This is a genomic window from Kitasatospora sp. NPDC058046 (assembly GCF_042885595.1).
Classification (GTDB): domain Bacteria; phylum Actinomycetota; class Actinomycetes; order Streptomycetales; family Streptomycetaceae; genus Kitasatospora.
On sequence record NZ_JBHVRS010000005.1, the window covers coordinates 328,012 to 378,939 of the forward strand.

The 50,928-nt window shown below is 71.9% G+C and carries 52 protein-coding genes (1 of these 52 only partly in view); 29 read left to right on the plus strand and 23 right to left on the minus strand.

Annotated elements, in window-relative coordinates:
- A protein-coding gene (locus ACFVU7_RS13720; protein WP_117487051.1) for a transglycosylase family protein crosses the window boundary here: on the minus strand, positions 1 to 508 show its 5' portion. It extends 110 nt beyond the left edge of the window; the window shows 508 of its 618 coding nt (coding positions 1-508); the start codon lies at positions 506 to 508; its stop codon lies off the left edge, out of view.
- Between the two features lie 574 nt (positions 509 to 1,082).
- Between ACFVU7_RS13720 and ACFVU7_RS13725 the strand changes: the two genes are divergently transcribed.
- The 3 genes from ACFVU7_RS13725 (at position 1,083) to ACFVU7_RS13735 (ending at position 5,122) form a co-directional block, all read left to right on the plus strand.
- Positions 1,083 to 2,594: a purple acid phosphatase family protein gene (locus tag ACFVU7_RS13725; protein WP_388045131.1), complete on the plus strand. Its 1,512-nt coding sequence runs from the start codon at positions 1,083 to 1,085 to the stop codon at positions 2,592 to 2,594.
- 151 nt (positions 2,595 to 2,745) lie between these two features.
- On the plus strand, positions 2,746 to 4,347 hold the full coding sequence (locus tag ACFVU7_RS13730; protein ID WP_388045132.1) for a purple acid phosphatase family protein: 1,602 nt from the start codon (positions 2,746 to 2,748) through the stop codon (positions 4,345 to 4,347).
- A gap of 109 nt (positions 4,348 to 4,456) precedes the next feature.
- Positions 4,457 to 5,122, plus strand: a complete 666-nt coding sequence (locus ACFVU7_RS13735; RefSeq protein WP_388045133.1) for a lysophospholipid acyltransferase family protein — start codon at positions 4,457 to 4,459, stop codon at positions 5,120 to 5,122.
- A gap of 79 nt (positions 5,123 to 5,201) precedes the next feature.
- Here the strand turns inward: ACFVU7_RS13735 and ACFVU7_RS13740 are convergent, their stop codons facing one another.
- Positions 5,202 to 5,453, minus strand: a complete 252-nt coding sequence (locus ACFVU7_RS13740; RefSeq protein WP_388045134.1) for a hypothetical protein — start codon at positions 5,451 to 5,453, stop codon at positions 5,202 to 5,204.
- 583 nt (positions 5,454 to 6,036) lie between these two features.
- Complete coding sequence (locus tag ACFVU7_RS13745; protein WP_388045135.1) at positions 6,037 to 6,465, minus strand: DUF5959 family protein; 429 nt, start codon at positions 6,463 to 6,465, stop codon at positions 6,037 to 6,039.
- A 163-nt stretch (positions 6,466 to 6,628) separates the two neighbouring features.
- On the opposite strand from ACFVU7_RS13745, the gene ACFVU7_RS13750 reads away from it, so the two are divergent.
- Positions 6,629 to 7,546 (plus strand): phosphorothioated DNA-binding restriction endonuclease, encoded by a 918-nt coding sequence (locus tag ACFVU7_RS13750; protein WP_388045136.1) that lies wholly within the window; start codon positions 6,629 to 6,631, stop codon positions 7,544 to 7,546.
- Positions 7,547 to 7,680: 134 nt separating this feature from the next.
- On the opposite strand, the gene ACFVU7_RS13755 is transcribed toward ACFVU7_RS13750, so the two are convergent.
- Together ACFVU7_RS13755 and ACFVU7_RS13760 are read right to left on the minus strand one after the other, a co-directional pair.
- Positions 7,681 to 8,220, minus strand: a complete 540-nt coding sequence (locus ACFVU7_RS13755; RefSeq protein WP_049650069.1) for a GNAT family N-acetyltransferase — start codon at positions 8,218 to 8,220, stop codon at positions 7,681 to 7,683.
- Between the two features lie 172 nt (positions 8,221 to 8,392).
- Positions 8,393 to 8,779 (minus strand): hypothetical protein, encoded by a 387-nt coding sequence (locus ACFVU7_RS13760; RefSeq protein WP_387966876.1) that lies wholly within the window; start codon positions 8,777 to 8,779, stop codon positions 8,393 to 8,395.
- A gap of 127 nt (positions 8,780 to 8,906) precedes the next feature.
- Here ACFVU7_RS13760 and ACFVU7_RS13765 point away from each other — a divergent pair, with 127 nt between their 5' ends.
- Positions 8,907 to 9,401, plus strand: a complete 495-nt coding sequence (locus tag ACFVU7_RS13765) for a hypothetical protein (RefSeq protein ID WP_388045137.1) — start codon at positions 8,907 to 8,909, stop codon at positions 9,399 to 9,401.
- A 130-nt stretch (positions 9,402 to 9,531) separates the two neighbouring features.
- Positions 9,532 to 9,819, plus strand: a complete 288-nt coding sequence (locus tag ACFVU7_RS13770) for a barstar family protein (protein ID WP_388045138.1) — start codon at positions 9,532 to 9,534, stop codon at positions 9,817 to 9,819.
- Between the two features lie 160 nt (positions 9,820 to 9,979).
- Here the strand turns inward: ACFVU7_RS13770 and ACFVU7_RS13775 are convergent, their stop codons facing one another.
- The 3 genes from ACFVU7_RS13775 to ACFVU7_RS13785 all read right to left on the minus strand — a co-directional run bounded on the left by ACFVU7_RS13775 (position 9,980) and on the right by ACFVU7_RS13785 (position 11,598).
- Positions 9,980 to 10,600, minus strand: a complete 621-nt coding sequence (locus ACFVU7_RS13775; RefSeq protein WP_053111979.1) for a plasmid pRiA4b ORF-3 family protein — start codon at positions 10,598 to 10,600, stop codon at positions 9,980 to 9,982.
- 112 nt (positions 10,601 to 10,712) lie between these two features.
- Complete coding sequence (locus ACFVU7_RS13780) at positions 10,713 to 10,943, minus strand: e9imm peptide (RefSeq protein ID WP_388045139.1); 231 nt, start codon at positions 10,941 to 10,943, stop codon at positions 10,713 to 10,715.
- 55 nt (positions 10,944 to 10,998) lie between these two features.
- Positions 10,999 to 11,598: a TetR/AcrR family transcriptional regulator gene (locus ACFVU7_RS13785; RefSeq protein ID WP_388045140.1), complete on the minus strand. Its 600-nt coding sequence runs from the start codon at positions 11,596 to 11,598 to the stop codon at positions 10,999 to 11,001.
- A gap of 56 nt (positions 11,599 to 11,654) precedes the next feature.
- Between ACFVU7_RS13785 and ACFVU7_RS13790 the strand changes: the two genes are divergently transcribed.
- Positions 11,655 to 12,536 carry an alpha/beta fold hydrolase gene (locus ACFVU7_RS13790; protein WP_388045142.1) on the plus strand — a complete coding sequence of 294 codons (882 nt, stop codon included), beginning with the start codon at positions 11,655 to 11,657 and terminating at the stop codon, positions 12,534 to 12,536.
- 9 nt (positions 12,537 to 12,545) lie between these two features.
- On the opposite strand, the gene ACFVU7_RS13795 is transcribed toward ACFVU7_RS13790, so the two are convergent.
- The gene (locus ACFVU7_RS13795; protein WP_387823271.1) at positions 12,546 to 12,890 is read right to left on the minus strand and encodes a hypothetical protein; all 345 of its coding nucleotides are present in this window, start codon (positions 12,888 to 12,890) and stop codon (positions 12,546 to 12,548) included.
- Positions 12,891 to 13,079: 189 nt separating this feature from the next.
- Here ACFVU7_RS13795 and ACFVU7_RS13800 point away from each other — a divergent pair, with 189 nt between their 5' ends.
- The 6 genes from ACFVU7_RS13800 (at position 13,080) to ACFVU7_RS13825 (ending at position 19,838) form a co-directional block, all read left to right on the plus strand.
- On the plus strand, positions 13,080 to 13,931 hold the full coding sequence (locus ACFVU7_RS13800) for a helix-turn-helix domain-containing protein (protein WP_387823274.1): 852 nt from the start codon (positions 13,080 to 13,082) through the stop codon (positions 13,929 to 13,931).
- A gap of 13 nt (positions 13,932 to 13,944) precedes the next feature.
- Positions 13,945 to 14,142 carry a DUF397 domain-containing protein gene (locus ACFVU7_RS13805; RefSeq protein ID WP_387823277.1) on the plus strand — a complete coding sequence of 66 codons (198 nt, stop codon included), beginning with the start codon at positions 13,945 to 13,947 and terminating at the stop codon, positions 14,140 to 14,142.
- A gap of 274 nt (positions 14,143 to 14,416) precedes the next feature.
- Positions 14,417 to 14,872, plus strand: a complete 456-nt coding sequence (locus ACFVU7_RS13810) for a hypothetical protein (RefSeq protein ID WP_049650061.1) — start codon at positions 14,417 to 14,419, stop codon at positions 14,870 to 14,872.
- Entirely contained in the window at positions 14,872 to 15,276 is a 405-nt protein-coding gene (locus ACFVU7_RS13815; RefSeq protein WP_387823280.1) for a cupredoxin domain-containing protein, read from the plus strand. The genes ACFVU7_RS13810 and ACFVU7_RS13815 overlap by 1 nt, the downstream gene beginning before the upstream one ends.
- Before the next feature lie 55 nt (positions 15,277 to 15,331).
- On the plus strand, positions 15,332 to 19,123 hold the full coding sequence (locus ACFVU7_RS13820) for an ATP-binding protein (protein ID WP_387823283.1): 3,792 nt from the start codon (positions 15,332 to 15,334) through the stop codon (positions 19,121 to 19,123).
- Positions 19,124 to 19,214: 91 nt separating this feature from the next.
- Positions 19,215 to 19,838 (plus strand): hypothetical protein, encoded by a 624-nt coding sequence (locus ACFVU7_RS13825; protein ID WP_117487038.1) that lies wholly within the window; start codon positions 19,215 to 19,217, stop codon positions 19,836 to 19,838.
- On the opposite strand, the gene ACFVU7_RS13830 is transcribed toward ACFVU7_RS13825, so the two are convergent.
- Positions 19,826 to 20,290, minus strand: a complete 465-nt coding sequence (locus ACFVU7_RS13830; RefSeq protein ID WP_049650058.1) for a hypothetical protein — start codon at positions 20,288 to 20,290, stop codon at positions 19,826 to 19,828. The two genes, ACFVU7_RS13825 and ACFVU7_RS13830, sit on opposite strands and share 13 nt — an antisense overlap.
- A 505-nt stretch (positions 20,291 to 20,795) precedes the next feature.
- On the opposite strand from ACFVU7_RS13830, the gene ACFVU7_RS13835 reads away from it, so the two are divergent.
- The gene (locus tag ACFVU7_RS13835; RefSeq protein WP_388045144.1) at positions 20,796 to 21,965 is read left to right on the plus strand and encodes an alpha/beta hydrolase; all 1,170 of its coding nucleotides are present in this window, start codon (positions 20,796 to 20,798) and stop codon (positions 21,963 to 21,965) included.
- A gap of 37 nt (positions 21,966 to 22,002) precedes the next feature.
- On the opposite strand, the gene ACFVU7_RS13840 is transcribed toward ACFVU7_RS13835, so the two are convergent.
- Together ACFVU7_RS13840 and kdpB are read right to left on the minus strand one after the other, a co-directional pair.
- On the minus strand, positions 22,003 to 22,488 hold the full coding sequence (locus tag ACFVU7_RS13840) for a universal stress protein (RefSeq protein WP_049650056.1): 486 nt from the start codon (positions 22,486 to 22,488) through the stop codon (positions 22,003 to 22,005).
- A 189-nt stretch (positions 22,489 to 22,677) separates the two neighbouring features.
- Positions 22,678 to 24,864, minus strand: coding sequence for a potassium-transporting ATPase subunit KdpB (kdpB, locus tag ACFVU7_RS13845; protein ID WP_388045146.1), 2,187 nt, complete (start codon positions 24,862 to 24,864; stop codon positions 22,678 to 22,680).
- A gap of 303 nt (positions 24,865 to 25,167) precedes the next feature.
- On the opposite strand from kdpB, the gene ACFVU7_RS13850 reads away from it, so the two are divergent.
- Positions 25,168 to 25,341 carry a hypothetical protein gene (locus tag ACFVU7_RS13850; protein ID WP_375874815.1) on the plus strand — a complete coding sequence of 58 codons (174 nt, stop codon included), beginning with the start codon at positions 25,168 to 25,170 and terminating at the stop codon, positions 25,339 to 25,341.
- Between the two features lie 51 nt (positions 25,342 to 25,392).
- A complete protein-coding gene (lysA, locus tag ACFVU7_RS13855; protein WP_388045148.1) occupies positions 25,393 to 26,760 on the plus strand; it encodes a diaminopimelate decarboxylase in 1,368 nt (455 codons plus the stop codon).
- A gap of 68 nt (positions 26,761 to 26,828) precedes the next feature.
- Here lysA and ACFVU7_RS13860 read toward each other — a convergent pair whose 3' ends face one another.
- Genes ACFVU7_RS13860 through ACFVU7_RS13870 form a run of 3 tightly spaced genes read right to left on the minus strand, consistent with a single transcriptional unit; the run spans position 26,829 to position 29,458 of the window.
- Positions 26,829 to 27,320 (minus strand): hypothetical protein, encoded by a 492-nt coding sequence (locus ACFVU7_RS13860; RefSeq protein ID WP_388045150.1) that lies wholly within the window; start codon positions 27,318 to 27,320, stop codon positions 26,829 to 26,831.
- A 35-nt stretch (positions 27,321 to 27,355) separates the two neighbouring features.
- Positions 27,356 to 29,065 (minus strand): alpha/beta hydrolase, encoded by a 1,710-nt coding sequence (locus tag ACFVU7_RS13865; protein WP_388045151.1) that lies wholly within the window; start codon positions 29,063 to 29,065, stop codon positions 27,356 to 27,358.
- 3 nt (positions 29,066 to 29,068) lie between these two features.
- A complete protein-coding gene (locus ACFVU7_RS13870; RefSeq protein ID WP_388045152.1) occupies positions 29,069 to 29,458 on the minus strand; it encodes a hypothetical protein in 390 nt (129 codons plus the stop codon).
- A 181-nt stretch (positions 29,459 to 29,639) separates the two neighbouring features.
- Between ACFVU7_RS13870 and ACFVU7_RS13875 the strand changes: the two genes are divergently transcribed.
- Complete coding sequence (locus tag ACFVU7_RS13875) at positions 29,640 to 30,425, plus strand: DUF2785 domain-containing protein (RefSeq protein ID WP_388045154.1); 786 nt, start codon at positions 29,640 to 29,642, stop codon at positions 30,423 to 30,425.
- 88 nt (positions 30,426 to 30,513) lie between these two features.
- Here ACFVU7_RS13875 and ACFVU7_RS13880 read toward each other — a convergent pair whose 3' ends face one another.
- Positions 30,514 to 31,254: an ArsR/SmtB family transcription factor gene (locus tag ACFVU7_RS13880; protein WP_388045156.1), complete on the minus strand. Its 741-nt coding sequence runs from the start codon at positions 31,252 to 31,254 to the stop codon at positions 30,514 to 30,516.
- Positions 31,255 to 31,378: 124 nt separating this feature from the next.
- Between ACFVU7_RS13880 and ACFVU7_RS13885 the strand changes: the two genes are divergently transcribed.
- Positions 31,379 to 31,855, plus strand: a complete 477-nt coding sequence (locus ACFVU7_RS13885) for a GNAT family N-acetyltransferase (RefSeq protein ID WP_388045158.1) — start codon at positions 31,379 to 31,381, stop codon at positions 31,853 to 31,855.
- Positions 31,856 to 31,998: 143 nt separating this feature from the next.
- Here ACFVU7_RS13885 and ACFVU7_RS13890 read toward each other — a convergent pair whose 3' ends face one another.
- The 3 genes from ACFVU7_RS13890 to ACFVU7_RS13900 all read right to left on the minus strand — a co-directional run bounded on the left by ACFVU7_RS13890 (position 31,999) and on the right by ACFVU7_RS13900 (position 33,539).
- Entirely contained in the window at positions 31,999 to 32,217 is a 219-nt protein-coding gene (locus ACFVU7_RS13890) for a DUF397 domain-containing protein (RefSeq protein WP_388045160.1), read from the minus strand.
- 298 nt (positions 32,218 to 32,515) lie between these two features.
- On the minus strand, positions 32,516 to 32,725 hold the full coding sequence (locus ACFVU7_RS13895) for a DUF397 domain-containing protein (RefSeq protein ID WP_388045161.1): 210 nt from the start codon (positions 32,723 to 32,725) through the stop codon (positions 32,516 to 32,518).
- A 28-nt stretch (positions 32,726 to 32,753) separates the two neighbouring features.
- Positions 32,754 to 33,539, minus strand: coding sequence for a DUF5753 domain-containing protein (locus ACFVU7_RS13900; protein WP_388045162.1), 786 nt, complete (start codon positions 33,537 to 33,539; stop codon positions 32,754 to 32,756).
- Between the two features lie 145 nt (positions 33,540 to 33,684).
- Here ACFVU7_RS13900 and ACFVU7_RS13905 point away from each other — a divergent pair, with 145 nt between their 5' ends.
- On the plus strand, positions 33,685 to 34,416 hold the full coding sequence (locus ACFVU7_RS13905) for a hypothetical protein (RefSeq protein ID WP_380777494.1): 732 nt from the start codon (positions 33,685 to 33,687) through the stop codon (positions 34,414 to 34,416).
- Between the two features lie 20 nt (positions 34,417 to 34,436).
- The gene (locus tag ACFVU7_RS13910; protein ID WP_388045163.1) at positions 34,437 to 35,675 is read left to right on the plus strand and encodes a radical SAM protein; all 1,239 of its coding nucleotides are present in this window, start codon (positions 34,437 to 34,439) and stop codon (positions 35,673 to 35,675) included.
- 103 nt (positions 35,676 to 35,778) lie between these two features.
- Here the strand turns inward: ACFVU7_RS13910 and ACFVU7_RS13915 are convergent, their stop codons facing one another.
- Entirely contained in the window at positions 35,779 to 36,372 is a 594-nt protein-coding gene (locus tag ACFVU7_RS13915; protein WP_049650074.1) for a hypothetical protein, read from the minus strand.
- Positions 36,373 to 36,811: 439 nt separating this feature from the next.
- On the opposite strand from ACFVU7_RS13915, the gene ACFVU7_RS13920 reads away from it, so the two are divergent.
- From ACFVU7_RS13920 to ACFVU7_RS13940, 5 genes are all read left to right on the plus strand, one after another.
- Entirely contained in the window at positions 36,812 to 38,158 is a 1,347-nt protein-coding gene (locus ACFVU7_RS13920; RefSeq protein WP_074002528.1) for an extracellular solute-binding protein, read from the plus strand.
- A complete protein-coding gene (locus ACFVU7_RS13925; RefSeq protein ID WP_388045164.1) occupies positions 38,155 to 39,129 on the plus strand; it encodes a carbohydrate ABC transporter permease in 975 nt (324 codons plus the stop codon). The genes ACFVU7_RS13920 and ACFVU7_RS13925 overlap by 4 nt, the downstream gene beginning before the upstream one ends.
- The gene (locus tag ACFVU7_RS13930; RefSeq protein WP_053111977.1) at positions 39,126 to 39,953 is read left to right on the plus strand and encodes a carbohydrate ABC transporter permease; all 828 of its coding nucleotides are present in this window, start codon (positions 39,126 to 39,128) and stop codon (positions 39,951 to 39,953) included. The genes ACFVU7_RS13925 and ACFVU7_RS13930 overlap by 4 nt, the downstream gene beginning before the upstream one ends.
- Before the next feature lie 2 nt (positions 39,954 to 39,955).
- Positions 39,956 to 41,791, plus strand: coding sequence for a glycoside hydrolase family 36 protein (locus tag ACFVU7_RS13935; protein ID WP_388045165.1), 1,836 nt, complete (start codon positions 39,956 to 39,958; stop codon positions 41,789 to 41,791).
- A gap of 71 nt (positions 41,792 to 41,862) precedes the next feature.
- The gene (locus tag ACFVU7_RS13940) at positions 41,863 to 42,927 is read left to right on the plus strand and encodes a LacI family DNA-binding transcriptional regulator (protein ID WP_117487024.1); all 1,065 of its coding nucleotides are present in this window, start codon (positions 41,863 to 41,865) and stop codon (positions 42,925 to 42,927) included.
- 14 nt (positions 42,928 to 42,941) lie between these two features.
- Here ACFVU7_RS13940 and ACFVU7_RS13945 read toward each other — a convergent pair whose 3' ends face one another.
- Entirely contained in the window at positions 42,942 to 43,769 is an 828-nt protein-coding gene (locus ACFVU7_RS13945; protein ID WP_388045166.1) for a DeoR/GlpR family DNA-binding transcription regulator, read from the minus strand.
- A gap of 111 nt (positions 43,770 to 43,880) precedes the next feature.
- Between ACFVU7_RS13945 and galT the strand changes: the two genes are divergently transcribed.
- Both galT and galK read left to right on the plus strand, forming a co-directional pair.
- A complete protein-coding gene (gene galT, locus ACFVU7_RS13950) occupies positions 43,881 to 45,035 on the plus strand; it encodes a galactose-1-phosphate uridylyltransferase (RefSeq protein ID WP_388045168.1) in 1,155 nt (384 codons plus the stop codon).
- Positions 45,032 to 46,159, plus strand: a complete 1,128-nt coding sequence (galK, locus tag ACFVU7_RS13955; RefSeq protein WP_388045169.1) for a galactokinase — start codon at positions 45,032 to 45,034, stop codon at positions 46,157 to 46,159. Before galT ends, galK begins: the two co-directional genes overlap by 4 nt.
- 28 nt (positions 46,160 to 46,187) lie before the next feature.
- Here galK and ACFVU7_RS13960 read toward each other — a convergent pair whose 3' ends face one another.
- Positions 46,188 to 46,850: an NADPH-dependent F420 reductase gene (locus tag ACFVU7_RS13960; RefSeq protein ID WP_388045170.1), complete on the minus strand. Its 663-nt coding sequence runs from the start codon at positions 46,848 to 46,850 to the stop codon at positions 46,188 to 46,190.
- A gap of 195 nt (positions 46,851 to 47,045) precedes the next feature.
- Here ACFVU7_RS13960 and ACFVU7_RS13965 point away from each other — a divergent pair, with 195 nt between their 5' ends.
- Positions 47,046 to 47,825 (plus strand): SDR family NAD(P)-dependent oxidoreductase, encoded by a 780-nt coding sequence (locus tag ACFVU7_RS13965; protein ID WP_388045171.1) that lies wholly within the window; start codon positions 47,046 to 47,048, stop codon positions 47,823 to 47,825.
- Positions 47,826 to 47,893: 68 nt separating this feature from the next.
- Positions 47,894 to 48,733 (plus strand): helix-turn-helix domain-containing protein, encoded by an 840-nt coding sequence (locus tag ACFVU7_RS13970; RefSeq protein ID WP_380743736.1) that lies wholly within the window; start codon positions 47,894 to 47,896, stop codon positions 48,731 to 48,733.
- On the opposite strand, the gene ACFVU7_RS13975 is transcribed toward ACFVU7_RS13970, so the two are convergent.
- Complete coding sequence (locus ACFVU7_RS13975; protein ID WP_074002534.1) at positions 48,661 to 50,742, minus strand: tetratricopeptide repeat protein; 2,082 nt, start codon at positions 50,740 to 50,742, stop codon at positions 48,661 to 48,663. The genes ACFVU7_RS13970 and ACFVU7_RS13975 overlap by 73 nt on opposite strands.
- Positions 50,743 to 50,928 lie beyond the last annotated feature (186 nt).

The following is a 50,928-nucleotide window of genomic DNA, read 5'->3' on the forward strand; positions in this document are numbered from 1 at the left end:
ACTCGGCGAGGTCGGCGAGGGTGTCGTTCTCGCGGACCGTCCAGGTGCCGTCCTCGGACTCGACCGGGGCGGCGTGGGTGTGGGTGTGGGCGTGGGCCGGGGGCGGCGGGGCGTTGTCGCGGCCCTGGCCGTGGGTGGCGCGGGCGCCGCACACGGGCCAGGGGGAGAGGCCGCGACGTTCGGCCAGGAGCTGGGCGACGGCGATCTGCTGCTCGCGGGTGGCGAGGTCGGCGCGCGGGGCGTAGCCGAGGCCGCCGTTCTCCCGCCAGGTGGGCTGGTCGAACTGGAGGCCGCCGTAGTAGCCGTTGCCGCTGTTGATGCGCCAGTTTCCGCTGCTCTCGCAGGCCGCCACGCGGTCCCAGTCGTACGAGCCGCCGCCCTCCCTCCCGGGGTCGGACCGGCTGTCGCGGCCTGGCGGCGCGGCGTGGGCCGCGGGGGCGGCGAGGGCCACGGTGAGGGCGCAGAGCGCGGTCGGGACGATGCGGCGCAGGCGAACGGTGGGAGGCATGGGCGGCTCTCAGACTCGGGGACAAGACCGGCGCCGTCCACGGGGGCGGCGCACTCCCACCCATGCACGCCGGACGGTGCGTTCCGTGGACGACACGTCCGACGGGTCACCCGCGCGGCGGCCCGGGGCCACCCCGGTGGTCGGCGGCCGACCGGCCGTACTCCTCGTCGCCTTGCCGTTTCGTCGCTTTGGTGCCTCGTCACCTCGCCGCTGGTGCGCCTGCCGCCCGCTTCCGGCGCCGGCAGCCGTCGTCGCGGCCCCGGCCCGCGCGCCGCGACCTCGGGGCTCCCGCGCCGCCCGGCCGACCGGGGACAAGGTCGTGCACCGAGGGTTCCCGGCCACCCGCCGTTCGGCTGCCGTTCGCCGTCCGCACGGCTGGGCGTGACCCGGCCGTGCGGTGCGGCTGGGAGCCTCCTCGGCGTTTCCCCGAGCCCAGGAGGCGGCAGTGGCGGCACAACCCTCTCGTACTTCCCGCACATCCCGTACGTCTCGAAGGACGGTCCTTCGCACCGGTGCGGCGGCCGGTGCGCTCGCCGCGCTGCCCGCGTCCACCCTGCTGTGGACCCAGCCGGCGGTGGCCGGCACGCCCGGTCCGGAGCAGCTCCACCTCCAGTGGGGCGACGAGCCCTCCCGCGAGATGACGGTCTCCTGGGCGACGGCGGCGTCCGTGAACCGTCCCCGGGTGCGGATCGGCACCCCGCGCGAAGGCGCCGGCCGGACGGTGCACGCGCGCAGCCGCAGCTACGTGGACGGCCTCAACAAGGTCGAGACCTTCACCCACCACGCCCGCCTGGACGGCCTGCGGCCCGACACGACGTACGTCTACGAGGTGCTGCACGACGGCGCCCAGCCGGTCCGCGGCACCTTCCGCACCGCCCCCGCGCCCGGCCGGGCCGCGTTCCGCTTCACCAGCTTCGGCGACCTCGGCACCGGCGACAACGTGTTCAGCAAGTCCTCCATCCACGGCGCGGCGGCGGTCCGTCAGGTCGAGGGGTTCGACCCGCTGTTCCACCTGCTCAACGGCGACCTCGCGTACGCCAACAACAACCCGCAGCGCCAGCCGCAGGCCTGGAACGCGTTCATGAACAACATGGCCGGATCGGCCGCCCGCCGCCCGTGGATGCCCACACCCGGGAACCACGAGGTCGAGGCGGGTGGCGGGGAGCTCGGCTACGCCTCCTACCTGACCCGCTTCGAGCTGCCGGACAACGGCACGCGTGACCACTGCGGCACCTGGTACGGCTTCCAGATCGGCTCGGTGCTCTTCGTCAGCCTGGACGGCAACGAGATCGCGGTCGAGGACGACGCCAGCATCGACCCCGCCACCGGGCAGTCCATCTACATCAGCGGGTACAGCGACGGTGCCCAACTCCGCTGGCTGGACCGGCTGTTGTCGCGGGCCCGGGGTGGCAGCTCGGTGGACTGGATCGTGGTCTACCTGCACCAGTTCGCGATGTCCTCCTCCGCCCAGAGCCACGGCGGCGACATGGGCATCCGGGAGAAGCTGCTGCCGCTGCTCGACCGCCACAGCGTCGACCTCGTGCTGGCCGGCCACGACCACGACTACGAGCGCACCCACCCGGTGCGCGGCACCGCCCCCGGCGGCCTGCTCACCCCCGCCGTCGCCGACGACGACCTGCGGCAGATCGACACCTCGCAGGGCACCGTCCACCTGATCCTCGGCGGCGGCGGCACCGCCGGGCACGACGACGTCTACCTGCCCGCCGACGCCGACGGCGTCCGCGAGGCCACCGTCCGCACCCAGCGCCTCACCTACAAGGCCGACCCGGACGCCAAGGAGAAGGCCCACTGGTCCGCCGTCACCGACCCGGACACCCGCTACCCCTACGGCGTCGCGGTCTTCGACGTCGACCCGGGGTCGGTGCCCGGCGGCCGGACCGCCATCACCGTCAGCTACTACCACTCCGTCCCGGCCACCGCCGCCGCCCCGCTCCCGACGCCGGTGCTGTACGACCGCTTCACCCTGTACCGCGACCGCAGCGACGGCTGGGGCGACGACGACCAGGGTGAGGACTCCCAGGGCGAGGGCTCGCAGGGCCGGTCGGTGGCCGGCGCCCGCCGGTAGCGCGCCCGTCGTCGAGGGCCCGCCGCGCCGCCCGGTGCGCGGCGGGTCCTCGCTGTCGTACCAACTCGCCTACCGTGAAAGGGAATCGAAAACACGTCCGGTGATGCCGGACCTCTTGTCAAAGGTTAGGGAAGTTTCCTAACTTGATGTCATGTCCGAGACCGAGACCCCACGGCACTCCCGGCGCGACCTCCTCCGAGCCGGCGCGGCGGGCGGAGCGGCCCTCGCGGCCGGCGGCCTGCTGCTGCCGGGCACCGCCCTGGCGGCCCCGCGCCCGACCGCCCTCGCCACCCCGACCCTCCCCGTCACCCCGACCTCCTCCACCACCCCGACCGTCCCCGCGCCCCGGAGCGAGCGGACCGCCGGGTCCGCGCTGCGGCCCTTCGGCCGGCACCTCGCCTACGGGGCCGACCCGTCCCAGCAGGTCGTCGTCTCCTGGCAGGTGCCGGACGCGGTGACCGCGCCGTTCGTCCGCATCGGCGTCCAGCCCGGCGACTACGGCGCCCCGATCGCCGCCGAGGTCCGCACCCTGGTCAGCAAGCTCTCCTGGCAGAAGCCGGTCGAGGACCAGCCCCTCGTCAAGCCCACCACCGTCACCCAGTACTACCTGCACACGCGGCTGGACCAGCTGATCCCGGACACCACCTACTACTACGTCGTCGGCCACCAGGGCTACGACCCGGCCGGCCAGGGCGCCCGGCTCGGCGACGTGGCGAGCTTCCGCACCGCGCCCGCCCCCGGCCGCGGCGCCGGATTCACCTTCACCGCCTTCGGCGACCAGGGCATCGGGTACAACGCGGCGGCCACCGGAAACCTGATCGCCGGCCTCGACCCCGCCTTCCACCTCCACATGGGCGACCTCTCCTACGCCAACGCCGGCGGCAGCGGCAAGACCAGCGACGCGTACGACGCCCGCCTGTGGGACTCCTTCTTCGTGCAGAACGAACCCGTCGCCGCGCGGACCCCGTGGATGCCGGCGATCGGCAACCACGAGATGGAGCCCTGGTACGGGACCGACGGCTACGGCGGCATGCGCGCCCGCTTCACCACGCCCGACAACGCCTGGAGCCAGTCCACCGGCATCTACTCCTGGCGCTACCAGAACGTCGGCCTGATCAGCCTCGACGGCAACGACGTCTGCTACAACACCCCCGCCAACCTCGACTACACCAAGGGCAAGCAGAAGAAGTGGCTGGAGAGCCGGCTCGCCGCGCTCCGCGCCGACACCGGCATCGACTTCATCGTCGTCTACCTGCACCAGTGCACGTACTCCACCTGCCACGACAACGGGGCCGAACTCGGTGCGCAGCAGGACTGGGCCCCGCTGTTCGACAAGTACCAGGTGGACCTGGTGCTCAGCGGCCACAACCACGTCTACGAGCGGACCGACCCCATCCGGGCCGGCAAGCCCACCCGCAAGGTCGCCTCCGGCGACACCGTCGACCCGGTCAAGGACGGCACCACCTACGTCGTCGCGGGCGGCGGTGGCGGCGGGCTCTACTCCTTCCCCGCCGCCGACACCTACCTCGGGCACGAGAGCGCCAACGACAAGCCCGTGCCGATGGTGGTCTCCGACCGGAGCGGCCACAACCAGACCGTCAAGGTCACCTGGTCCAGGGTCCGGTACACCGGCTACTGCCTGGTGGCGGTCGACGTGACCCCCGCCGTCGCGGGCAGGCCCGCCCGGATGGAGGTGCGCTCGCTCACCGAGGACGGCACCGCCGTGGACCGGGTCACCGTGCAGCGCGGCTGACCCGGCGGCCGGCACCCGGTCCCGTTTGAGTACCGCTACTCAGGCGGGCGGGGCCGGTGTGCCGGGACGATGGCGGTCCCACGACGCCGGAGGCCACGGAGGGCCCGCCATGCTCAGCCGGATCGCCGCCGCCCTGGTGCCCGTCCTCGGGCGCCTCTCCGTCACCTCCGAGACACCCGGCCCGGTCGCCCCGGGCAGCGTCGTCGCGGCCAACCACACCTCGGCCGCCGACCCCGGCGTGGTGCTGGCCGCGCTGCGCCGCCTGGGCACCGAGCCGGTGGTGATGGCGACCGCCGGACTGTGGCGGGTACCGGTGCTCGGCGGAGTGCTGCGCTCCGGCGGGCACATCCCCGTCCACCGCGGCACGGCCCGGGCGGCCGAAGCCCTCGACGCGGCCGCGGCGGCGCTCACGGCCGGCCGGGTCGTCCTCATCTACGGCGAGGGCGGCCTACCGAAGCACCGGGACTCCCGCGACGCGGAACCGGGCGCCTTCCGCACCGGCCTCGCCCGGCTCGCGGCGGCGACCGGCGCCCCCGTGGTGCCGCTCGGCCAGTGCGGCGCCCGCCGCCTCAGCTCGGGCGGCACCGCCAAACAGCTCGCCGGACTCGCCACCGCCCCCGTACGCCGCCCCGCCCTGCACGTCCACCTCGGCGCCCCGCTCCACCTGCCCGGCGACATCCCCGAGGCCACCGCCGCCGCCCACCGGGCCGTCACCGCCGCCTGGCGCACGGCGCAGCGGCGGTGCGGCGGGCCGGGTAGGTCACGGATCACGTGATCCGTGACAACTCCCCTCCGGGCAAGGGCGGTCCGAGCACCCAGTAACGTTACTGGGTGCTCGGACCGCCCCCGCCCGGTCAGCTCCGGGGTGAGGCCTCCAGCCGGTCCGCGGACCACAGGACAGCGGTCAGCGCCACCAGCGCCGGGACGGCCAGGAGGCCGAAGCAGATCGCCCCGGCCTGGGGCGCGCCCATCCCGGCCCGGACGAGACGCCACCCGAGGCCCAGGTCGACCGCCGTCGCCAGGCTGCCGAGACCGCCGGCGGTCACCCGCAGGTGCAGCCGCCGGGACCGGGACGGGGTCGGTGTGGGTGTTTCCTGTGAGAGCATGGCAATGCCTTCCGGATCGGATAAGGGATTTCGAACCCGATGAGGCATACGGGCGCCGTTCCGGCGAGGGAGCGGCGCCCATTTCATGCCCGTCTGCGGGTCCGGTGACGAGGATACCCACGCTCGGGCAGAGTGTGGACCGCCTCCTGATTCCGAAGCGATGGTCCTGTGCGGGCCGTTGGAGTAGTGCAGATTGATATAAATTATTGCTGATCTCCGCAGGTCAGAGCCATGGTTTCGTCTACGGAGCACACATCTCCACCTGCGAATTCGTGAAATCGCCGCAGAAAGAAGCGCACCACATTTCGACGCCGTTCCAGCCCGCAAGTCCGAACTTTGCGGGACGGGCCGCTCTCGTGGGCACTTTTGGATGGCATGCCGACAATGCCTGCCGCCGCTGGGTGGTTGGCATCCGGTCGATCCGGAAAAAAATTCCACCGATCCTTCGATCCGGCCCTGCCCGCCGCGCCACCACCTCGTCGCAGCCCTGGATGTCGCGCCGGACCAAGCCGCGACGTCCGAACTCCTCGACCAGTACGACCAGTTCGCCTCCGGCCGACAGCAGGCCGGGCCGTTGCCATCCCTACACTGACGGGATCGGGCTCCAGGAGTCCAGCAGGTTCCGGAGGCGTTCGCGGTGGTCCGCGATCCACCCTTCCGGCAGGTCGATCGGAACCCGCACGGTGACCATCGAGCCCGACTCGTCCTCGACAACCACTTCGGGGCACCCGCGCTCACCGGTGAGCTGGATGAAGACGGACGGTCCGCTGTCCATCTCCATCCACTCGATGTCCTGGCCGGCATCGAGCCTGTCCAGGGCCAGGCCCCACTCCTCCAACTTCGAGGCCGACAGCACCAGGTCGATGCGCCCACTGACGAAGGGCGTCGCCACGGCGATCTCGGCGGCAAGCCCGCCGTACCATCGCGGGTGCCGACCCAGGACGGTGACCCCGACGCCGTTGCCCTCATCGTCAGCGAGAACGACAAGATCCATCGGAGCCACCTCGGCCATGACTCTCCCTCCTTCAGCCGGCACGAGAGGGCATCGTGGCTCACCCGTCACGCTCGAGGCCAGCGCATTCCGGCCGGAGTGACCTCGACCGGCTCGGGGAGCCGGGGGCAGACCCGTCGGCCCGGGTGATCCCTTCGTCGTGCCGCGAACTACGCTGGCCGGCATGGACTGGCTCGATCGCGTGGCACGGCTGAGGCGCTGGACGAAGGGCGGCGAGCGTGCGCCGCACAAGCCGTTGCTGCTGCTCTACGCGCTCGGCGGCTACCAGCGGGACGCCGGCGGCGAACTGCGGTACAGCGCGGTCGAGGAGGAGCTGAAGCGGCTGCTCGTCGAGTACGGCCCGCCGCGTCCGACGACCCCCGCCTACCCGTTCCACCACCTGGTCAGCGACGGGGTGTGGGAGGTCCGCACCGACCAGGGGCCGGGTAGCCCCGGCAGCGGGGTCGGGGTCCTCCGGGCGAGCGGGGCCGCCGGCAGGCTCGCGCCCGCGCTGCGGGCCGCGCTCGGCGAGGAGCCGGCCCTGCTGGGCCGGATGGCCCGGGTGCTGCTGGACGCCCACTTCCCGACGTCCCTGCACGCCGACCTCTGCGAGGCGGTCGGCCTCGACCTGGAGCGGGCCGAGACCGGGGCCGTGGGCGGGCCCGAGGCCGCGGCCCGGCGGCAGCGCGACCGGCGGATGCGTGAACTGATACTCACCGCCTACGAGTTCCAGTGCGCCTTCTGCGGCTATGACGGCGCCCTCGGGGCGAGCCCGGTCGGGCTGGAGGCCGCGCACGTGCGCTGGTGGTCGCACGACGGGCCGGACGAGGTCGACAACGGCCTGTGCCTGTGCTCACTGCACCACAAGCTCTTCGACAAGGGCGTGTTGGGCCTCGGGGAGGGCCATCGCATCCTGGTCTCCGACCGCTTCGTCGGCCGCAGCGAGGCCAGCCGCCGCCACGTGCTCGCACTCTCCGGCCGCCCGCTCATCGGCCCCCAGCCCGGCCGCCCCCCGGTCGCCGACCGCCACCGGCAGTGGCACACGCGCCAGGTGTTCCACGGCGTCCCGCGCCGGCCCGCGGAGCAGGGGGCTTTGGTCTAGTCGTACTGACCGGGAAGGTTCGCCGGATCGGCGGTTCGAGCGGTTGGATGTCCGGAGACGTCCGATGCGACCGTCGGGGGTGTGGTGGCTGAGCCTGTCCGTGTGCGCAGGTCGACCGACCAGGAGGGAGAGCGTCAGGCCCTCACACCACGCGCGATTCGGTACAGCACGTTCGGACGCAGTGGCCCTTCGGGCGCGGTGGGGTCGTCGAAATCGTCAGCCGGGTCGCGGGTCATGCCGATCCGGCGCATCACTGCTTGGGAACGGATGTTGGTGGCGGTCGTCACTGCAAGGATCTCGGGGAGTTCAAGCGTTTCGAAGCCGAAGGCAAGACCGGCCAGGGCGGCCTCGGTGGCGTAACCCTGGCCCCAGGCCGAGCGAGCGAGCCTCCAACCGATCTCTACCCCCGTGAACGGCATGTCATCATCCACCTGGTCCAAGCCCGCGAAGCCGATGAACTCGCCCGTGGCCTGCACTTGAACCGCCCACCATCCGTAGCCTCGCCGGTCGAACTCGGCCTGGAAGCGCGCCACGGAGGCATCGCTCCGTTCGCGGGTGAGCAGGTCGCCCAAGTGCTCCCGAACCTCAGGATCGGCATTCATGGCCGCCCACGGTTCAAGGTCGGAGTCTTGCCATCGACGGAGCACGAGGCGATCGGTACGCAGTTCAGCCATGCTGCCCAGCCAACGTGAGCGCCGCCCCCAAGGCAATCCATTTTCTCCGGGACCGCTACCGCCGCTCAGGAGGGGACTGCTCGGCCGGCTCCAGGACTGGCGAAGCGACCACCGCCCCGGCGGGCATCCCGCTGGTCGGATCCTCGGTCACCACAGACAACCAACGGCCGGTTCAGCGGGTCGGCATGCCTCCGTGCGGACTGTTGACCACCAGCGGCAGGGAACCCTCGGCAAGGTAGAAGTGCCCGGGAAAGTAGTCGATGTGGAGGTGGCCGCCGTCCTCGGCGGAGGCCATGCCGCGAAGGTTGTCCGCGAGTACCGCCCGGCCGGCGGAGTCACCGCTGATCACGAGGAACTGCCGCTCGGAGTCCAGAAGGACAAGGACGCCCGGGCCGGCGGTCCCCTTCACCTCGATCCCCGCCAGGGCGTCGGCGTCCGGTGAGGGGGTCGAGATGAGAAGCCCCTTGCCCTCGGCCACCGCGTCCGCCAGACGGTTCAGCTCCTCCGCCGACGCCGTCAGATCCACTTCGCCGTACACGGGGTCGCTGACGAGTCTCACGCGGTCGGCACTCCTTCACGATCGGAATCCCTGATGCTACTGAATCTGGGCGGGTGAGGTCGGGGAGCGCCGAGTGTGCCGGTGCCCCGGACTGTTCCGCGGGCGGCTGCCACGCCAGGATGAGCGCATGACCGAGAGTGAAGCGGACCTGCCGGCGCTGCTGCGCGAGCTCGATGATCCGGAGTGGCTGGAGTGGCCGCAGCGCTACGACCGTCGCGGGACCGCGGTTCGCTTCGGTGCTCTGGTGGCTCGGCTCGAAGGCGACTTCGCTGCTCCCTGCCCGGCCGAGCAGGACGCCCAGGACTCCAGCGAGTACGGACGCGGTGTCGTTCCCGGGGACGCGACCGTCTGCGGAACCCGGATCGTCGTCTGCGTCAGCAAGTTCGGTTCACTGGCGCTGGTCTGCGCCGACAACCCGGGCGCCTTCAGCGGAACGGAGGAAGCCCGGACCGAGGGCGAGCTGGACGACGCGGACCTCGCCAGGGTCAACCGGGCGCTGGTCGAACTCGGCTATGTCGTGGTGGCCGAGGAACTACTGGAGAGCGACTACGACGGGCCGAGCCGACTGCCCTCGTACATTCAGCGGCCCACCTGGTCGGACCGCTTCTTCGGCTACTTCTGACGACCACGTCGACAGGGTCGGTCCGGCAATCGTCGGGCAGCCGTCGATCACCGTCGGCCGGTAGCACTCTCGAGGCTTCCTCGGTCGGAGTGTGTCTCTTGGCCGGCAGTCGGCTCGCTACCCTGCTGGGATGACGGACAGCGAGCTGATAGTCGACCTGCGCGGTCGGCGGATCGAGACACTGAACGACTTCTGGGACGCGGTGAGCGAGCCCTGCGGGCTGCCGGAGTGGTTCGGTCGGAACCTGAACGCGTGGTCGGACACGATCGAGACCCGGGGCATCTCCGAGGTGATCGACAGCCACGACATCCTGGTCGTGCACGTCGACCGGCGGGGTCTCTTCGAAGGGCACCGGAGGGACGCCGGCGTCCTGGCCGAAATCTTCGACGGAGAGCAGAACCGGCTCCTCGTCCACTGACCAACCCGCCGAAGAGTCAGGCTCCTGTAGTGCTTTGACCCAGGCCAAGACCAGCACTGACCTGACAAAGCACTACCGGTGCAGCACCGCGTTGATCCTGAGAGGGTCTTGATCGCCCCCGGCGGGGGTGGGGGCGCGATCGGCTGGGCGCGGTCCGGTTTCAGTCGTGGACGAGTACGGTCGTGTAGTCGGCCAGGGCGGTGTTGATCTCGGCTGGGTCGAACGCGGCGGGGTCGAACTGGTCGGCCGAGTCGAGGCCGAGCCATTCGAGTCGTTCCTCGTGTTCTTCGTGGCCGGGGTCGGTGAGAACCTCGACGAGGTACTCGTATCCCCAGATCCCGCCGCAGTCCTCGGGCGGGCCGGCCCGTCGGCCGGTGAGGCAGTGAGGGTAGGAGACACCGGGTTCGGCGTCTCCTACGGCCTCGACGAGGATGTCGTGCTCCCAGTTGTCGCCGAAGTCGTAGATGTAGCGGAACCGCGTGCCGACGCCGGGGGCGATCTGGTCGAGGCGCATCGCCGTCGCGTCGCGGATCCCCAGGTCCCGATCGGTGACGCCGTACCGTTCCCGCCCGGTCTCGAAGGCCCACATGTGGTAGTCCTCCCAGCCGAACGCGGCCTGGACCAGGTCGTGCAGCCGCCGCAGATCCGTGCCCGACGGCACCTGAAGGCGACGCCAGATCGGGGGCTCGGAGCCGGACAGGGTGACCTTGATGGTGTGGACGGACGTTCCCGGGGCGGTCCGGGAACGGGTGGGCGGCTTCACGCGCCTGGTGTTCGACATGGCCGCCATCCTGCCAGCGGCACCGGTTCCCGTACGGGCGTCGGCCGTCGGCTCACCCGCCCGCGTGACAATGCGCTGCACTGGCTGAAGCACGTCCGAGCGGTTGTCGTTCTCACAGCGCGAACGGTTGGTGGGCCAGGGCCAGTTCGACGACCTCGGCCGCTGTCGGCTCCGGCCCGTCGGCCGAGTAGATCAAGTCGCTGACGTAGCCGCTCGGACAGCCAAGGCCCCTGTCCAGTGCCTCCAGCGTGCGGTCGATCTCGGCGTCGTCGCAGCAGTCCCCATCCATGATCTTCTGCACCATCGCAATGGCCGACTCACGAGTCATCACTGCTTCAGCCACCCCCTCCAGGATGAGGGGAGAGTCTGGTGAGTCATGTGATCGACCGGACAGATTCCTAGCCGGGGAAGAGCCGCCCGAGGTGGTAGCGCAGGACGGTGGTGGCGGCCTCCGCCGTTCGCTGGCCGAGGAGGACGCTGAGGCCGAGGCCCGCGGAGACGGCGAGGAGGACGACGGCCTCCGGGTGGGGGTCCAGCTGCGGGTCGGCGGTTCCGGCCTGTTGGGCGGCGGTCAGCTGGGCGGTGAGGAAGGCCTCCATCTCGTTGGGCGCGGCGAGGAACCGGGGCCCGCCGAGGGCCGGATCGGTGACGGAGAGCACCGCGTACTCGGTGTGGATGAGGTGGAAGGCCCGGCTCTCCTCGTCGGTGGGGACGGCTTCGAGCAGGACGGCTTCGATGATGCCGCGCGGGTCGGAGGCCCCGCTCGCGAGAACGCGCCGCTGGACGCGTTCGCCCATGCGGGCCGTCAGCCGGGTCATGGCGGCGAGCAGCAACTGCTCCTTGGTGTCGAAGTAGTACTGCACGAGGCGCACCGAGACGCCGGCCTCGATGGCCACCGACCGCATGGTGACGGAGTGCAGGCCGCTGTTCGCCGCCGAGCGGAGCAGGGCGTCGATGATGTGGGCCCGCCGCTCCTCGTGATCCACCAGCTTCGGCATCGGGTTCCTTCCGGATATTTTTGTGGTACAACCATACCATCAAACAGGGAGGGATCATGACCAGGACCAGCGTCGGACACTTCGTCAGCGAGCCGGCTCGGGCGAAGTTCCTTGAGGCGTACGACCGGGCGATGGAACTCTGGCCGGGCCCGCGCCGGGAACTCGACGTCGAGACCGCGTACGGGAGCGTCCACGTCCACCGCTACGGCGCGACGACCGGCGAGCCGATCGTGCTGCTGCACGGCCACGCCGGGCACCCGTCCAACTGGTACCCGCAGATCGCGGCGCTCGGCGAGCGGCATCCCGTCTACGCGATCGACACCCTGGACGACCCGGGCCGCAGCGTGCAACGCGTCGCCGCGGCCGGGTCGGAGGAGAACGCGGCCTGGCTCGGGGAGGTGCTGGCCGGCCTCGGGCTGGAGCGGGTCCACCTGGTGGGGGTGTCGTACGGCGGCTGGCTGGCGCTCAACCAGGCGATCCACGCGCCCGAGCGGCTGGCCTCGGTCACGCCGCTCGACCCGGGCGGGATCGAGAAGGTCCCCGCGCGGTTCTACGCCCACATGGTCGGCGGCCTGTTCGGCATGCTCGCCCCGCGCCCGCTCCGCCCGGCCGTCGGCCGGCTGCTGGCCAACCCGGCACTGAGCGCGCCGCGCGAGATGATCGCACCGCTGATGCTCGCCATGCGGAGCTACAAGCCGGGCAGCCGCCCGCCGGCCCGGCCCTTCACGGACGAGGAGTTGGCGTCGATCGAGTTGCCGGTGCTCGTCCTGGTGGGCAGGCGCAGTGCGCTGCTGCGGCCGCGCCAGGTGGTGGAGCGGGTCACCCGCCTGATCCCCGGCGTGCGGGCGGAGATTCTGGAACGTGCCGGGCATGGACTCAACCTGGAGCAGCCCGAGCTGGTCAACGAGCGCCTGCTGGCCTTTGTCGAGCGGGAGTAGGGGGGAGGTTCAGGCCGCAGCGGCATGGCTCACGGTGGCGGCCTCCGGCGGGGAGAGCCAGATCAGTCGGGCGGTGATGCCCGGCCGCCTGGAGAAGTGGCGCACGGCCCGCTCGGGCGAGGGGAGGGTCATCCGCGTCCGCCCATCGATACTGATCACGTGGCTCCGGCCGTCCGAGTCGGCGAGCCCCCAGGCCGCGACCCACCCGTCAGCGTCGTTGCCGCACACCTGGACGACGGCGAACAGCCGGGGTGCGGTGTCGAGCACGAGCCCGCACAGCTCCTGGTCGAAGGTCGGTTCGACCGGCGGGCGGAGCGTGGTCGGGCGGGAGTTTGGCGAGGGCGTAGCGCTCATGGAAGTCTCCTACATGTAGGGGAGTTGGACGCCGCGCTGCTGTCACCGCCGGCAGCGGGCATCCATGACGCAGAGTCAAAAGTAGCCAGTCGGTAGTATGTAGTCCACCGCCTTTGAGGAATCTGTATCACTACCACTCCCATGGGTGACGGGCGCCGACGATGGCGGCCGAGAGCGAGGAGACAGCGGATGCCGCCCAGCAAGACTCCGCCGAGCATCCGGCAGCGGCGACTCGGCGCGGAGCTGCGCCGGTTGCGCGAGCAGGCGGGACTCTCGGTCACACGAGCCGGGGAACTGCACGGCACCCCGCAGTCCCGCATCAGCAACATCGAATCCGGCGGGTACCCGGTGAGCGCGGACCGCGTACGGACCCTGGCGCGTCTCTACGGCTGCGCGGACGACGCCCTGATCGAGGCACTGACGCACATGACCGGCGGCCGCACGCGTGGCTGGTGGGAGGAGTACCGCGAGATCCTCCCGGCCGGAGCGCTCGACCTGGCGGAACTCGAGCACCACACGCAGACGATGCGGATCGTCTCAGTGGTCCACATCCCTGGTCTTCTCCAGACCCCTGAACATGCTCGTGCCCTGTTCCGGGACGTAGTCCCGCCGTTGTCCCCGCCCGAAGTGGAGCACCTGGTATCTCACCGCATCAAGCGACAGGCGGTGCTCTTCGGCGACCATCCGATGCCGCTGTCGGCCGTCGTCCATGAGACGGCCTTGCGTATGGGCTTTGGGGGCCGCAAGGTTGCCCGTGATCAGCTCGAATATCTGTTGACCATGAGTGAACACCCGCACATCGATCTTCGTGTCATCCCGTTCGGCACCGGTAGCTACCCCAGTTCCGGTGCCGGGATCGTGTACTTCGCAGCAGAGGTCGCGCGGTTGGACAGTGTCCAGGTCGATGGGGACCGATTCGAGTTCATTGACACCGAGCCGCAGCTGATCAAGTATCGAGCCGTATTGGATCGGCTGGAGGCGAGTGCGCTCAAGCCCGACGCGTCCCGCGACCTGATCCGCCGGACCGCCCAGAGCATGTGAGACGGGAAGAACCATGGCCGTTCAGAGCTGGCAGAAGTCCTCGTTCAGCGGCGACACCGCCAACTGCATCTACGTCTCAGCAGTTGCCGACGCCACTGTCCGGATTCGTGAGAGCGATGACCCCGACACCGTCCTCTCGACTTCGCCCGGCGCGCTCGGCGCACTCCTGTGCGGCGTCAAGGCCGGGGAGTTCGACCACCTGACGACGTGATCTGCGCGGTGTGCACCCTTCTGGCCCGTGCCCCAGGTGTCCTGGGACACGGGCCGGCGTCATTCCCCTTGCGTGCGTGAGAAGTCGGCCAGGTCGACTTCTCACGCACACCATCGGGTGGGGGGCGGTTGGGACCGGCTGGCGAGGGTCGCGGACTGGGCGCTGGGCTGTTGGTATGACGTTCGGACGGTTGGGCGCGCGGGTGGATCTCCGGGCGGTTAACGTCGGCCGCAATGCGTTCGTACGCCTATACGTCCTCAGACCGGAGGTTTCAGTGCAGCGGTGGATCATCCTGACGGTACTCACCTCGGCCCTCACCGGCCTCACCGGCGCCGCCGGGGCCGCCGTACCGGCCCGGGCCGACGAGCCGGTCCCCACCACCGTCACCCTCGGCGACGCCGTCATCGACCCCAAGCTCCCCGGCCGGGTCCGGGTGCAGGTCGAGTACCTCTGCTCGATCGCGGACGAGGCCCGCTCGCTCACCGTCTCCGTCGAACAGAAGGACCCGGAGGACAACACCGTCGTCGCCTTCGGCTCCAGCCGGACCGCGGAGGCGGACGTGATCTGCGACGGCACGCCGCAGACCCGGCAGGTCCTCGTCCAGTCCAAGACCACCAACTGGATCCCGGACGTCGACGCCATCCTGACCACCACCGTCTCCAACATCGGCGCCACCCCGTCGGCCGCCGCCGACTCCAAGCGGGCCAGGCTGCTCGCCACCCCCGCCTGATGCGGACCCTCCTCCGGGCCTCGGCCCTCCTGCTCGCCGCGGCCCCCGTACTGACCGGCTGTGTCAGCTCGTTCATGGTGCCGGGCCCGGAGGAGACCAGCAGTACCGTCGCGCCGCCGTCGCCATCCACGGCCCCGCCGTCGCCCAGCCCCTTCACGGGGACGGTGACGATCCGCGACTTCTCCTTCGAGCCCGCCGACTTCACCCTCAGCCCGGGCACGGCGGTCACCGTGACCAACACCGGCACCACCGCCCACACCCTCACCGCCCAGGACGGCACCTTCGACACCGGCCCGATCGCCCCGGGCGGCAGCGCGACGCTTATCGCTCCCACGCAGCCGGGCGGGTACTCGTACCTCTGTACGTTCCACCACTTCATGCGCGGGATTCTGACCGTGGCATGAGGGGCGCTTGCCCTACGCTCGTCCCCTGCACATGGGGACGGGGAGGGTACGAGGGATGGTCGACAGCACGTCGAACTCGGCGGACAGGGTGCACGGGACGGTCGTGCAGACCGGAAGCATCGGCGTTCTGAACATGGGCGGGAGTCAGCCCCCGGCCGTACCGGAAGGGGCCGACGAGTGGGTGAAGGCCGCTGCCGAGTCGCGTGTCTGGAAGCACGTCCGGGAGGACCGGGACGCCGAGCCGTACCGGTCCGTCGTCCTGAAGGCCGCCGGTGAACTGGCCCGGCTGCGGGACGAGACGGTGCTCGCCGAAGACCCGTGGCAGGACCCCGGGATCGCGGTGCGCTTTGCTTCCCGAGTCGACTGGCTGCTCGGCGACGATCGGCTCGACCTTTACCCGGCCGAGGCCGCGTTGCTGGCCGTCCTGCCGTTCCTCTACCGGGTCCGCTCGCTGCGCCTGACAGCGGTCCGCGCTTCTGTGCGTCCAACTGACCTCGCGCGCACACCTGATCCTGACCCCGACCGGGCGGCGTACGAGCAGTTCATCGAGTCCTACGACCTGCTCGTGGGCCGCACCCGAACCCGACCCGCCTCTGCCGCAACACTCGGCTGGTGGCTCTTCCATCGCTGGCTCGACCAGCACGAGGACCTCGCCGACCCCGAGGGCGTCCAGGAGATCGTCGACCAGTTGCCAATGCTCGCCGACCTCGGCGAGACCTTCGCCCTCAAGCGCGTCTGCGCCCTGCTGCACGGTCTCCGTCGAGGCCCCGATGTCGGCAACCGCGACTACCTGGCCGGCCTCAGCGCCGACGACCACCTGCGGGCCCCGGGCGAACAGCATGTCCGGGAGCCCCGGTTGGCGCTCCTGCTCGCGCTGGCGTACGGGACCGCCATCGAGATGACGGCGCTACCCGAGATCGTGGCCGAACACCTCGGCATCCCGCACGAGGTCGACCTCACCGAGCTGCGTCGGACCTTGGACGATGCCGCGTGGGGTGGCTCCTACGACCTGCCGGTACTACGCGCCGAGTGCCATCACGAGGCCGTGGTCGAAGGCCTGCGCGAGTACACCGCCCGGGCGGACGAACTCCTCCACGCCGTCCGCCGCGTCCTCACGACGCACCCACTTCCCACCCGCCTCACCTCCGACGAAGCCGCCCCCGCCGCCGGCGCCTTCACCGGCTGGGCACGCTTCCGCATGGACGAACGCAGGGTCCGCAGCCTGCTGATGGGCGTAGAGCTTTACCGGGACCGGGAGTTGGCCGTCAGAGAGCTCTACCAGAACGCCCTCGACGCCTGCCGCTACCGCCGCGCCCGCACGGAGTACCTGGACCGCACCAACCCCATCGCGACCTTCACCTACGACGGTCGCATCGAGTTCCGCCAGGGCGTGGACGAGAACGGCCGCGCCTACCTGGAGTGCCAGGACAACGGCGTCGGCATGGGGGAGGAGGAGTTGAGGGGCGTCTTCTCCAACGCCGGCGCCCGCTTCGCGGAGCAGCTGGACTTCAAGCTCGAACGCGCCGAGTGGCGCAAGGTCGACCCGCCCGTCGAGCTGCACCCCAACAGCCGCTTCGGCATCGGCGTGCTGAGCTACTTCATGCTCGCCGACGAGATCCGGGTCACCACCTGCCGTCTGGATGCCTCCGGCCAGTTGGGCCCGCGGTTGGATGTCTCCATCTACGGCCCGAGCCACCTCTTCCGCGTCACTAAGCGTTCGGATCAGGATGGCGAGCCCGGCACCACCGTGCGATTGTACTTGCGGGACGACATTGAGATGGCGGATTCGTGGTCGTGTGTAGATGTTCTCGAACGCCTCCTGGCCGTCGCAGAGTTCTCTACATCGGCGGTACGCGACGAGCGGAAAACGGTGTGGGAGGTCGGAGTTCTGAAGGCTCGCGAGGCACCTCAGGATGAAACCTTCGGCTTCAATGCCTGGGGCGGGATGACACCCTGGGCCCATGCCCCGGACGGCGTGCAGGTGGCCTGGTGCGAGTACGGCGGTGCTCTGCTGGTGGACGGCCTGGTGGTAGAGCCGGAAGTCGCCCGCGGGGTCATCACGATGCGCGGACTGCCCGGCGCAGTGGTGAACCTCACGGGAGGCCTGTCGCCGGGCAAGCTGTCCGTCGACCGCCGTCGCATCATCAGCGACCCGTCAGACACGGTCAGAGGGCTGTTGGAGGCTGCGGTGGCCGAGTTCGTGAGCGGCGACTCGGCCGTGCTGAGCATGGAGTGGATCCACCGGGTGACGAGGGAGAGCTACCAGTTCGCCGACTTGGTGGCTGTTGAGGTCATCCGGCAGGGACGACCGCTGAGTTTCGGCGGGGTCGACTACGACACTCGTCGTACCGGCTGCTTTCTCGCGGACGGTGACGTCCTCGCGTGGTTCGAGAAAGCGGATGAACCGGCCAGGGAGAGCGTTGTGGGAAGCCTTCCGGACAACGTGGCGCTCTGGCGGATATTGGCCCACGCACTGGAACCGTCATTGCCCGAGATATCGCAGATCTGCGCCGAGCTGATCGGGGAGAGGAGGGTGCGCCCGGCGATCCCCTCTGACATCGGCGTTCTGGCGCCGGTCATCAAGGACGACCTGAGGTCGTGGTCCTTGGCGCATCACGGCGATTGGCTCACGAAACTGTCCCGCGATCTCGGCGTCACGTCCGAGACCGCTCGTACCAGGGCCGCCGAGTTCGGTATTCCCCGTGAACGAGGTTCGCACTTCCGGGAGGAGGACGGCCGCCGGTTCGCACACGTCAGTGACCTGCTGATCATTGCCGATCTGCGGGGAATTCCAGCGGCCGCTGCGGCAGGTGTCTGGGAGGGTGCGGGCCGACAGGTCACCCGCGAGGTGCTGGATCTCGCCATCGCTGTCGACACCGATCCGATTTTCCTCTGGAAGCGTTCCGGGGGTGGAACGATTTGGGGTGGGCCGGAGCCGGGAAGCGAGGTCCCACTGGGATTCCTGGCCAAATCCGGTCGAGTGCACGGAATTCCGGTGGGACGAGTCGCCGAAGCCATGGCGAGGTACGGTCTTGAGGCGGATGTGAAGGGGCTGCCGCCGTTCCCCTCGGATGAGACCTTGATGTTGTTGAGCCGGAACCTCAACGGCACCGGGCCGTGGTTGACGCGGTCGAAAGGGATGCCGGTGGATCACCTTCTCTGGGCAGAGAAGGACTTGGGGATCGCGCCGGACCGGGCTGCCGAGGTGCTCGGGACCGCCGGGTTCAGGCTTCCGCGCATGCCGAAGGACGTGTGTCCGGCGGATCTGGAGCTGTTCATGGACAGGGGGCGGCGGATTGACGTGGCCGACCTGACCCTCAGGCGGCTGTTTGAGCTGCCCGGATTGAGGAACTGCTCACTGTACGAAGTCCTCGACCGCTTCAGGGCCTATGGCGTGGAGGTCCCGATCGTTCTGTCGGGCAAGCTCACTCGGTTGGACGAGGAGTTGTTCTCGCCCGACAGCGGAATGGACTGGGGAAACGTGCTGGTGGGGGACGTGGTGCCGTTCGCGCGTTTGATCATGGGGGCGCGAAAACTGCAACGTAGCCCTGGAGATCTGGCCCGCCATCTGAGGGCCCGCGGGATCGTGCCGTCGTGTGACGATCTGCCGGCCGGGCTCACGGTGAATGAGGCGGTTGACCTTCTTGCCGGAGGTCGGCCCTTGTCGATCGACATGCTGTGGGTCAGCAAGGTCGACCTGGCCAGGCTGCTTAAGGCGTCGCTGAGGACGGGGTACCCGATGGCTCGGATCGCCGAGTGGTACCGCGAGTGGGGCCTTAAGGCCCCCGACCCTGCCGAGCTGATCCGCGATGCCCTCGCCCGGGTGCCGATGGCCGACCCCTCCTGAGCACCGAATCCACCCGTGAACAGGGCTGCTGCAACGTGCCTCCTTGTTCTACAGTTCTGTAGAACATTACGCACGGCGATCGGGGACGAGCATGGACAGGCCGCTTCGGCTGCCGCAGCAGGATCGGGCGGACTTCGAGACGGAGCTCGGGCGGGCGCTCTCGGCGCCGGAGGTGCGGGCGGCGTTGCGGGCGAGTGGGGAGGAGGCCCGGGGGGTGGAGCGGTTGCGGCGGACGGCGCGGGAGAACGCGGAGTTCGTGCTGGCCGCGGCGGCGCCGGAGTACGAGCGGTACGCGGCGTTGCGGGCGGATGCCGATGCGGTGGCGCGGCTGCCGGTGGACGTGCCGGCCAGGGAGCGGGCGTCGGGGTGGTGGGGGGTGCTGGGGGTGGTGGTGCCGATCATCGCGGTGGGGGCGGCGGTGGTCTTCCTGCTGCTGGGTTCCGTGCTGGGGCTGGTCGAGGACATGGAGGTGCTGGCGCACGCGCTGGTGGATGCCGGGTGGGTGTCGGCCGGGGCGGGTGCGGTGAGTCTGCTGGTGGGCGGGCTGGGGTTGCTGGGGGCGGCCCGGGCGCGGGGGCCGGAGGCCGGGGAGGCGGCGGACGGGCCGGGGGAGCTGGTGCTGGCGCGGGATGCCTGGCGGTCGGCGCTGGCGGAGCGCGGGCTGGTGCCGTACCTGGTGGCGCAGGCGAGTGCGGCGCCTGGTCAGCGGCGCTGATCGAGTCTCGCCGTGCGGGCGGCGTCGACGAGGAGCTGGGCGGCGTCCGGGGGGATGGCCAGGCGGCGGGCGATCCAGGGCGCGGGGCGGCCGGCTCGGGCGAGCATCCAGGCGGAGTACAGGTGGCCGAGCTGGGGGGCGTTCTCGGCGAGCAGTATGGGGCGGACGGCCTCCATCGGGAAGCCTTCGAGGGCGCGGGCGCTGTACTCGCGGCCGTTGGGGCCGGGCGGGGGTAGCGGGAGTGGGCGGCGGAGGTCGATCCAGCGGCTGAGCAGGACCGCGCCGACCACCAGGAGGCCGGTGCCGGAGGCGCCGATCAGGATGCCGCCGATGACGGGGCGGTCGTCCTCCTCGGCCATGCCGAGGGCGATCTCCTCCAGGACGAGCAGGCCGAGCACGGTGAGCAGCACCGCGGCTTCGGCGGGGCGCGGGTGGGTCCGGGACGTCGTCATGCGGAACCTCTTCCTCGGCGGGGCGGCCGGGGGTTTCGGGCGGGCGCGGCGATTCACCTTCCGTACAACGGGCGGTGGGCGGCCCGGGGCACGCGTCACGGTTCAGGCGGTGAAATCGCGGATGAGAATTGACGGACCGTCAAGAAGGCGATGTGGACGGCTTGTTGGCCGATCGGGAAGGGCCGGCCGGATGGGCCGTCTGGCGGAGACTGCGACCGCACCTCCTTCCGGTCGGGCGCACCAGGGCGGTGCGTGCGTCGACGGGGCGAGGGGCCCGACCAGGGGTGGGCTTCGGGTCAGCATAGCCTGGGCATGCCAACTTCGACAGGCTTGTCGAAGTTGCGGAACCCGGGCTTGCGATGGCGTGCCCGGAGGTGTCCGACCGGCTACTTTGAGTACGGAGCTCCGCTTCCACGGCCGGCCTTCGCGGCAGGGTTCCACAGCGCCGGGTTCCGCGGCCGGGTTCCACGGCCGGGATTCACGGCGGTAGGGGAGGTCGGGGCCGATGGGGCTCACCAACCACAAGCTGCTGGCGCTGACGGCGCTGCTCGCGGTGTTCACGGTGCTCGGCACGCTGTGGGTCTGGCCCCGGCTGGCCGTCCGGAGCTGGCCCGCGATGTTCCTGCGGCTCGGCACCATCGCCGTCACCCAGCTGGCCCTGCTGGTCACGCTGGGGCTCGCCGTCAACGACTACTTCGTGTTCTACAGCAGCTGGTCCGACCTGCTGGGGCGCGAGCACGGCGCGGGGGTGATCCGGGGGACGGGCGGCGGTACGGGGACGGGCGGCGGTACGGCGGCGGGCGGCGGCACCGGTGCGGGCGCGGCCGGCGTGCAGGTGCTCGGCCCGGCGGAGATCACCGGCGCGGGGGCGGTCGGCAGCGATCCGGCCCGGATCGGGCGGCTCGACCGGGTGCGGCTGCCCGGGGCGACCACCGGGCTGAGCTCCGACGGCTACGTCTACCTGCCGCCGCAGTACTTCCAACCCGGCGGCGAGGCGCGGCACTTCCCGGCCGTGCTGGTGCTGACCGGCTTCCCCGGCGACGCCGCCAACCTGGTCACCAAGCTGCGCTACCCGGCGGCCGAACTCGACCTGCTGCGCAAGGGGTCGATGCAGCCGACCGTCCTGGTGCTGATGCGGCCCTCGCCGACCATGCCCCGGGACAGCGAGTGCGAGGACATCCCGAACGGGCCGCAGGCGCAGCGCTACTTCACCACCGACGTGCCCGCCGACCTGCGGGCCTCCTACCGGGTGCTGGACGGCACCGGCAGCCTGGGGATCGTCGGCGACTCGACCGGCGGCTACTGCGCGGTCAAGCTGGGCATGGAGCACCCGCGGACCTTCCCGGCGGCCGTCTCGCTCTCCGGCTACTTCAAGGCGGCGGAGGACGTCACGACGGGCGACCTCTTCGCGGGCGACCCGCGGCGCCGCGCCGAGGCCGACCTCGACTGGCGCCTGGCCCACCTGCCGATGCCGCCCCTGGCGGTGCTGCTCGCGGACAGCAAGGAGGACGGCAGCACCTACGCCGACTCCAGCGCCTTCGCGGCGGCGGCCCGTCCGCCGCTGGTGGTCGACCAGGAGACGGTCGACACCGGCGGCCACAACTTCACCACCTGGGGCCGGCTCATCCCGCCCGCCCTCGGCTGGCTGAGCGCCCACCTGCGCGTCCCGGAGTAGAGCAAGTGGGCGTCAGCAGAAGGTCGGTGACGATCTGTCAGCGGGCCAGCAGGGGGAGTGGCGCGCCGGTGCGGGCCGGGAGTTCGAGGCGGGTGAGGAGGGCCGAGGGCGAGACCTCGACCACCCGGCAGCCGGCCCGGTGGCGGCAGTGGCGGGCGACCGAGCCGTGCCGCAGGCGGTCCAGGCGGCGGCGGGTGGCGGCGCCGAGGACGAGCAGGTCCGCCGGGCCGGTGACGGCGCCGACCAGGGCGGGGCCGGGCTCGGCGTTGACCACCAGCGGGTGGATGACCAGGTCGGACGGGTAGCCGCCGTAGGCCTGGTCGAAGGCGACGTCGAGGCGTCGCCGGGCGGCGTGTTCCAGTTCGGAGAGCGGCCGTAGGCCGTCCCGCTCGTTGGCGGCCCAGGCGGCCACGGGCACCAGCACCGCCTGGTGCCGGGCCGCCTCGCCGACGGCGTGGTAGAGGGCGGCCAGACTGCTCAGTGATCCGCTCAGGCCGACGATCACTCGGGTGGTCCCGGTCATGGCCGTTCGCCTCCGTCTCTCCGGCGGCTCTCTCCATCGGGCTCCGCCGGTTCGGAACTCCTTGCTTCGGATGTCTCCAGTGAACCCCGGAACGGAGCCGTCCGTACCGCCGCTGACACCACCATGACGCAGGTCGCCCACATTTTGACAGCGCTCTGACGGGCCGGTCGGGATCCCCCGGCCGATCGTTCAGCCCAGCCCCGGGACGAACTGGACCAGCAGGTCGATCGCCTTGATGCCGAGGAACGGCAGCACCAGCCCGCCCAGTCCGTACACCCGCAGGTTGCGCCGGAGCAGGTCGGTCGCGGAGGCCGGCTGGTAGCGCACGCCGCGCAGGGCGAGCGGGATCAGGGCGACGATGATCAGCGCGTTGAAGATGATCGCGGAGGCGATCGCCGAGGTGGGGCTGTGCAGCTCCATGATGTTGAGGTGGTGCAGCCCGGGGTAGGCGTTCGCGAACATCGCGGGGATGATCGCGAAGAACTTGGCCACGTCGTTGGTGATCGAGAAGGTGGTCAACGCACCCCGGGTGATGAGGAGTTGCTTGCCCACCCGGACGATCTCGATCAGCTTCGCCGGATTGGAGTCGAGGTCGACCATGTTGCCGGCCTCCTTGGCGGCCGGGGTGCCGGAGTTCATCGCGACGCCGACGTCGGCCTGGGCGAGGGCGGGGGCGTCGTTGGTGCCGTCGCCGGTCATCGCGACCATGTTCCCGGCGGCCTGTTCGCGCCGCAGGTGGGCGAGCTTGTCCTCCGGGGTGGCCTCGGCGAGGAAGTCGTCCACCCCGGCCTCGGCGGCGATGGCGCGCGCGGTCAGCGGGTTGTCCCCGGTGACCATGACGGTACGGATGCCCATCCGCCGCAGCTCGGCGAAGCGTTCGGCGATGCCCTCCTTCACCACGTCCTTGAGCTCGACCACGCCCAACGCCCGTGCGCCGTGCCGGTCGTGGACGGCGACCAGCAGCGGGGTGCCGCCGGCCCCGGCGATCCGGTCCACCAGCGGCTCGGCCTCCGCCGGCAGCCGCCCGCCGGAGTCCGCCACCCAGCGGGCGACGGCGTTCGCCGCGCCCTTGCGGACCAGGCAGGTGGTGCCGTCCGGCCAGGTGAGGTCGACGCCGCTCATCCGGCTGTGGGCGGTGAACGGTACGGGCTGCTGCTCGCCGAGTTCGCCGGGGGAGCGCGGCGGCACCCAGTACTGACGGTTCGTCAGTTCGACCAGTGACCGCCCCTCCGGTGTCTCGTCCGCGACGGAGGCCAACTGGGCGGCCTCGGCGAGCTGTTCGGTGGTCGCCCCGGGCAGCGGATGCAGGGCGACGGCCTGTCGGTTGCCGTGGGTGATGGTGCCGGTCTTGTCGAGCAGCAGCACGTCCACGTCCCCGGCGGCCTCCACCGCCCGGCCGGAGAGGGCGACCACGTTGCGCTGCACCAGCCGGTCCATCCCGGCGATGCCGATCGCGGAGAGCAGCGCGCCGATCGTGGTCGGGATCAACGCGACCATCAACGCGACCAGCACGATGGTGGTCTGGGGCGCGTGCGCGTAGACGGCCATCGGCTGGAGCGAGACCACCGAGAGCAGGAAGACGATGGTCAGCGAGGCCAGCAGGATGTTGAGCGCGATCTCGTTCGGCGTCTTCTGCCGGTCGGCGCCCTCGACCAGGGCGATCATCCGGTCCACGAAACTCTGCCCGGGGCGGGAGGTGACCCGGACGACCAGGTGGTCGGAGAGCACCCTGGTGCCGCCGGTGACGCCGGTGCGGTCCCCGCCGGACTCGCGGACGACGGGAGCCGACTCCCCGGTGATCGCCGACTCGTCGACCGTGGCGACGCCCTCGACCACCTCGCCATCCCGCGGGACCACCTCGCCGGCCGGGACGAGCACGATGTCGTGCACCATCAACTGCTCGGCGGGGATGACCTCGTGGCGGTGGTCCCGGGTGCCGACCCGCCAGTGCAGCAGCCGCCGGGCGGTGGTGGCGGACTGGGCGCGGCGCAGCGACTCGGCCTGCGCCTTGCCGCGGCTCTCCGCGACGGCCTCGGCGAGGTTGGCGAACAGCACGGTCAGCCAGAGCCAGAAGGAGATCACCCAGGCGAAGACGCCCGGGTGGAGGACGGCGCTGATCGTGGTGAGCGCGGAGCCCGTCTCCACCACCAGCATCACCGGGTTGCGCATCATGGTGCGCGGGTGGAGCTTGCGGACGGCGGCGGGCAGCGCCTCGGCCAGCTGGCGGCGGGTGATCAGCCGGCGGCGGCCGCCCGGCGAGGTGGGCCGGTGGCTCGGCGGCGGCTCGGGCGCGGGGGCCGCGGTGCGCTCCGGGCGGCGGAACCAGTTCTGCTGGTCGGGGGTGTTGTCCGGGGTGGTGAGGGCCGAACGGCGCATCGTCTCGGGGGACCTTCCGGGCCGCCCCGGTTCGTCGGGGGCGGCGGGTTCGGGTGGGGCTGCGGGGACGGCGGACAGCCCACCACCGGAGAACCGGGGGACATGCCGCTCTTGACACAGGATTGGCGGCGAAACCCCCGTCCTTGACGGAGCTCTGACACCGCCGCCGGACGGCTGTCAGGAAGGCGTCAAGGACGGGCCCCGGGCCGTACGCCCTGCGTCAAGGGCGGGTGCGGTCGGTGTGCGGAGGGTCTCCACTGGAGGGGTGCGGCCGCCCGGGCCGTCGTCTGGAGGGATCCCGCCATGACCACTGTCACCGCCGTCATCGACGTCGACGAGCCGCTGGAGCGGACGGTCCGCCTCGTGCCCGCCGCCTGGCGCCGGGACCGGCCCGAGCCGCCGGAACCGTCCCCGGCCGCCGACCGGGACCGCACCCGCCCGGCGAACTGCCGCTTCGCGATGCACTACGAGGACTGACACCCGTCAGGGCGTCCGCCGCCCACGCGCCCACCCAGAGGAGCAGCCGCCATGACCCAGCTCATCGCCCCGCCCGTCCCCACCACCCCCGGGACCGCCCCTGGAGCCGTCTCCGCCGACGTGCTCGGCGGCCCCTGGCCGGCCACGGCGCGGCCCGGCCGGGGAGCCGATCTGCTGATCGGCGGGGTCGGGCTGGCCGAGGCCGCCGAGCGGTTCGGCACCCCGCTGTACGTGCTGGACGAGGCCGAGGTCCGGGGGCGGGCCCGGGCGTACCGGCGGGCGCTGCCGCACGCCGAGGTGCTGTACGCGGCCAAGGCCTTCCTCTGCAGCGCGATGGCCGACTGGGTGGAACAGGAGGGGCTGGGCCTGGACGTCTGCTCGTCGGGCGAGCTGTGGCTGGCGGTCTCGGCCGGCTTCCCGGCGCAGCGGATCCTCCTGCACGGCAACGCCAAGTCCCCGGAGGAACTGCGGCTGGCGCGGCGGCTGCGGGTCGGGCGGATCGTCATCGACGGCCCGGCGGAGATCGCGCGGCTGGCCGCCCTGGTGGCCGCCGACACGCCGCAGAAGGTGCTGGTCCGGATCGTCCCGGGGATCGCCGCCGGACACCACGCGGCGGTGCGGACCGGGGTCGGCGGGCAGAAGTTCGGCTTCCCCGTCGAGGGCGGCGACGCGGCCGACGCGATCGCCCGGGTGCTCGACCAGCCGGGGCTCGAACTGGCGGGCCTGCACTGCCACCTGGGCTCGCAGATCACCTCGGTCGAGCCGTACCTGGAGGCGGTGGACGCGGTGGTGCGGCTGCTCGCCGAGACCCGGGACCGGCACGGCGTCGAACTGCCCGAACTGGATCTCGGCGGCGGCCACGGCATCAGGTACCTGCCCGGGGACGAGGAGTTGGACCTCGCCGAGTTCGCCGTCCGGGTCACCGACCGGCTGGCGGTGCGCTGCGCCGAGGCCGACCTGGACGTGCCCCGGCTGATCGTCGAACCCGGCCGCGCGATCGCCGGACCGGCCGCCGTGGCGGTCTACCGGGTGCTGTCCGTCAAGCACACGGCGGACGGCCGCTGCTTCGTCGCGGTGGACGGCGGCATGAGCGACAACCCGCGCCCGGCCCTCTACGGATCGCCGTACACGGTGCGGCTGGTCGGCCGCCGCTCGGAGGCGGGGGACACGCGGGTCGACGTGGTCGGCCGCCACTGCGAGGCCGGGGACGTGCTCGTCCGCGACGCCGCACTGCCCGCCGACCTGCGCCCCGGCGACCTGCTGGCGATGCCGGCGGCCGGCGCCTACCAGCTGTCCATGGCGTCCGGCTACAACCTGGTCGGCCGCCCGGCCGTGGTCGCGGTGAAGGACGGCCGGGCCCGCCTGTTGATCCGGCGCGAGACGGTCGAGGACTTCCGCCTGCGCGAGGTCGGCCGCTGACGGCGGACGGCGGCTGTGTGGGAAGTCGGCCCGGCCGACTTCCCACGCGGGACCGGGCAGGTTCGCCGTCAGCCGCTCGCGGAGGCCCCCGGGCCGGCGCCGCGCGGGACGCAGGGGGCGACGACGGTCAGGTGCAGGGTGTCCGGCGCCGTGCCGGGATCGCCCATCACGACCGAGGCGGTGAACCTGTTCGCGTCGTTGGACAGGTCCAGCCGCTTGTCGTCCCTGTGCTCGACGGAGAACCCGTCCTGCTTCAGCCGCTGCCGTACCGCCTCGAAGACGCCGGGCACCTTCGGCCCGGGAATCCCGTGCAGGTCGTACGAGATGTACGGCATGTACGTCTGGGTCGAGCCGATCGGCCCGGCCTCGCACGCGTCCTTGTCCACCAGCGGTGCGGGGATCTGTACGGCCTCCCGGTCGGGAAGCACCGCGAGCGCGTCGGAGGAGTACGCCCTGACCTTCTCCTCGGCCTGCCCGAGGTCCATCGACGGGGTGTCCTTCCCGCAGGCGGAGAAGGCCAGGAGGCCCACCGCGAGCAGGCACAGCAGGGCGGCAGCCACGGACGCTCCGCGCGGCACGGTCCTCGATGATCGGCTCATGCGACTGGCTCCCCCGCGATGACCTGACCGAACGCCTTCCAGGACGGCGTCCTGGCGTTCCAGTAGTGGTCGTGGTCGGTGTTCTGGGACGGCAGGTGCTGGGCACCGAAGGCGGGGTTCATCGGGTCGCGCCCGAAGCGTAGGCGATAGTCGTCACCGGCGGGGTTGTAGTTGCCGGGGGCGAAGGGGTCGGGTGTCCAGTCGGTGATCGAGTCGTCGCCGCCGAGTACCGCGTACACCTTGGACGGGTCCATCTTCGTTCCCTTCCCCAGGTCGACGTTGAGGTCGCCCGCCTTGTCGACGCCGACGCCGGGGCTTCCGGCGAAGACCACGCTGTCGACGGGCAGTCCCTTGTCGCGCATGGTGTAGCCGACGACCGTGCTGCCGTAGCTGTGTCCGATGATCGTGTTGTGGGACGGCGCCCCCTGGTGGGTGGCCCGCAGGCCGGACTGGAAGTCGTAGAGGTTCTGCTCCGCGTCCTTGGCGTATCCCTCGTAGGCCGCGTCCGGGACCGGCTGCGTGAAGCTGGGCCTGGCCGACTGCGGTGCCGTGTAGTTCACGTAGGCGATCGTGGAGACCTTGCTGCCGGGACTCGCCTGGATGGCGCTGCGGTACATCTCCTTCGACTTGTCCATGGTGCCGTCCACCCCGCCGAGCCTGGACTCGGTGCCCGGGACGAAGGTGGCCACGTGGTCCGCGGTGTCCGGGTTGTTCAGCGCGAGGATCGCCCGGCCTCCCGGCGCCGCAGCGTCGAGCTTGAGCAGGAACGGCTGCGGGTCCTGTGCGGTCACGGGCTTGTCCAGCCGGTCCTGGATCGCCTTGAGGCCCTTCAACTTGTCCTGCACGACGTCGTGTTGGGCCTGCCAGGCGATGTGCTCCGGATTCCTGGCGACGCCGTACGGGGTTCCCACGGTCGCGGGGGGCTCGGACTTGTCGAGGTCGTCGAGCTGCTTCTGGAGGTCCGTCCGGGCCTGGGCCAGGTTCAGGCGGTTCGCCTGGTCGCGGGCGACAGCGGGGACGCCGTCGAGGTTGCCGACCTGGTCGGGGTGCTCGTGGAGGAACTTCTGCTGCTCGCTCTCGGTGAGGCCGTCCCACCACTTCTTGACGCTGTTCGGGTCCGTCCCCGCCGGTGGAATCTGCTCGCGGGCGGTTTCGGCGGCCACGTCCTTCGCCACCGCGGCGGCGTCCAGGCCGGTGCCGTTGCTCGCGTTGGTCGCCAGGTGGTTCAGTCGCGCGCTGATCTCCTGGTCCGCGTGGGCGGCTTCGTTGAGCGCGGCGGTGATGCGGTTGCTGATGGCGATCGCCGTCGTCTCGGCGCCGGTGCCCGCGAAGTTCGGGGACGTGGGCTCCTTGTCCCAGGTGATGCCGCCGTCCGGGGCCACCGTGAGCTTCGCGGTCTTGGCGTCGTCGAGGGCGTAGACCAGGTGGGCCTGGGCCAGCGCGAACTGTTCGGCGGCCTTGGCGAGCGCTTTGCCGATGAGGTCGAGCTCCTGCTTGGCGGACTGGAGTTCGGTGCCCAGGAACCGGATCCGGGCCTGGGCGTGGTCGGAGGCGGTACCGGTCCAGTGCGAGTTGGCCAGTCGGTCGGCGACCTCGTGCTGCCAGGACTCCACGTGCTGGCCGAAGGCCGAGTAGAGCCTGTCGAAGGCGTTCTTCGCGATGGTGATGTTGTTGATGTTGGCGTCGTAGAGGGTCTTGATGTCCATCGGCTACTGGGCCTTCCCGCCGGTCGGGGTCAGCACGGTGCCGAAGGGATCGGGTTCGTCCGCCGTCGCCGCTCCGCCGTCCTGGCTCTTCAGGTGCCCGTGGATGTCCTTCTCGACCTGCCGGTAGTAGCCGGCGGAGGTGGCGAGCTTGGCGCCGACGTCGCTCATGTCGCTGCCGAGCTTGTCCAGCAGCGTCTTCCAGTTGGCGCCGCAGTCGCGCACCGCGGCGGCCGTGAGCCAGCCCTTCAGGGTTCCGGCGGCCTGGTTGCACGGCTCCGTGATCTTCGAGGTCTCGCCCGGTACGAGACCTCCTATGTGTTGTGCGCTCTGTCCGCAGCCGTCCAGTTCGGCTGGGTTGACCTTGAACTGCAAGGCCGCATCAGGATCTGCCACGGTTCCCCCCGGTGGTCCGGACCCGGCGTACTGGCCGGCTCCTTGATCATGTGGTGATCGATTTTATCGGAGTGATGATCCTTTTCGGGCAGGTGGTGATCGGATCCAACCGGTCGGGGCCTTGCCGGCGAGGGCGAAAATGCAGGTGAAAGGGCTCGGCGGCCGCCGGTAGGGTCCGCGCGTGACGAACTGGCGTGAGATCTACGAGAACGACTGCGAACTTCCCCCGGGGCGTGGGCTGGATGAACTGACCGCGGAGTTGGCGGTGGCTCTGGGGGATCCGGACCCGGAGGTCAGGGACGGTTACCCGTACGCGGTGCTGGACGCCTGGATACGGGGCGGGGTGATCGACGGTGAGGGGTGTCTGGCGCTCGGGGACCTGATGGCGGGGCGCTTCAGCGATCCGCGGATCGAGGCCAGGACGTTCGCCCCGCTCGTCCTGAAGATGATCGTGGGTCAGGGGGTGCTCAGGCCGTCGTGGCTCGACGCGTTCGCCGGCTGGTACCGCGCGGAGGCCGACCTGCGGGGCCGTGACGACGCGCTCGGGTGGCTGCACGCGGTGGCGCACGGGGCGGACCTGCTGGGGGCCTTCGGGCTGCGGCCCGAGGTCGACCCCGAACCGCTGCTCGCGCTCGCCGCCGAGCGTCTGCTGGCCCCGACGGAGTACCTGTTCGCGGAGCGGGAGGACGACCGGCTCGCCAAGGCCGTGGCCCTCGTCCTCACCCGCCCCGACCTGACGCCGGAGGGGTCGACCGCCTGGCTGTCGCCGATCGCCGAGGCCCTCGCCCCGTACGAGCGCGGGCCGATGCCGGTCTGGGCCTCCAACACCGTCCGCACCCTGCGAGCCCTGTATGTGCTGGCGGACCTCGGTGTTTCGGTTGAGCGCGGGGGCCGGCCCGTCCCGCTCGTCCACGGTGAGGTGGTCAAGGCCCGGGTGGCCGAGGTCCTGCGCCCGGTGCTCCCGTAGCGCCGCGCGGCCGGGAGCGCGAGAAGTCGGCCCGGCCGACTCCTCGCGCGGGCCCCGTTCGCGCCCGGCCCCGAGTGTCCCGGGGAGGCTAGTCCGCCTGCTGGTCCCGGGACGGCATGTCGGTGGTCGCGGGCAGTCCGAGGTGCTCGCGCAGTTCACGTCTGCCCAGATCCGTGACGGCGAGGGCACGGGTGGTTCCGATCCGGGTCAGCCACCCCGCGGCCAGGGCGTGCCCGCAGACGGCGGCGCCGACGGCCCCGCCCAGGTGCGGGCGCCGTTCGGTCCAGTCCAGACAGGCGCGTACCAGCGGCCTGCGGGAGGCGTCGGGCAGTGCGATGCCCAGGTCTCCGAGCCAGGCCGCTCCCTTGACGGTGAGCGACGGATCGGGTCCCCAGTCCAGCAGGCCGCGATCGGCCATCGAGTCGGTGACGGCCAGGCCCAGTTCCCCGGCCAGATGGTCGTAGCACAGCCGGGCCCGGGCCAGGGCCCGCTGCCGCCCCGAGCCCGACAGCGAACGCGGTCCGGGGGCGCGGTGCGGCGCGAGCGCGGCGAGGCTCTCGATCAGGGCCATCACGCGCGGATCGGCCATCCGCAGGTAGCGGTGGCGGCCGTGCCGTTCCTCGACGAGGAGTCCGCCGCGTACGAGCACGTTCAGGTGCTCGGTCGCGGACGAGGCCGCGACACCGGCATGACGGGCCAGTTCCTTGGCCGTCCAGGCCCGGCCGTCCAGCAGGGCCAGACAGAAGTCCGCCCTGGTGCCGTCGGCCAGCAGCCTGGCCACGACGGCCAGGTCCACACCGACGTCCCGGCTCTCGCGCTGATCGTCCATGCCTTCGATTGTCGTCGGTCTCGATTCGGGATGGGCCGAAGCGTCCGCGCCCTATCGTCCCGTACCGGCCGAGGCCACCGCGTCCTCCGCCCGTACGCCTTCCGCCGACCGCCCTGGGAACCTCATGCCCGCCACCGACATCACCCCACCGAACCCCTGGCCCGGCATCGGCCTCACGGTCACCGATGCCCCGGAGCCCACCGACGTATCGCTCGTCTCCGATGCCCTGGACCGGTTCAACACCGACACGACCGCCATCGACGACCGCCGCCCGCTGGCCGTCCTGGTGCGCGACTCCCGGACCGGCCGGGTGACCGGCGGTCTGACCGGTCGCACCTCACTCGGGCTGTTCTTCCTCGACCTGTTCTTCCTGCCGCGCGAGCTGCGCGGTGGCGGCCTGGGCAGCGAGATCCTGCGCCGGGCCGAGAACGAGGCCCGCGCACGCGGCTGCCGCACGGCGGTGCTGTACACGATCAGCTTCCAGGCGCCCGGGTTCTACGCGAAGCACGGCTGGCGACGCCTGGGCGAAGTCCCGTGCGACCCGCCGGGCACCAGCAGGGTCTTCATGACGAAGGACCTCGCCCCGTCGGCGGCCCCCTGAAGCCGCCAGGCCGCACCGGGGCGGGTCATGCCGGAGCAGGACCCTCCGGCGGTTGCTCCGGTCAGTCGTGCGGCGGGCGGCGTCCTGGCTGATCGGTTGCGCGAGAAGTCGGCTGGGCCGACTTCTCGCGCAGGTCCTCTCGCTTAGATGTTGGGGATCTCGCCGGCCTTGAGGGCGGTGAGGAAGGCGGACCACACGTCGGCGGGGAAGACGAGCGCGGGGCCGCCGGGGTCCTTGGAGTCCCGGACGGGAACGGTGCCGGTAAAGCCGTCGGCGACCTCGATGCAGTTGCCCTGGTTGGTGCTGTACCTGCTCTTTCGCCAAGCCGCGTGCGTCAGGTTGTCCCGACTCGGGTCGATCATTCGAGTTCCTTTGCAATCTGTGTGACGAGCCGCCGCGTCGGCCCTACATCGAGGGCTGCTGTCCGAAGCCGATCGAAGGCCACATCCAGGGTTTGCCCTCGCGCGCAGGCGCCGCGAGTGCCTCCCGCTTCTCCAGGGCGGCGACTTCGTAGACGGCGGGCAGCGGACCCTGCTTGCTTATACGGAGGCAGTCAAGGCCCGCCTCGTCGAGGTGCTGAGGGTGGCGTTCCCGTTCGCTTGAGCGAGTGGGTGTGGTTGCGCGACAAGTCGGCTGGGCCGACTTCTCGCGCGGGGGTGCTCACATGTTGGGAAGTTCGCCGGTCTTGAGGGCGGTGACGAACGCCGTCCAGGTGTCGGTGGGGAAGGCGAGGGCTGGGCCGTTCGGGTCCTTCGAGTCCCGGACCGCCATGCCGCTGCTGGCGACGAGCGTGGTCTCTACGCAGTCGTTCGCCTGGGCGCTGTAGCTGCTCTTGTACCAGCCGCGGGCGGAGATCTCCGGCATGGTCATGTGCTCACCCTCTTCTCTGATCTCGCACTCACGTCCCTGTCGCGATGGCGGTGATCATGTCGATCGACTGGGCCGGATTCAGGGCCGATGACCTCAGATAGTCGAAGACAAGCCCATGGCCGTCCAGTTCCGCTTCCTGCTCCAGATAGTGGCTGCTGGTCAGGGTCTCAAGAAACACTGCCCCCGGATTCGGTGAATCGGTGAAGCCGAACATCACGAACGCTCCGCACGCTCCAGCGACTGCGCCGACATCGAGCGGGACGACCTGCAAGGTGACGTTGGGGCGTTGTGCGGCTTCTACCAGGTAGTCCAACTGTGCGCGCTGTACGTTGGTTCCACCGACCGGGCATCGGAGAGCGGGCTCCCAGATGATCGCCCAGAAGCGCGTAGGCTCTGACTTGACCAGGACGCCCTTGCGCTCCATCCGCACTTTGACGAGTTGGTCGATGCGTTCGGGGCGGACAGCCGCCGGGTTCGCTCCAAGCAAGGCGCGTGCGTAGTCCTCGGTCTGCAAGAGCCCAGGCAGAACCAGCGGTTGCCACGTCTGGATGTACCTGGCATCGCTTTCCAAGTCGAGGAAGTCCGCGTCCGGGCCGGCCTCGCCCTGCTCGCGTTGGACGCCGACCAGGCTGCCGACCTCAACAGCCGGTTCGGCCCTCGGTCCGCCGGGGAGATCGGCCACCGGCTGTACCACTTCGGTGCGGTGGGGGCGGTCGCGTTCGTCGGGCCCGACCCGTTCCCGGTCTACGTGCGTCGAGTGGCCTTCGATTGACCGGATATGAATGATTCTGTCGGCGTATCGGTCATATCGCATGGGGTAGTTGGTGCGAACGTGACCATTTGTGGTGAGCCGCTGTTAGGCTGCGCGCCTGAATACGAACTCTCCACGATGTAAAAGGACTTGGAAGAGCGCGTGAAGCTCTCTTCCTCGCCGTCGCCGCCGACACCTGAGGAGCCACGTGAGACCCGAAGACGTCCCCCTGCTGTTCCAGGAGTTGGCCCGTGAGTTCGCCGACGTCACCGGTATGTCGGTGGCGGCGACCGGTTCACTCGCGCGTGGCGACCACCGCACCGGGCCGGACGGAGACGTCGTCTCCAACCTCGACCTGATCCACCTCGTGGGCGAGGACGCGCACGTGCCGGACGTCCGGGCCGTGGTGGGGCGGAGGATGCGGCGGATCTCCGACACCTTCGGGATCGAGACGACGTCCGTCATCGCCAGGCTTCCGGCGTTCCGGCTGGCCGGCCACGCCCACTACCGGATCAGCATGCGGCCCGAGTGGTTCTGCGACGGCCTCGGGCTCGGGCCGGAGGCCTTCGACCTGCCCGGCCACGAGGACGACCCGCGCGCGGCGCTGGCCTGGATGATGCAGCCCGTCCCCTACTACCTGGCGAAGGCGACCGTCCAGGACCCGCCGACCAACCTGGCCAAGGCCCGCAGGGCCGCGACGCGGCTGGCCGACCGGTTCGACCTGGCCGGGATACGCGACGACCTCGACAACCTCCCGCGGGCCCTGCGCACCCTGATCGCCGAACGGGGCCTGACCCCGCTCGAATCCACCGCCCGCTACCTCGACGCCCCCACCCACCCCGCCGTCGCGCAGCGCGTCCGCGACGCGGTCTTCGTCGAGAGCATGGGGCTGTCGTCCGCCGACTCGATGGTCGTCCTGCTGCCGTCCGCCTCGAACTGACCCCCACCGGAGAGCACCCCATGTCCACTCGGCAGCACGTGGAGATCCTGCCCCCGCACCCGTTGCGGGCCGGCTACGACCGGGCCCTGGAGCGCGGGTCCATAGCCGACGACTTCCAACGGCGCCTGGAGCCGGCCCACTTCAACCCCGGCTACCTCGGCGCCCTGACCTCGCGGGTCGAACAGGCCCTGGTCCGGGATCCGGCGGACGAGGCCATGCGGTGGCGCCTGGCGTTCCTGCTGCTCCAGAACAACGCCACCGCGGCCGCCGTCGAACGGGCGGAGGAACTGCTCGCGGACGCCACCCTCCCGCAGGCCCGGCGCCTGGCCCAGCTGGTGGCCGGGATCCGCGGCCGGGCCGACCGGCCGCGTACGGGCCGGCGCGTGCGGCGGGTCAACTGGTCGATCAACAACCGCTGTCCGATGTCCTGCCAGGGCTGCTACAACCCGTTCGCCGCCGAGCAGATCGACCTCGCCCAGGCGGACCGGATCATCGGGAAGCTGGCCGCGCACGGGACGACCGACCTGGTCCTGGCCGGCGGTGATCCGCTGCTGTGGCCGCCGATCTTCGACGTCGTCGACCACGCCATCGCCGCCGGGCTCAAGGTCGGCCTCGACACCACCGGCTACACGCTCACCGCCGAGAAGCTCGCCCGGCTCCGGGGGCTGTCCTCGCTGCGGCTGCCGCTGGACGCCGTCACCGCGGACGTGCAGCGGGCGTTCCGCCGAAGCCCGGACAGCAACCTCCTGCGGGCGCTGCTGGAATCCCTCGCGCTGTGCGACGCCGAGGGCTTCGACCGGGTGCGGGTGCACACCGTGGCGAGTGCCGAGAACCTCCACCAACTGCCGGAGCTCGCGGCCGAGATCATGTCGCATCCCTCGGTCGCCCAGTGGGTGATCTTCCAGTGGTGGGGCCGACGGGCTTCGCCGGACACGGTCCGCAGGCTCGGGGTGGCGGTCGAGGACGTCCGCGAGGTCGTGGACGGCATCCGGCGCGACCACCCCGGCCGGGAGGTCCACCTCGCGGAGAGCAGCGAGCGGGAGCTGCTCAACTGGATGATCCAGTCGAGCGGACAGGTCGTCACCTTCGGGTCGGGGGCCGAGGAGGAGTTCATCCTGGGCAACCTCCTGACCGACGAGGTCGAGGAGATCCTGACCCACCCGATCCTGGACTTCGAGGCCATGTCCCGCGGGATCCCGGTCACCCCGGGGACGCGGTTCCCCGGCGCCGACGGGGCGCCGCGGTCGGCGGAAGACTGAGTCCGGGTGAGCGGCTGATGGGCGGCCGGGACACGGGACGGTCGGACTCCCCGGCGGGCACCGGGCGCTCGGCGCTGCGCGCTGCCCGCCGGGGACGGTCGGATCAGGCGGCGAGCAGGTACCAGCCCCCGAGGCCGCTGCACATGCTCGCGTTGTAGGTGCCGGCGCGGAAGCCGGCCGGAACGGGCTGGTAGGGGCACATGTACTCGCCGACGCGGGCCAGTTGCTGGTACCACGAGCCGATGTTGCCGCAGCCGGAGTTCATGTGGCCGGTGAGCACGTACCCGGGCGGGATCGGTGAGCCCGCGCAGGTGTACTGGCCGTCGCGGGGCACTTCCAGGTACCAGTAGTCGATGCCGCTGCAGCCGGTGGCGTTGTGGAGGGTGATCACGTAGCCGGGGGGAATCGGCGAGGTGGCGCAGGTCCAGATGCCGTTCTGCACGGGCTGGATGTACCAGGCGCCGGCCTTGTTGCACCCGCTCGGCTGGCGCTGGGTGATCACGTAGCCGTCCGGTATGGGTGTGCCGGGACAGACCCAGCCGGGGGAGGCCTGGGCGGCGGCGACCGGTGCCGCCGCCGGTGCCGCGGTGGCCGTGCCGGCGGCCGTGCCGGTGAGGACGGCCACCAGCAGGGTGACCACCCCCACCGCGGCGGCGAGCCGGCCCCGGACCGTCGCCGTCCATGAACGACCGGGCACGTGGCGATGCTTGATGTTCACTACTCACCAGTCCAATCGACGGGTCCGCGGAGCGCCGCGCGATGGCCGTACGGCGCCGTGCCGCGAAGCTGGAGCGACCCTAGTCGGAGGGGTGGCGGGGCCGGTCGAAAGTGGATGGATGCATGACAAATCTGGCCGGAAACCGATCCGGGGCCAGCCCGCCGGGCCGGGCCACCGGCTGATAACGGAACGGTTGCGGAGCCCGTCGTTCCCCTCTCCAGGTCTTGACGGCACGGGGAGGGCGGGCGTTTGCTGTGTCCGCTCGTTGGAACCTGTTTGGTTCTGGTTTGTTTTGTGTGTTTGAACGTTCAAAACAGCCGAGCAACCCCCGCCTGCGCTCAGCACCCCCTCGCACCACCCCTCGCACCACCCCCTTCGCACCACAGCCTTCCGGCGCCACCCCACCGAGAGGAATGCAATGTCACACCTTTCCCGACGCGACCTTCTCCGCGCCTCCGGAGCCGGCCTGCTGGCCGTCGCGGCCGGCGGCTCCCTCGCGGCCTGCGGCGGCGGCTCCGGCTCGGGAGGCGCCGCCGGCGGGGACGCCGACACCGGCACGATCACCGTCTGGTCCTGGGCCACCGCCGCCGACGCCCTGCGCGGCATCGTCCCGGCCTTCGAGAAGGACAACCCGGGGATCAAGGTCGACGTCCAGGACATCGGCGAGCCCGCCATCTGGGACAAGATCACCGTCGGCCTGGCGGCCGGCGGCCAGGGCCTCGGCGACGTCCTGCACATCGGCTGTGACTACCTGCCCGGCTACCAGGAGAAGTTCCCCGGCGGCCTGGCCGACCTCTCCGCGCTCGGCGCCGACGCGTACAAGGACAGGTTCGCCAAGGGCCTGTGGCCGGTCGTCACCGGCAAGGACGGCCACGCCTACGCGCTGCCCTGGGAGGTCAACGCGCTCGGCTTCTTCTACCGCAAGGACTACTTCGACAAGGCGGGCATCGACCCCGAGACCTTCGCCACCTGGGACGACCTGCTCGCCGTCGCCGACCGCTTCAAGGCCGCCAACCCCGGCATCGCCCTGATCGGTGTCAACCGGGCCGCCAACCCCACCCCCGACCTGGACTTCCTCCAGGGCCTGATGCAGCTCCAGGGCGCCTTCTACTTCGACCTCCAGGGCAAGATCACCGTCGCCTCGGAGCCAGCCGTGCGGGCCCTGACGATCATCAAGCGGCTGGACGAGGCCGGGCTGATCGGCGACACCCCCGGCGTCCAGAGCTGGCCGCCGGTGATGAAGACCGGCAAGCTCGGGGCGGCCGCGATGCCCACCTGGGTCGCGCACTACCTGGAGAAGAAGTTCCCCGACCAGAGCGGCAACTGGCGCCTCACCAAGCCCCCGGCGGTCACCCCCGGCGGCAAGCGCACCGCCCTGGTCAACTCCACCCACCTGGCCGTCGCCGCCTCCAGCCCGCGCCGCCGCGCCGCCTGGAAGTTCGTCGAGTACGCGCTCACCCGCGCCGCCTCGGTCAACACGATGTTCAACGCGGGCGGCGTCTTCCCGGCCCTCACCGAGGCGTACACCGACCCGATGTACGCCGCCCCCAGCGCCTTCTACGGCGGCCAGCCGGTGCTCAAGACCTTCACCGACCTCGCCGTCGAGGGCGGGGACCCGACCAACTACTCCGGCGACTACGCCCGCGCCCTCAAGCTCGTCAGCGACGCCCAGACCAAGGTCTTCCTCAAGGGCGCCGACCCGGCCGCCGTCCTCCAGGACGCCGCCAAGCAGCTCGCCCAGCAGACGGGACGCGGTATCGCATGAGTGCCGCCAGCCCGCCCGCCGCCCTCGCCAAGGGGTCCGAGGGGTCCGAGGGATCGAAGGGGTCCAAGGGATCCGCGGGGCCCGGCCGGTCCGGCCGGCTCCGCCGCGCCCGCTGGCGCCGCGGCGCCGTGCCGTACCTGCTGCTCGCCCCCGCCCTGCTCACCTTCGGCGTGTTCAAGGCCTACCCGGTCATCGACTCGCTGCTGCTCTCCTTCACCACCGGCTCCGGCGCCGCCACCCGCGACGCCGGACTCGCCAACTACCGGCGCCTGCTGGACGATCCGCTGTTCTGGACGGCGCTGCGCAACACCGGCGAGATCCTCGTCGTCCAGGTCCCGCTGATGCTCGGCCTGGCCCTGCTGATGGCCGTCGGCATCAACTCCGCGCTGGTGCGCTGGCGTACGGTGTGGCGGCTCGGCGTCTTCATGCCCTCGGTCACCGGCCTGGTCGCCACCGGCGTGATGTTCGCCTACCTGCTCAAGGCCGACGACGGCGCCGTCAACTGGCTGCTGAACGCCGTCGGCCTGCCCTCCGTCGACTGGCTGGGCCAGCCCGTCTGGGCCCGGATGGCCGTCGTCGTGGTGCTCACCTGGCACTACACCGGCTACAACGCCGTCATCTACCTCGCCGGACTCCAGTCCATACCAAGGGAGTTGTACGAGGCCGCGATGGTCGACGGGGCCGGCCCGATCCGCCGCTTCACCTCGATCACCGTCCCCGCGCTGCGCCCGGTGCTGCTGTTCACCGTCGTGCTCTCGACCATCGGCACGCTCCAGCTCTTCGACGAGCCGTACGTGCTGACCGGCGGCGGGCCGGACAACGCCACCCTGACCGTCTCCATGTACCTGTACCAGAACGGCTTCCGGTACTTCGACTTCGGCTACGCCTCCGCCATCGCCTACGCGCTCACCCTGCTCGTGTCGGTGCTCGGCGCCGTCCAGATGCGCCTGATGGGGGAGAAGGACAAGTGAACCTCAAGAAACTGCGCGGCTGGCCGCTGACCTTCTTCCTGGCCGGCGTCACCGGGCTGTCGATCGCCCCCTTCTACTGGCTGGTGGTCTCGGCCACCCGCAAGGACACCGAGGTCTTCGACTGGCCGCCGAAGCTGCTGCCCGGCGGGAGCCTCGGCGAGAACCTGAGCCACCTGGAACAGAAGATCGGCCTGCTCCGGGTGGTCGGCAACTCCCTGCTGGTGGCGGGGGTCCAGACCCTGGGCGCCCTGGTCGTGGCGCTGCTCGCGGGCTACGCCTTCGCCAAGTTCCGCTTCCGCGGCCGAACCCTGCTCTTCGCGCTGCTGCTCTCCACCCTCGTGGTGCCCGAACAGGTCGTGCTGGTACCGCTGTTCAAGATGATGACGGACTTCGGCCTGCTGGACACCTACCAGGCGCTGATCCTGCCGGGCCTGTGCGTGCCGTTCGCCATCTTCCTGATGCGGCAGTCGCTGAGCAGCCTGCCGGACGAGCTCCTGGACGCCGCCCGGGTCGACGGCGCGGGCGAACTCCGGGTGCTGTTCAGCGTGGTGGTGCCGGTCATGCGGCCGGTGCTGGCGGCCCTGTCGATCTTCCTCTTCCTGGGCTCCTGGAACCAGTTCGTCTGGCCGCTGATCGCCCTGCGCAGCCCCGAGATGCACACCCTGCCGGTCGCCCTGGCGACGCTGCACGGCAACAAGTCCAACACCGACTACGGCGCGATCCTCTCCGGCACCGCGCTGTCCACCCTGCCGATGATGGTCCTCTTCCTGGTCCTCCAGCGGCAGTTCATATCCGGCCTGCTGGCCGGCGCCACGAAGGGCTGACCATGACCGAGACGAACGACACCGGCACGACCGTGAGCACGACCGGCGCCACGGCCGGTACGAGCGGGACGACGGCCGGCGCGGCGGCGGCCGAGGTCTGGGAGCCGCACGCCCCCACCGCCGCCAGCGGACTGCGTCCGCTGTACGCCGACGGGCTGGACCTGCGGGTGAGCGGCACGGGCACGGCCCGCGGCGTCGCCGACGGCGTGGTGGAGGTGACCGCCGAGGGCCCGGGCGAGGTCCGGATCGAGTGGCGGGTGCCCTGCGTCGACGCCACCGCCCTCTGGACCCCCGAGCCGCGCGGTACCGGCTGGCTGCCCGCCGCCTGGAGCGCCCCGCGCCGCACCTCGCTCGCCAACGGCGCGCCGATCGCCGCGCTGGTCGGCACCGGCGACGTCGCCCTGAGCGCCTTCGCGGCCGGTCGCCCGGACGTGCTGGCCGGGGCCGGAGTGGTCGAGGAGACCGGCGAGTTCCGGTTCTGGGCCCAGGCCACCGACCGGCTCACCGTCCGGATCGACACCTCGCGCCGGCACTTCGGGCGCGCCCTGGCCGACCTGGCCGCCTGGTGGGGCGAGGGCCGTACGGCCGACATCCCGGAGGCCGCCCGCCGTCCCGCGTACTCCACCTGGTACTCGATGCACCAGGACATCACCCCCAAGGGCGTCGAGACCCAGGCCGCGCTCGGCAAGGAGCTGGGCCTGGACGTGATCATCGTGGACGACGGCTGGATGACCGCCGACCGCACCCGCGGCTACGCCCACTGCGGCGACTGGGAGCCGGTATCGCTGCCCGACACCGCCGCCCACGTCCGGCGGGTGCACGAGCTCGGGGTGCGCTACATGCTCTGGTACGCGCTGCCGTTCATCGGCAAGGACAGCGCCGCGTACCGGGAGATCGGCCACCTCGCGCTGGCCGACGCCGCCCACATGGGCGCGATCGTCGCCGACCCGCGCCACCCCGAGGTCCGGGCCTTCCTCACCGACCGGCTCGTCCGGGCCGTCGAGGAGTGGGGCATGGACGGCCTCAAGGTGGACTTCGTCGACTGGTTCGCCCGGGCCGCGGAGCGCGACGACGCCCCGCCGGCCCGCCCCGGCGCGGACTGCGCGAGCGTGGACGAGGGCGTGGAGCGGCTGCTCGCCGCGATCCGCGGCCGGATCACCGCCGCGAACCCGGAGGCGATGATCGAGCACCGCCAGCCGTACGTCAGCCCCGGCCTGTGGCCGTACGCCACCATGATCCGCGCCACCGACTGCCCGCTCAGCCCGCAGGAGAACCGGCAGCGGACCATCGACGTGCGGCTGGCCGCCGGGCCCGTCCCGGTCCACGCCGACATGCTGATGTGGCACCGGGAGGAACCGGCCGAGCAGGTCGCCTGCCACCTGATCAACGTGCTGTTCTCGGTGCCGCAGATCTCCGTCGACCTCGCCGCCCAGAGCGAGGAGCAGCGCGAGGCGATCGCCTTCTGGCTCGGCGTCTTCCGCGAGCACGCCGACACCCTCCAGCTCGGCGAGCTGCTCCCGGCCCGCCCGGACCTCGGCTACCCGATGGTCACCGCGCGCGGCACCGGCGGCGGTACCGGCGCCGGTACCGACACCGGCACGGTGGCCGTGGCCCGGTACGCCGCGCTGCCGGTGGACGCCTCCGGCGACGACTGGCGCACCCTGCTGGTGGCCAACGCCGACGCCGACCCGGACGTCCGGCTCACCGGCGGCCGCGGGCAGGTGGCGGTGACGGTGCAGGACGCCCGGGGGCGTATCGTCCGGCAGGGCGAGGTCGAGCTGGACCGGGCGGACGTGATCCCGGTGCCGCGCGGCGGGCTGCTGACCCTGCGTCGCTGACCGCCTCCGGGGCCGCCGGCCGGCCCCGGGCCCCGGCCCGCTCCGCGCACCGACCACGTCTGGAGAACCGCATGCCCGAGGGACCGCACCGGCCGCGCCGCGGCGCCACCACGATCGAGGAGGTCGCCCGGGCGGCCGGGGTCTCCCGGCAGACCGTCTCCAACGCGCTCAACGCGCCGCGGCGGGTCCGCCCGGAGACGCTGGACCGGGTGAACGCGGCGATCCGCGAACTCGGGTATCAGCCCGACCAGTCGGCCCGCTCGCTGCGCAGCGGCGCCCGGCGCACCCTCGGCTACCTCGCCCCGGTGGACGACCCGCTCGACCCCAACCCGCTGATGGCCGGCTTCCTGGAGGCCCTGGTCGACGCGGCCGGGGCGGCGGGGCAGCGGGTGCTGCTGTTCCGACCGGGGCAGGGCGCGGCCGACCCGGTGGCCGCCATCGACGAACTGGTGGCGGCCCGTCAGGTGGACGGACTGGTGCTGGCGGACGTCCTGCACGAGGACGTCCGGATCGCCCACGCGGCCCGGCTCGGCGTCCCGTTCGCCAGCTTCGGCCGGACCGGCCCCGGCGAGCCCCAGCGCTGGGTGGACATCGGCAACGAGGCGGCGATGGCCGAGGTGGTGCGGCACCTCGCGGCGCTCGGCCACCGCCGGATCGGCTACCTCGGGGCCGCCGAGGAGCTGCCCTGGATGGCGGCGCGGCGGGCCGGATTCCTGGCCGAGGCACGCCGGTTGGGCCTGTCCGCGGTGGCGGTGGGGGCTTCCGGGGCGGGGAGTTCCGGTACGGCGGCCGCGGGTTCCGTGGTGGCCTCCGTACGGGCGCTGCTGCGCGGGCCCGACCGGCCCACCGCCTTCGCGGCCGGCAGCGACCTGCTGGCGCTGGACGTGTACGAGGCGGTCCGGGCGGAGGGGCTGGTGGTCGGGCCCGGCGGGGTGGCCGTCACCGGGTTCCACGACACGCCGCTCTGCCGCCACCTCCACCCCGCGCTGACCTCGGTCCGGCTGCCGCTACGGGCGATCGCCACGGCGCTGGTCGGCCGGCTGCTGGACCAGGTGCGCGGGGAGACGGCGGCGGGGGAGGGGCTGGAACTGCCCACCGAGCTGGTGGTGCGGGGCAGTTCGGGTCGGCCCGGCTGAATCCTTCGGGTCCGTCAGCCGGTTCGGCCCGTGTGGTCCGCCGTCGCGGCCACGATCAGCTCGCCGACCAGTCCGGCGGCGGCCGCCCGCTGTTCGGCGGGCAGGGCGTCGTCGGTGACCAGGACGTCCAGCTGGTCCAGGTCGGCGAAGGAGGCCAGGCCGACCGCGTTCCACTTGGTGTGGTCGGCCACCACGACCACCCGGCGGGCCGAGCGGAGGAAGGCGCGGTTGGTCTCCGCCTCGGCCAGGTTCGGGGTGGTCAGCCCGGCCTCGGGGGAGAGGCCGTGGCAGCCCAGGACCAGCAGGTTGACGTGCAGGGAGCGGATCGCCTGGTCGGCCACCGGCCCGACCAGCGCGTCCGAGGGGGTCCGCACGCCGCCGGTGCGGATCACCGTGGCGGTGGACGGGGTGCCGTCCTCGGCGGGCTGTTCCAGCAGCTCGGCGATCCGCAGCGAGTTGGTCACCACGGTGAGGCCCTCGACCGCGCGCAGCCGCCGGGCGACCGCGTAGGTGGTCGTCCCGCCGGCCAGCCCGACCGCCGAGCCCGGCGGTACGAGCGCGGCGGCGGCCCGGGCGATCGCCTCCTTGGCGGGCAGCTCCCAGTGCGCCTTGGCCTCGAACCCGGGCTCGCCGGTGGCCGGCGCCTCGACCCGGACCGCGCCGCCGTGCACCTTGTGCACCAGGCCGCGGCGGGCCAGCGCGTCCAGGTCGCGCCGGACCGTCATGTCCGAGACCCCGAGGTCGCGGACCAGTTCGGTGACCCGGACCCCGCCGCGCGCGCGGATCCGCTCCAGGATCAGCACGCGGCGCTGTCCGGCGAGCGGTTGGGCGCTGTCAGCCATCGGGAGGCCTCCTTCGACCACGTCCGGTGCGTGGCCCTGGTGGATAATGTTTGAGATTGTAGCTTTCTGTTGATTCCGGTGTTCCACTCAGAGCTCAGAGGAAGAAGGGCCATGCCCGGGACGTCCCTGACCCAGCCCACCGTCAGGACCGTGACCACCCTCGCGGACGGTCGGCAACTGATCTACTACGACAGCGGCGCGGCCTGCGCCGGCGCCTGTGACGGCGGTGCGGCCTGCGAGGGCGGCACGGCCGCCCGCCGCGACGCCGTGGACGAACGGCCGCTCGACCCGCAGGCCCCCGGCTCCGAGGTCCGGCTCGACCCGGCCACCGGCGACTGGGTCACCATCGCGGCCCACCGCCAGGCGCGCACCTACCAGCCGCCGCCCGAGGAGTGCCCGCTCTGCCCGTCCCGGGACGGGCGGCACAGCGAGATCCCGGCCGCGGACTACCAGGTGGCCGTCTTCGAGAACCGCTTCCCCTCGCTGGCCGGCCCGCCCGCGGAGCCCGTCCGGGCCGCCGAGGGCCTGTGGACCAGCGGCCCCGGCGCCGGGCGCTGCGAGGTGGTCTGCTTCACCGCCGACCACGAGGCCTCCTTCGCCGACCTCACCCCCGAGCGGGCCCGGCTGGTCCTGGACGCCTGGACCGACCGCACCGCCGAACTCTCCGCCCTGCCCGGCGTGCGGCAGGTCTACTGCTTCGAGAACCGGGGCGCCGAGATCGGCGTCACCCTCGCCCACCCGCACGGCCAGATCTACGCCCTGCCCTTCACCGCGCCGCGCACCGCCCGGATGGCCGCCCGCGCCGCCGAGCACCGCGCCACCGCCGGCCGCAACCTCTTCGACGACCTGCTCGCCGCCGAACGCGCCCACGGCGAGCGCGTCGTCCTCGCCGGGACGCACTGGACGGCCTTCGTCCCCTTCGCCGCCCGCTGGCCGTACGAGGTGCACCTGTACCCGCACCGCCGGGTGCCCGACCTGACCGCGCTGGACGCCGACCAGCGGGACGAATTCCCCACCCTCTACCTGGAGTTGCTGCGCCGCTTCGACCGGCTCTTCGGCACCGGCCGCACCCCGTACATCTCCGCCTGGCACCAGGCCCCCGCCGGACAGCGGGACGAACTCGCCCTGCACCTGGAGCTGTTCACCATCCGCCGCACCGCCGACAAGCTCAAGTACCTGGCCGGGGTGGAATCCGGCATGGACGCCTTCGTCAACGACGTCACCCCCGAGCACGCGGCCCGCCGGCTGCGGGAGGCCACCGCATGAACGACTTCGCGCAGCTGTACGGCCGTCCGTCCGAGGGGGAGTGGGCCGCCCCCGGCCGGGTGAACCTGATCGGCGAACACACCGACTACAACCTCGGATTCGTCCTCCCGATCGCCCTGCCGCAGACCGTCCGCGCCCAGGCCGCCCGCAGCGGGGACGGACAGCTGCGGCTCTGGTCCGCCCAGGGCCGGGAGCTCGTCGCGATCCCGGTCGACGACCTCGCGCCGGGCTCCGTGCCCGGCTGGGCAGCCTATCCGGCCGGGGTGGTCTGGGCGCTGCGCGAGGCCGGGCACCCGGTCGGCGGGGCGGACCTCCGGCTGGACAGCGACGTGCCCAGCGGCGCCGGGCTGTCCTCCTCCGCCGCGCTGGAGTGCGCCGTCGCCGCGGCCTACAACGACCTGTACGGGCTGGGCCTTTCGGCCGCCGAACTGGCGGTGCTCGCGCAGCGGGCCGAGAACGCCTTCGTCGGCGTGCCCTGCGGGATCATGGACCAGATGGCCTCGATGTGCTGCCGCCCCGGGGTCGCGCTGTTCCTGGACAGCCGGGATCTGACGATGCGTCAGGTGCCCGTCGACCTGGCGGGAGCGGGCCTCGCCCTGCTGGTCCTGGACACCCGGGTGAAGCACGACCTCGGCGACGGCGCCTACGCCGCGCTGCGGGCCGGCTGCGAACGGGCCGCCGCCCTGCTCGGGCTGCCCGCGCTGCGCTCGCTCCAGCCGTCCGGGCTGGCCGACGCGCTCGCCCAACTCCCGCCGGAGCTGGTTCCGTTGGTGCGGCACGTGGTCACCGAGAACGCCCGGGTGGAGGCCGCCGTCGCCCTTCTGGACGCCGGCGACCCCGCCGCGCTCGGCCCGATCCTCACCGCCGGACACGCCTCGCTGCGCGACGACTACCGGGTCTCCTGCCCGGAGACCGACCTCGCCGTCGAGGCCGCCGTGGCCGCCGGCGCCCACGGCGCGCGGATGACCGGCGGCGGCTTCGGCGGCTCGGTCATCGCCCTGGTGGACGCGGACGCGGCCGGACACGTCGCCGCCGAGGTCACCGCCGCGTTCCGCGCGGCCGGGTACGCGGAGCCGCGCACCCTCACCGCCGTCCCGGCGGAGGGGGCGCGCCGGCTCCGGTGAGCTGCCGGCTCCGCCTCCTTGGGCGGGGTCAGGCCTTGTGGGCCGCCGGGCGCTCCGGAGACGCCTCCGCGAGCGCCCGGGTGACCGCCTCGACGCCGGCGCGCAGCCCGTACACCGGGGTGGCCGGCTGCTGGCGCCAGGACTCGTCGATGCCGCCCGCGTCCACGGTGTCGAAGCCCAACTCGTCGACCAGCGCCCGGATCACCCGCTTGGCCGCCTCGTCGTCCGAGGCGACCGGCACGGCCAGCCGCTCCGGGTCGCCCGCCGGGCGCGGACGCTCCAGCAGGTCCTGGGCGTAGGTGCCGTTGAACACCTTCACCACCCGGTGCCCGATGTGCTGCTCCGTCCACCGGCTCTCGGTGAGCCCGCCGTCCTCGATCGCGTCGATCCGGCCGTCGCGCTCCTTCGGGTAGTAGTTGCCGGTGTCGATCACCGCGACGCCCTCGGCGGCGCCGTCCAGCAGCCCGGCGGGCAGGTCCGGCACGTTCTTCAGCGGCACCGTCACCACCACCACCTGTGCCCCGCGGGCGGCCTCGGAGACCGTCACCGCCGTCGCCCCGGTCTCGTCGACCAGCGCCTTGAGCGTCTCCGGGCCGCGGGAGTTCGCCACCGCCACCTCATGTCCGAGCGCGGTCAGCCGCCGCGTCAGGTTGCCGCCGATGTTGCCCGCGCCGATGATGCCGATCTTCATGGGAAGTCCTTCTTCGCGAGTGCCGTAGTGGACCGTCGCCTTGGCCCAACCACCCGGTGATCTCTCCGATTCCCGGTCGGGAGAGTGGTTTTCCGGAGCCGTTCTCCAGAGGTGTCTTTCGGAGGGTGGTCCTCCGGGACCCACGGTCGGAACGGGCCTGGTGCCGGCCCGGCGCCGGTCCCGAGGGTGGACGCCATGAACAACATTTCCTCCGACGCCACCACCCCCGCCGTCCTCGTCACCGGCGGCACCAGCGGCATGGGCTTCGCCACCGCCCGCCACCTCCTCGGCACCGGCGCCCGGGTCGTCGTCACCGGCCGCGACGAGGACCGGCTCGCCCGCGCCGCGGCCCGCCTCGACGCCGGCGACCGGCTGCTCACCGTCCGCGCCGACGCCTCCGTACCCGCCGACCTCGCCCGGCTGGCCGACACCGTGAGTGAGCGGTACGGCCGCCTCGACGGGGTCTTCGCCAACGCGGGCGTGGCCGGCTTCCAACCGGTCGGCGAGGTCGCGGAGGCCGAGTTCGACCGGATCGTCGCCACCAACCTCAAGGGCGTGTTCTTCACCGTCCAGCACGCCCTGCCGCTGCTGGACGCCGCCGGCGGCGGATCGGTCGTCCTCAACGCCTCCTGGACCCCGCACCGCGGCCTGCCCGGCGCCGCCGTCTACGCCGCCAGCAAGGCCGCCGTCCTCAGCCTCGCCTGCACCCTCGCGAGCGAACTCGCCGGGCGCGGCATCCGGGTCAACTCGGTCAGCCCCGGCTACATCGTCACCGAGATGTTCCACGCGGCCGTCCCCGACCCGGCCGACCACGAGCCGATCCGCCGCCACGTCCCGCTCGGCCGGCTGGGCACCGCCGAGGACGTCGCGGAGACGGTCGCCTTCCTGCTCTCCGAGCGCTCCTCGTACATCACCGGTCAGGACGTCGTGATCGACGGCGGGCTCGTCCCGGCCTTCCCGTCGCTGACCGGCTGAGTGCCTCTTCGTGCCTGGTCCTGGCAGGACCAGGCACGGCGGCACCCGTCCGGGTGAGAATCCATGACGTGAACCCGAGCAGCGCCCTGAGCGAATTCCTCCGCACCCGCCGCGCCGGCCTGCGCCCCGAGGACGTCGACCTCCCCGACTACGGCGGCCGCCGCCGCGTCGCCGGACTGCGCCGCGAGGAACTCGCCCACCTCGCCGGCGTCAGCGTCGACTACTACACCCGCCTCGAACAGGGCCGCGTCGGCAACCCGTCCGACGCCGTCCTCGACGCCGTCGCCCGCGCCCTGCGCCTCGCCCCCGACGAGTCCGGCCACCTCCACCGCCTCGCCCGCCCCACGCCCGGGCCGCGCCGCCGCCCCGCCGTCCGCCAGCAGCCGCGCCCCTCCCTGCTGCACCTGCTGGAACAGCTCCACCACACCCCCGCCGTGGTGATGGGCCACCGGATGGACATCCTGGCCTGGAACCGCGCCGCCGTCGCCCTGTTCGGCGACTACGGCGCCCTGCCCGTCGAGGACCGCAACATCGCCCGCATCACCTTCCTCGACCCCGCCTCCCGCGAGCTCTACGCCGACTGGGCGGGCTGCGCACGCGAGAACGTCGCCTTCCTCCACCTCGAAGCCGGCCGCCGCCCCGACGACCCCCTGCTCGCCGAACTGGTCGGCCGACTCTGCCTCGGCAGCGAGGAGTTCCGCCAGATGTGGGCCGACCACCCGGTCGCCGACAAGACCTCCGGCCGGAAGTCCTTCCGCCACCCCCTCGCAGGGACGCTCGACCTCGCCTACGACACGCTGCGGCCCGCCGACGACTCCGGACAGGCGCTGGTCACCTACACCGCCGACCCGGGCTCGGCCTCGGACGACGGGCTGCGGGTGCTGCTGTCGTGGGCGGCGTCGGGCTGAGGTCCTTGGGTCAGGTCACGAAGGTTCTCCGTGGCCAGTGCGGTGTCCGGATGGTCCGGTCCGAGGACGCGGTCCAGATCGGCCACTGCCTGGCGGAGCATCTCCAGCGATCGGTCCCGGAGTCCGGCCTCCCAGTACATGACGGCAAGGTTGTTGCAGGTCAGGAGGGTGTCGGGGTGGTCTGCGTCGAGGACGCGCCGGCGGTCCTCGAGGACCTGCTCCAGGAGGACGACGGCGTCGTCGATCCGCCCGGTCTCCGACTCGGTGACGGCGAGGTTGTGGCGGGCGGTGAGGGTGTCCGGATGGTCGTCGCCGAGGACGCGTCGGCGGTCTTCGAGGACCTGTTCCAAGAGGCTGACGGCGTCGTCGGTACGTCCGGCACCCCGGTAGGTGACGGCGAGGTTGTTGCGGGTCGTGAGGGTGTCGGGATGGTCGTCGCCGAGGACACGCCGGCGGTCTTCGAGGACCTCCTCCTGGAGCCGCATGGCCTCGTCTGTGTGCCCGGCGTCCGAGTAGGCGGCGGCGAGGTTGTTGCGGGCGGTGAGGGTGTCCGGATGGTCGATGCCGAGAACCCGCTCGCTCGCTGCGGCAAGGCTGCTCCAGTACCGGATGCTGGCGGTGTAGAGGCCCGCCTCGATGAGGCTGATCCCGCAGTAGAACAAGAGCTGGTGAATTCCCCGCGACGGTCGAATCAGGTCGGAGGTGCGGTGCCCGGCAAGCACGCCGGTGTTGGCCCGGAGTGTCGCGGCCAAGCCCTGCGCGCTGTAATCCGCACTCGGCCACAGTTCGGCGAGGGCATCGGCAGCCGCGAGCCACGCTTCCGGCACATCCGGACCGATGTCCAGAGCAGCCCGGGCGGTGAGCGCGTGCAGGGTCACCTCCCGGTCGGCGGTCTCCGTGAGCGTGACGAGGCTGTAGTTGTGCAGTACGGCGAGCGCGTCCAGCGCGTCGTCGGCCGTGACGGGCGTGCCGCGAACGCTGCCGAGATGCTCCAGCACCTCCTCGGTGCTCCACAGCCCCTGCGGGTGCCCGGCCGGGTCGAGCAGTGCCGCCAACTGGAGGGCCGGCCCGGCGAGCCCGACCGGCTCCTCCTGCTGTGCCGCGTCCAGGGCCAGCAGCAGCGCCGCCGTCACCGGTCCCCGGTAGCCGTCGACGCCGGTGCGGGCTGGTAGGACCGTGTCCAGGCTGCGTGAGCGGTCGCGGAAGAGTTCGAGGTAACGGCCGCAACTGCGGCGGGTGTTGACCATATAGGCGGCGGCGTGGGCCAGCGCGAGTGGCAGGTGGCCCAGTTCCTCGGCGAGCTCGGCCGCGTGTTCGTCGAGGAAGCGGGCGCATTTCGCGCGTTCCAGTCGTTCGCCCAGGTAGGCGGCCGACTCGGCGGGGGAGTAGGTGCTGACGTCCACCAGCGCCCGGTCGCCGCCTGTACTGGCCGCGCCCCGGTGGCGGGTGGTCGCGATGACCCGCCCCTGGCCACCCCGGCTGGTGACGGGCCACAGCTCCTCGGGGGTGTGCTCGGTGGTGTTGTCGAGAACGATCAGCCAGCCGCGCTCGGTGGCGGCGAGCCAGGCCAGGAAGCGCTCGGCGTCCTGCTCGGCCGCATCGCTGCTCGTCCCGGGCGCCTGGACCGCCATCGCGGCCCGGGCGTACAGCTCGGTGACGGCGGAGGGCTCGGCGGCGTCGGCCCACAGGACCAGGTCCGTGCCCGCCTCGACGGCCTCGCGCGCGTAGTGCGCCGCGAGTTGGGATTTCCCGACGCCCCCGCCGCCCGCCAGGACCTGGCTGAGCACGACCGTCCCGTACTGCCCGCGCGCCTCGTCGATCGCCTCCCGCAGCTGCTCCCGGGGCTGGAAGGCGGTCGCCTTCGGCGGAATCCGCCCGATCACCACCGGCCACTCCACCGGGGCGGCCGGCGCCGCGTACTGGTGGAAGGTCATCTCCCCGGCCTGCTGCACGCCGCCGTGCACAGTGGTGCTGCCGTCGATCCCGTTCCTGACCTGCCAGCCCTGCACCTGCTTGCCCCCACCGCCGACCCGCTGAACCGGCCTCCATTATGGGAGCCGGAAACGGCGCTGCCGTGGCGCCCCGGGGGGGGGGGGCCCCGCCGCGGTGGGGTCCGGCGGGGCGGGGGGAGGGCGGGGTGTTGGCCCGCAGGGGGGGCCAAGCCTGGGGGGGTCCCCCCGTTTTTTATAAAGGAA

What these genes read in the sequence shown, in the direction of transcription:
- ACFVU7_RS13730 (WP_388045132.1), top strand. Translation starts at nt 2,746, where the DNA reads ATGTCCGAGACCGAGACCCCACGGCACTCCCGGCGCGACCTCCTCCGA.
- ACFVU7_RS13735 (WP_388045133.1), top strand. Translation starts at nt 4,457, where the DNA reads ATGCTCAGCCGGATCGCCGCCGCCCTGGTGCCCGTCCTCGGGCGCCTC.
- ACFVU7_RS13740 (WP_388045134.1), bottom strand. Translation starts at nt 5,453, where the DNA reads ATGCTCTCACAGGAAACACCCACACCGACCCCGTCCCGGTCCCGGCGG.
- ACFVU7_RS13745 (WP_388045135.1), bottom strand. Translation starts at nt 6,465, where the DNA reads ATGGCCGAGGTGGCTCCGATGGATCTTGTCGTTCTCGCTGACGATGAG.
- ACFVU7_RS13750 (WP_388045136.1), top strand. Translation starts at nt 6,629, where the DNA reads ATGGACTGGCTCGATCGCGTGGCACGGCTGAGGCGCTGGACGAAGGGC.
- ACFVU7_RS13755 (WP_049650069.1), bottom strand. Translation starts at nt 8,220, where the DNA reads ATGGCTGAACTGCGTACCGATCGCCTCGTGCTCCGTCGATGGCAAGAC.
- ACFVU7_RS13765 (WP_388045137.1), top strand. Translation starts at nt 8,907, where the DNA reads ATGACCGAGAGTGAAGCGGACCTGCCGGCGCTGCTGCGCGAGCTCGAT.
- ACFVU7_RS13770 (WP_388045138.1), top strand. Translation starts at nt 9,532, where the DNA reads ATGACGGACAGCGAGCTGATAGTCGACCTGCGCGGTCGGCGGATCGAG.
- ACFVU7_RS13775 (WP_053111979.1), bottom strand. Translation starts at nt 10,600, where the DNA reads ATGTCGAACACCAGGCGCGTGAAGCCGCCCACCCGTTCCCGGACCGCC.
- ACFVU7_RS13785 (WP_388045140.1), bottom strand. Translation starts at nt 11,598, where the DNA reads ATGCCGAAGCTGGTGGATCACGAGGAGCGGCGGGCCCACATCATCGAC.
- ACFVU7_RS13790 (WP_388045142.1), top strand. Translation starts at nt 11,655, where the DNA reads ATGACCAGGACCAGCGTCGGACACTTCGTCAGCGAGCCGGCTCGGGCG.
- ACFVU7_RS13795 (WP_387823271.1), bottom strand. Translation starts at nt 12,890, where the DNA reads ATGAGCGCTACGCCCTCGCCAAACTCCCGCCCGACCACGCTCCGCCCG.
- ACFVU7_RS13800 (WP_387823274.1), top strand. Translation starts at nt 13,080, where the DNA reads ATGCCGCCCAGCAAGACTCCGCCGAGCATCCGGCAGCGGCGACTCGGC.
- ACFVU7_RS13805 (WP_387823277.1), top strand. Translation starts at nt 13,945, where the DNA reads ATGGCCGTTCAGAGCTGGCAGAAGTCCTCGTTCAGCGGCGACACCGCC.
- ACFVU7_RS13815 (WP_387823280.1), top strand. Translation starts at nt 14,872, where the DNA reads ATGCGGACCCTCCTCCGGGCCTCGGCCCTCCTGCTCGCCGCGGCCCCC.
- ACFVU7_RS13820 (WP_387823283.1), top strand. Translation starts at nt 15,332, where the DNA reads ATGGTCGACAGCACGTCGAACTCGGCGGACAGGGTGCACGGGACGGTC.
- ACFVU7_RS13825 (WP_117487038.1), top strand. Translation starts at nt 19,215, where the DNA reads ATGGACAGGCCGCTTCGGCTGCCGCAGCAGGATCGGGCGGACTTCGAG.
- ACFVU7_RS13830 (WP_049650058.1), bottom strand. Translation starts at nt 20,290, where the DNA reads ATGACGACGTCCCGGACCCACCCGCGCCCCGCCGAAGCCGCGGTGCTG.
- ACFVU7_RS13835 (WP_388045144.1), top strand. Translation starts at nt 20,796, where the DNA reads ATGGGGCTCACCAACCACAAGCTGCTGGCGCTGACGGCGCTGCTCGCG.
- ACFVU7_RS13840 (WP_049650056.1), bottom strand. Translation starts at nt 22,488, where the DNA reads ATGACCGGGACCACCCGAGTGATCGTCGGCCTGAGCGGATCACTGAGC.
- kdpB (WP_388045146.1), bottom strand. Translation starts at nt 24,864, where the DNA reads ATGCGCCGTTCGGCCCTCACCACCCCGGACAACACCCCCGACCAGCAG.
- ACFVU7_RS13850 (WP_375874815.1), top strand. Translation starts at nt 25,168, where the DNA reads ATGACCACTGTCACCGCCGTCATCGACGTCGACGAGCCGCTGGAGCGG.
- lysA (WP_388045148.1), top strand. Translation starts at nt 25,393, where the DNA reads ATGACCCAGCTCATCGCCCCGCCCGTCCCCACCACCCCCGGGACCGCC.
- ACFVU7_RS13865 (WP_388045151.1), bottom strand. Translation starts at nt 29,065, where the DNA reads ATGGACATCAAGACCCTCTACGACGCCAACATCAACAACATCACCATC.
- ACFVU7_RS13880 (WP_388045156.1), bottom strand. Translation starts at nt 31,254, where the DNA reads ATGGACGATCAGCGCGAGAGCCGGGACGTCGGTGTGGACCTGGCCGTC.
- ACFVU7_RS13885 (WP_388045158.1), top strand. Translation starts at nt 31,379, where the DNA reads ATGCCCGCCACCGACATCACCCCACCGAACCCCTGGCCCGGCATCGGC.
- ACFVU7_RS13890 (WP_388045160.1), bottom strand. Translation starts at nt 32,217, where the DNA reads ATGATCGACCCGAGTCGGGACAACCTGACGCACGCGGCTTGGCGAAAG.
- ACFVU7_RS13895 (WP_388045161.1), bottom strand. Translation starts at nt 32,725, where the DNA reads ATGACCATGCCGGAGATCTCCGCCCGCGGCTGGTACAAGAGCAGCTAC.
- ACFVU7_RS13900 (WP_388045162.1), bottom strand. Translation starts at nt 33,539, where the DNA reads ATGCGATATGACCGATACGCCGACAGAATCATTCATATCCGGTCAATC.
- ACFVU7_RS13910 (WP_388045163.1), top strand. Translation starts at nt 34,437, where the DNA reads ATGTCCACTCGGCAGCACGTGGAGATCCTGCCCCCGCACCCGTTGCGG.
- ACFVU7_RS13920 (WP_074002528.1), top strand. Translation starts at nt 36,812, where the DNA reads ATGTCACACCTTTCCCGACGCGACCTTCTCCGCGCCTCCGGAGCCGGC.
- ACFVU7_RS13925 (WP_388045164.1), top strand. Translation starts at nt 38,155, where the DNA reads ATGAGTGCCGCCAGCCCGCCCGCCGCCCTCGCCAAGGGGTCCGAGGGG.
- ACFVU7_RS13935 (WP_388045165.1), top strand. Translation starts at nt 39,956, where the DNA reads ATGACCGAGACGAACGACACCGGCACGACCGTGAGCACGACCGGCGCC.
- ACFVU7_RS13940 (WP_117487024.1), top strand. Translation starts at nt 41,863, where the DNA reads ATGCCCGAGGGACCGCACCGGCCGCGCCGCGGCGCCACCACGATCGAG.
- ACFVU7_RS13945 (WP_388045166.1), bottom strand. Translation starts at nt 43,769, where the DNA reads ATGGCTGACAGCGCCCAACCGCTCGCCGGACAGCGCCGCGTGCTGATC.
- galT (WP_388045168.1), top strand. Translation starts at nt 43,881, where the DNA reads ATGCCCGGGACGTCCCTGACCCAGCCCACCGTCAGGACCGTGACCACC.
- galK (WP_388045169.1), top strand. Translation starts at nt 45,032, where the DNA reads ATGAACGACTTCGCGCAGCTGTACGGCCGTCCGTCCGAGGGGGAGTGG.
- ACFVU7_RS13960 (WP_388045170.1), bottom strand. Translation starts at nt 46,850, where the DNA reads ATGAAGATCGGCATCATCGGCGCGGGCAACATCGGCGGCAACCTGACG.
- ACFVU7_RS13965 (WP_388045171.1), top strand. Translation starts at nt 47,046, where the DNA reads ATGAACAACATTTCCTCCGACGCCACCACCCCCGCCGTCCTCGTCACC.